50 protein-coding genes and 2 riboswitches (2 of these 52 running past the window's edge) are annotated in these 57,671 nt (G+C 49.6%); of the genes, 24 read left to right on the plus strand and 26 right to left on the minus strand.

What is annotated here, in order from left to right; genetic code table 11:
- Both OIR97_RS04065 and OIR97_RS04070 read right to left on the minus strand, forming a co-directional pair.
- Positions 1-405 carry the 5' end (the start) of a M24 family metallopeptidase gene (locus OIR97_RS04065; protein WP_169546431.1) on the minus strand. 750 nt of this gene lie to the left of the window's left edge, so only the first 405 of its 1,155 coding nucleotides appear in the window; its start codon is at positions 403-405; its stop codon lies off the left edge, out of view.
- Complete coding sequence (locus tag OIR97_RS04070; protein ID WP_169546430.1) at positions 395-1,486, minus strand: pyridoxal-phosphate dependent enzyme; 1,092 nt, start codon at positions 1,484-1,486, stop codon at positions 395-397. Before OIR97_RS04070 ends, OIR97_RS04065 begins: the two co-directional genes overlap by 11 nt.
- A 449-nt stretch (positions 1,487-1,935) precedes the next feature.
- Between OIR97_RS04070 and OIR97_RS04075 the strand changes: the two genes are divergently transcribed.
- The 4 genes from OIR97_RS04075 (at position 1,936) to OIR97_RS04090 (ending at position 7,090) form a co-directional block, all read left to right on the plus strand.
- A complete protein-coding gene (locus OIR97_RS04075) occupies positions 1,936-3,036 on the plus strand; it encodes an ABC transporter ATP-binding protein (protein WP_169546429.1) in 1,101 nt (366 codons plus the stop codon).
- 116 nt (positions 3,037-3,152) lie between these two features.
- Entirely contained in the window at positions 3,153-4,259 is a 1,107-nt protein-coding gene (locus tag OIR97_RS04080) for an extracellular solute-binding protein (protein ID WP_169546428.1), read from the plus strand.
- Positions 4,260-4,353: 94 nt separating this feature from the next.
- Complete coding sequence (locus OIR97_RS04085) at positions 4,354-5,904, plus strand: ABC transporter permease (protein WP_169546427.1); 1,551 nt, start codon at positions 4,354-4,356, stop codon at positions 5,902-5,904.
- 4 nt (positions 5,905-5,908) lie between these two features.
- Positions 5,909-7,090 (plus strand): ABC transporter permease, encoded by a 1,182-nt coding sequence (locus tag OIR97_RS04090; protein WP_169546426.1) that lies wholly within the window; start codon positions 5,909-5,911, stop codon positions 7,088-7,090.
- 607 nt (positions 7,091-7,697) lie between these two features.
- Here the strand turns inward: OIR97_RS04090 and OIR97_RS04095 are convergent.
- From OIR97_RS04095 to OIR97_RS04170, 16 genes are all read right to left on the minus strand, one after another.
- Entirely contained in the window at positions 7,698-9,074 is a 1,377-nt protein-coding gene (locus OIR97_RS04095; protein ID WP_169546425.1) for an aspartate aminotransferase family protein, read from the minus strand.
- 29 nt (positions 9,075-9,103) lie between these two features.
- Complete coding sequence (locus OIR97_RS04100) at positions 9,104-10,594, minus strand: NAD-dependent succinate-semialdehyde dehydrogenase (RefSeq protein WP_169546424.1); 1,491 nt, start codon at positions 10,592-10,594, stop codon at positions 9,104-9,106.
- Between the two features lie 158 nt (positions 10,595-10,752).
- The gene (locus OIR97_RS04105) at positions 10,753-11,232 is read right to left on the minus strand and encodes an Lrp/AsnC family transcriptional regulator (RefSeq protein WP_169546423.1); all 480 of its coding nucleotides are present in this window, start codon (positions 11,230-11,232) and stop codon (positions 10,753-10,755) included.
- A 20-nt stretch (positions 11,233-11,252) separates the two neighbouring features.
- Positions 11,253-12,242, minus strand: a complete 990-nt coding sequence (gene doeB / locus OIR97_RS04110; protein ID WP_169546422.1) for a N(2)-acetyl-L-2,4-diaminobutanoate deacetylase DoeB — start codon at positions 12,240-12,242, stop codon at positions 11,253-11,255.
- Between the two features lie 4 nt (positions 12,243-12,246).
- Positions 12,247-13,428 (minus strand): ectoine hydrolase DoeA, encoded by a 1,182-nt coding sequence (doeA, locus tag OIR97_RS04115; protein ID WP_169546421.1) that lies wholly within the window; start codon positions 13,426-13,428, stop codon positions 12,247-12,249.
- An 18-nt stretch (positions 13,429-13,446) separates the two neighbouring features.
- The gene (locus OIR97_RS04120) at positions 13,447-14,439 is read right to left on the minus strand and encodes a cyclodeaminase (RefSeq protein WP_169546420.1); all 993 of its coding nucleotides are present in this window, start codon (positions 14,437-14,439) and stop codon (positions 13,447-13,449) included.
- Between the two features lie 14 nt (positions 14,440-14,453).
- On the minus strand, positions 14,454-15,446 hold the full coding sequence (eutB, locus tag OIR97_RS04125; RefSeq protein ID WP_219821784.1) for a hydroxyectoine utilization dehydratase EutB: 993 nt from the start codon (positions 15,444-15,446) through the stop codon (positions 14,454-14,456).
- Between the two features lie 160 nt (positions 15,447-15,606).
- A complete protein-coding gene (locus tag OIR97_RS04130) occupies positions 15,607-16,731 on the minus strand; it encodes a sensor histidine kinase (RefSeq protein WP_169546419.1) in 1,125 nt (374 codons plus the stop codon).
- 105 nt (positions 16,732-16,836) lie between these two features.
- A complete protein-coding gene (locus OIR97_RS04135; RefSeq protein ID WP_169546418.1) occupies positions 16,837-17,313 on the minus strand; it encodes a response regulator in 477 nt (158 codons plus the stop codon).
- A gap of 20 nt (positions 17,314-17,333) precedes the next feature.
- Positions 17,334-18,851, minus strand: coding sequence for a PAS domain-containing sensor histidine kinase (locus OIR97_RS04140; RefSeq protein ID WP_169546417.1), 1,518 nt, complete (start codon positions 18,849-18,851; stop codon positions 17,334-17,336).
- Between the two features lie 369 nt (positions 18,852-19,220).
- Positions 19,221-20,990, minus strand: a complete 1,770-nt coding sequence (locus OIR97_RS04145; RefSeq protein ID WP_169546416.1) for a methyl-accepting chemotaxis protein — start codon at positions 20,988-20,990, stop codon at positions 19,221-19,223.
- A 3-nt stretch (positions 20,991-20,993) separates the two neighbouring features.
- Positions 20,994-21,614, minus strand: coding sequence for a hypothetical protein (locus OIR97_RS04150; protein ID WP_219821783.1), 621 nt, complete (start codon positions 21,612-21,614; stop codon positions 20,994-20,996).
- A 193-nt stretch (positions 21,615-21,807) separates the two neighbouring features.
- Complete coding sequence (locus OIR97_RS04155) at positions 21,808-22,383, minus strand: sarcosine oxidase subunit gamma (RefSeq protein WP_169546415.1); 576 nt, start codon at positions 22,381-22,383, stop codon at positions 21,808-21,810.
- A gap of 9 nt (positions 22,384-22,392) precedes the next feature.
- Entirely contained in the window at positions 22,393-25,401 is a 3,009-nt protein-coding gene (locus tag OIR97_RS04160; RefSeq protein WP_169546414.1) for a sarcosine oxidase subunit alpha, read from the minus strand.
- Positions 25,394-25,699: a sarcosine oxidase subunit delta gene (locus OIR97_RS04165; RefSeq protein WP_169546413.1), complete on the minus strand. Its 306-nt coding sequence runs from the start codon at positions 25,697-25,699 to the stop codon at positions 25,394-25,396. The genes OIR97_RS04160 and OIR97_RS04165 overlap by 8 nt, the downstream gene beginning before the upstream one ends.
- 26 nt (positions 25,700-25,725) lie before the next feature.
- Positions 25,726-26,979 carry a sarcosine oxidase subunit beta family protein gene (locus tag OIR97_RS04170; RefSeq protein WP_169546412.1) on the minus strand — a complete coding sequence of 418 codons (1,254 nt, stop codon included), beginning with the start codon at positions 26,977-26,979 and terminating at the stop codon, positions 25,726-25,728.
- Positions 26,980-27,081: 102 nt separating this feature from the next.
- Here OIR97_RS04170 and OIR97_RS04175 point away from each other — a divergent pair, with 102 nt between their 5' ends.
- From OIR97_RS04175 to cobJ, 8 genes are all read left to right on the plus strand, one after another.
- The gene (locus OIR97_RS04175; protein ID WP_169546411.1) at positions 27,082-28,083 is read left to right on the plus strand and encodes a GlxA family transcriptional regulator; all 1,002 of its coding nucleotides are present in this window, start codon (positions 27,082-27,084) and stop codon (positions 28,081-28,083) included.
- Between the two features lie 86 nt (positions 28,084-28,169).
- Positions 28,170-28,401: riboswitch (cobalamin riboswitch) on the plus strand.
- Between the two features lie 103 nt (positions 28,402-28,504).
- Complete coding sequence (locus OIR97_RS04180) at positions 28,505-28,906, plus strand: DUF1636 domain-containing protein (RefSeq protein ID WP_267177821.1); 402 nt, start codon at positions 28,505-28,507, stop codon at positions 28,904-28,906.
- A gap of 9 nt (positions 28,907-28,915) precedes the next feature.
- Complete coding sequence (gene cobW / locus OIR97_RS04185; RefSeq protein ID WP_169546409.1) at positions 28,916-29,956, plus strand: cobalamin biosynthesis protein CobW; 1,041 nt, start codon at positions 28,916-28,918, stop codon at positions 29,954-29,956.
- A 9-nt stretch (positions 29,957-29,965) separates the two neighbouring features.
- Positions 29,966-33,274 carry a cobaltochelatase subunit CobN gene (gene cobN, locus OIR97_RS04190; RefSeq protein WP_169546408.1) on the plus strand — a complete coding sequence of 1,103 codons (3,309 nt, stop codon included), beginning with the start codon at positions 29,966-29,968 and terminating at the stop codon, positions 33,272-33,274.
- A complete protein-coding gene (locus OIR97_RS04195; protein ID WP_169546407.1) occupies positions 33,267-34,472 on the plus strand; it encodes a precorrin-3B synthase in 1,206 nt (401 codons plus the stop codon). Before cobN ends, OIR97_RS04195 begins: the two co-directional genes overlap by 8 nt.
- Positions 34,469-35,098, plus strand: coding sequence for a precorrin-8X methylmutase (locus tag OIR97_RS04200; protein WP_169546406.1), 630 nt, complete (start codon positions 34,469-34,471; stop codon positions 35,096-35,098). The genes OIR97_RS04195 and OIR97_RS04200 overlap by 4 nt, the downstream gene beginning before the upstream one ends.
- Before the next feature lie 2 nt (positions 35,099-35,100).
- On the plus strand, positions 35,101-35,826 hold the full coding sequence (locus OIR97_RS04205; RefSeq protein WP_169546405.1) for a precorrin-2 C(20)-methyltransferase: 726 nt from the start codon (positions 35,101-35,103) through the stop codon (positions 35,824-35,826).
- Positions 35,823-36,599: a precorrin-3B C(17)-methyltransferase gene (cobJ, locus tag OIR97_RS04210; RefSeq protein WP_169546404.1), complete on the plus strand. Its 777-nt coding sequence runs from the start codon at positions 35,823-35,825 to the stop codon at positions 36,597-36,599. Before OIR97_RS04205 ends, cobJ begins: the two co-directional genes overlap by 4 nt.
- Here cobJ and OIR97_RS04215 read toward each other — a convergent pair.
- Entirely contained in the window at positions 36,578-37,321 is a 744-nt protein-coding gene (locus OIR97_RS04215) for a cobalt-precorrin-6A reductase (protein ID WP_169546403.1), read from the minus strand. The two genes, cobJ and OIR97_RS04215, sit on opposite strands and share 22 nt — an antisense overlap.
- Position 37,322: 1 nt before the next feature.
- On the opposite strand from OIR97_RS04215, the gene cbiE reads away from it, so the two are divergent.
- The 5 genes from cbiE to cobO are packed head-to-tail and all read left to right on the plus strand — an operon-like array spanning position 37,323 to position 41,645.
- Positions 37,323-38,510 (plus strand): precorrin-6y C5,15-methyltransferase (decarboxylating) subunit CbiE, encoded by a 1,188-nt coding sequence (gene cbiE / locus OIR97_RS04220; RefSeq protein ID WP_169546402.1) that lies wholly within the window; start codon positions 37,323-37,325, stop codon positions 38,508-38,510.
- Positions 38,507-38,890 (plus strand): cobalamin biosynthesis protein, encoded by a 384-nt coding sequence (locus OIR97_RS04225; protein ID WP_169546401.1) that lies wholly within the window; start codon positions 38,507-38,509, stop codon positions 38,888-38,890. Before cbiE ends, OIR97_RS04225 begins: the two co-directional genes overlap by 4 nt.
- Positions 38,890-39,681 carry a precorrin-4 C(11)-methyltransferase gene (gene cobM, locus OIR97_RS04230; protein ID WP_169546400.1) on the plus strand — a complete coding sequence of 264 codons (792 nt, stop codon included), beginning with the start codon at positions 38,890-38,892 and terminating at the stop codon, positions 39,679-39,681. Before OIR97_RS04225 ends, cobM begins: the two co-directional genes overlap by 1 nt.
- Before the next feature lie 8 nt (positions 39,682-39,689).
- Entirely contained in the window at positions 39,690-41,015 is a 1,326-nt protein-coding gene (locus tag OIR97_RS04235) for a cobyrinate a,c-diamide synthase (RefSeq protein WP_169546399.1), read from the plus strand.
- A 3-nt stretch (positions 41,016-41,018) separates the two neighbouring features.
- Entirely contained in the window at positions 41,019-41,645 is a 627-nt protein-coding gene (gene cobO, locus OIR97_RS04240) for a cob(I)yrinic acid a,c-diamide adenosyltransferase (protein WP_169546398.1), read from the plus strand.
- On the opposite strand, the gene OIR97_RS04245 is transcribed toward cobO, so the two are convergent.
- From OIR97_RS04245 to cobT, 6 genes are read right to left on the minus strand one after another with little or no spacing between them, the layout of a single operon-like run.
- Positions 41,642-42,601, minus strand: a complete 960-nt coding sequence (locus OIR97_RS04245) for a threonine-phosphate decarboxylase (RefSeq protein WP_169546487.1) — start codon at positions 42,599-42,601, stop codon at positions 41,642-41,644. The genes cobO and OIR97_RS04245 overlap by 4 nt on opposite strands.
- Positions 42,602-42,639: 38 nt before the next feature.
- Positions 42,640-43,635, minus strand: coding sequence for an adenosylcobinamide-phosphate synthase CbiB (gene cbiB / locus OIR97_RS04250; protein ID WP_169546397.1), 996 nt, complete (start codon positions 43,633-43,635; stop codon positions 42,640-42,642).
- A complete protein-coding gene (locus tag OIR97_RS04255; protein WP_169546396.1) occupies positions 43,632-45,104 on the minus strand; it encodes a cobyric acid synthase in 1,473 nt (490 codons plus the stop codon). Before OIR97_RS04255 ends, cbiB begins: the two co-directional genes overlap by 4 nt.
- A complete protein-coding gene (locus OIR97_RS04260) occupies positions 45,101-45,736 on the minus strand; it encodes a histidine phosphatase family protein (RefSeq protein WP_169546395.1) in 636 nt (211 codons plus the stop codon). Before OIR97_RS04260 ends, OIR97_RS04255 begins: the two co-directional genes overlap by 4 nt.
- Entirely contained in the window at positions 45,733-46,497 is a 765-nt protein-coding gene (locus OIR97_RS04265; RefSeq protein ID WP_169546394.1) for an adenosylcobinamide-GDP ribazoletransferase, read from the minus strand. The genes OIR97_RS04260 and OIR97_RS04265 overlap by 4 nt, the downstream gene beginning before the upstream one ends.
- A 29-nt stretch (positions 46,498-46,526) precedes the next feature.
- Positions 46,527-47,567, minus strand: coding sequence for a nicotinate-nucleotide--dimethylbenzimidazole phosphoribosyltransferase (gene cobT, locus OIR97_RS04270; RefSeq protein WP_169546393.1), 1,041 nt, complete (start codon positions 47,565-47,567; stop codon positions 46,527-46,529).
- Positions 47,568-47,680: 113 nt separating this feature from the next.
- On the opposite strand from cobT, the gene cobU reads away from it, so the two are divergent.
- The 3 genes from cobU (at position 47,681) to cobF (ending at position 50,048) form a co-directional block, all read left to right on the plus strand.
- Positions 47,681-48,232: a bifunctional adenosylcobinamide kinase/adenosylcobinamide-phosphate guanylyltransferase gene (gene cobU, locus OIR97_RS04275; RefSeq protein ID WP_169546392.1), complete on the plus strand. Its 552-nt coding sequence runs from the start codon at positions 47,681-47,683 to the stop codon at positions 48,230-48,232.
- Positions 48,233-48,294: 62 nt separating this feature from the next.
- Positions 48,295-48,516, plus strand: a riboswitch (cobalamin riboswitch).
- Between the two features lie 33 nt (positions 48,517-48,549).
- Positions 48,550-49,227, plus strand: coding sequence for an energy-coupling factor ABC transporter permease (locus OIR97_RS04280; protein WP_169546391.1), 678 nt, complete (start codon positions 48,550-48,552; stop codon positions 49,225-49,227).
- Positions 49,228-49,295: 68 nt separating this feature from the next.
- Positions 49,296-50,048 carry a precorrin-6A synthase (deacetylating) gene (cobF, locus tag OIR97_RS04285; protein WP_169546390.1) on the plus strand — a complete coding sequence of 251 codons (753 nt, stop codon included), beginning with the start codon at positions 49,296-49,298 and terminating at the stop codon, positions 50,046-50,048.
- A gap of 38 nt (positions 50,049-50,086) precedes the next feature.
- Here cobF and OIR97_RS04290 read toward each other — a convergent pair whose 3' ends face one another.
- Positions 50,087-51,082, minus strand: coding sequence for a hypothetical protein (locus OIR97_RS04290; RefSeq protein WP_169546389.1), 996 nt, complete (start codon positions 51,080-51,082; stop codon positions 50,087-50,089).
- A gap of 267 nt (positions 51,083-51,349) precedes the next feature.
- Here OIR97_RS04290 and OIR97_RS04295 point away from each other — a divergent pair, with 267 nt between their 5' ends.
- The 4 genes from OIR97_RS04295 to OIR97_RS04310 all read left to right on the plus strand — a co-directional run.
- Complete coding sequence (locus OIR97_RS04295; protein ID WP_169546388.1) at positions 51,350-51,973, plus strand: TetR/AcrR family transcriptional regulator; 624 nt, start codon at positions 51,350-51,352, stop codon at positions 51,971-51,973.
- Between the two features lie 147 nt (positions 51,974-52,120).
- A complete protein-coding gene (locus tag OIR97_RS04300) occupies positions 52,121-53,287 on the plus strand; it encodes an efflux RND transporter periplasmic adaptor subunit (RefSeq protein ID WP_219821780.1) in 1,167 nt (388 codons plus the stop codon).
- A 67-nt stretch (positions 53,288-53,354) separates the two neighbouring features.
- Positions 53,355-56,495 carry an efflux RND transporter permease subunit gene (locus OIR97_RS04305; protein ID WP_169546387.1) on the plus strand — a complete coding sequence of 1,047 codons (3,141 nt, stop codon included), beginning with the start codon at positions 53,355-53,357 and terminating at the stop codon, positions 56,493-56,495.
- A gap of 211 nt (positions 56,496-56,706) precedes the next feature.
- Positions 56,707-57,671 carry the 5' portion of an ArsJ-associated glyceraldehyde-3-phosphate dehydrogenase gene (locus tag OIR97_RS04310; RefSeq protein ID WP_169546386.1) on the plus strand. It continues 40 nt past the right edge of the window, so 965 of the gene's 1,005 nt are visible here — the first part of the coding sequence; it begins with the start codon at positions 56,707-56,709; its stop codon lies off the right edge, out of view.

Below are 57,671 nucleotides of genomic sequence, written 5' to 3' on the forward strand. Positions count from 1 at the left end.
CATGCCGAAGTCGTTTATGGGCATTCGAAGAGCGCTTTCCCGCCCCATAAGCATTCCAATGGTACCAAATGATTTAAGCCCGTCACAAATAAGGGAAAGCCCATCATCCTGAGCATGCGGGCTTGACCAGGTACGGATATCCTCAACCCAAGTATTTTCCATTAAAGCCGCCCCGATTTCTGGAATGACTGCAATTGGTTTCCCGTTCAGCGGAATGATCAGGTACCAGGGCCGCGTAGGGCTTTGCCAAAACAAGGTTCGAAAGCCTGTAAAGTAACGCATTTCGGCCTCGCTCGTGAAAAACAGAGCGTCTATTTTAGCCGCGCGCATCGCCGCCTGTACTTTTAGAAGCCTGTTCTCGAATTCAGCTGTTTCGAAGTCGATAATGCCCGGCTCAAGTTGCATCGGGTGTGGCCTCTTCAGAAAGGATTGCAAGGGCAATCGCTGTTTGATCAAGTCCGTCAATAGTGTGAGAAGACTCGCAAAGCGTTTTTAAGCCGGCGATGCCCGCAACGCCTGAAGGGGTAGAGGCGAGGTCCTGCTCGGCGAGCCACCGACAAGTAGCTTTGGCTTCTTTATCACTGATTGTCATAAAGTAATCGGCTTCCCGGGCCAAATACCGCAATGCAAGATGGGATGGCTCTTTACAATCCAACCGCCCCATATTGGAGACAGCCCCTTGTGCCCGAATTGGCTTGCCCGCCTCAATGCTGTCGATCAGGCAGGGCGCGTCTTCAGGCTCAACAATAATAATTTTTGGACCTTCCTGCCAGAGATGACGGCACATTGCGGTGACGCCAGCCGCCAAGCCACCAACGCCAGCCTGCAGAAAAACATGGGTCGGGGGGGCAGGAATCTGGCGTTCCATTTCTGATCCAATGATCAGGTACCCTTCCATGACGTCGCGGGCTGGCTCAGAATATCCCGGCCAACTGCTGTCTGAAAGAAGTTGCCATCCTTCAAGGTCTGCTGCCCGCCGGGCAGCAACCATGCTGGCCTCGTAGTCAGGACCCTCCCGTACAACGGTTGCCCCTTTTCCTCTTAACTTTTCGGCAAAGCTTTCCGGCACCGTTTGCGAAAGATAGACAACCGCCGTTGCTCCGAAAATACGGGCACCTGCGGCCATGGAAAGGCCATGGTTTCCTGCGCTGGCACAGACAAATGTTTTGTCTCTCAGTGCGTTCTCTGGCGCGCTGCCTGGATTGGATTCCAGATAGGGGGCTGCCTGCTTGGCAATGGCAAAGGCCGCGCCTAATGCTTTGAAGCTGCCCAGTCCCATGCGGCCTCTTTCATCTTTGACATATAAGCCGGCGATTCCAATTTGTTCCGCGATTTTTAACGAAGATACCGTAGGGGTCGTATGAGCAGCGGGACACAAACTCATGAGACTGACCGCCGCTTCAGGATTGACCACAATGTCGCCTGGTTCAAAATTGGGCTGATCGGGCAACCCTTTCTGACGGTATGGATTGGTATTGATCCGCATAGTTTCCCCTACTTTTCCACAAGACCATGGTCAGCCTAACGATAAACAATGGGAAAAGCCAGTATCGCCCAACCTACCCATATTAAGCTTATTAATAAGATGAGCGAGAGATGAATACTTGACAATTTCGGTAATAATTTCGTTTCAGTTAGGGGGTTTTGTTAAAAAACGGTAGATCTCAAAGTAAAAAAATAAATATTTCAAAGATTAATTATGTATAATACGTTAATTTACAGTACCTGGTAATAAGGTTGTCCGGTTTTTGAAGTAAAAATCTATAACATCATGAGTCTCTGTAGAATTTGCAGGTCGGTATATTGGCTGTGGATAATAAATTTTTTACAGCAGCTGTTGTTTTGTTGGTTGAATTTTGTTTTAATCAAACTAATTGGGAGACGGGTTTGCAAAAAGCCCGAACGAATATTTGTTACAGAACAGAGGGGGCCAGTTTGGCTAATACAGCGGAGGAGCAGGCGTTCGTTGAATTCGAACGCGTGCAGAAAAGTTATGACGGCGAGACCCTGGTCGTCAAAGATCTGAATCTTTCCATGCCAAAAGGCGAATTCTTAACAATGTTAGGACCATCAGGGTCAGGAAAGACAACCTGTCTTATGATGTTAGCAGGATTTGAGACCGCCACGCATGGAGATATCCGTCTTGATGGGCAGGGCATTAACAATATCCCGCCCCACAAAAGAGGGATTGGCATGGTTTTTCAGAACTATGCTCTTTTCCCTCATATGACGGTGAATGAAAACCTCGCCTTTCCACTTGAAATTCGAAAGCTGGGCAGGTCTGAGCGTGAAGCAAAGGTTAAGCGCGCCCTGGAGATGGTTCAAATGGGTGAGTTCGGCTCGCGTCGCATCGCTCAATTATCAGGCGGTCAGCAACAACGTATTGCACTTGCCCGTGCCTTGGTGTTCGATCCAACTCTGGTTCTGATGGACGAGCCGTTGGGCGCGTTGGACAAGCAGTTGCGAGAGCATATGCAGTTTGAAATTAAACGAATTGCCGATGATCTTGATATTACAGTTGTCTATGTGACACATGACCAGACCGAAGCGTTGACCATGTCTGATCGGGTTGCTGTGTTCGATGATGGCCGCATTCAGCAGCTGGCGCCGCCAGATCGGCTTTATGAGCAGCCTGAAAACAGTTTCGTTGCACAGTTTATTGGCGAGAATAATACCCTGGAAGGCGTTGTTGAGAAAATCAGCGGCGGGCAGGCACTTGTTCGGCTCGACAATGGCGAGTTGATCGATACGACCCCGGTTAATATCAGTAAGGTTGGAGAACGAACCAAGGTCTCCATCCGTCCCGAGCGGGTTGAGTTTGACCGCGAGCGGCTTGGCGATGAAGTGCATACACTGAAAGCAGAAGTGCTCGAATTTATCTATATGGGCGACATATTCCGGACCCGTTTACGGGTCGCTGGAAATGAAGACTTTATTGTGAAAACCAGAAATGCAGTAAATCAAACCCGGTTTCAGCCGGGACAACAGATTGAGATAGGGTGGTTGGCAGAAGACTGTCGGGCGCTTGACGCCTAAGTTTACTGAAACGACCTGCTGCAACAGATTAGCAATGACTATCTGAAGGATAGGGTGGTCCCATACCCTGCAGCAAATCTCATTTATATGAACGGGACATGACAGAGGAGATTAGTATGAAATTGTTTACAAAGCTGTCCACTGCAATAGTATTTGCGGCTGTGGGAGCAACTGGAGCTACGGCTGCGGATATGTCTAATGAGATGACAATTGTGTCTTGGGGCGGCGCATATTCCACATCTCAGTTGAAGGCCTATCACGAGCCTTATATGGAAAAAACCGGCATTAAGATCATCAATGATGAAAGTTCTGCCGAAGCGGTTGCAAAACTCCGTGCTATGGATGAAGCCGGTAATGTAACCTGGGATCTGGTCGACGTTGTTGCGTCTGACGCCATTCGCTTGTGCGATGAGGGTCTTGCCGAAGAAATCGATCACGATAAGGTTCTTGCAAAAGCCCCTGATGGATCCCCTGCCAGTAAAGATTTTGGCGATTTGATCGTATCACAGTGCTTTATTCCGCAGATCGTTTACTCCACAGCTTTCGGGTATCGTACAGATCTTGTCGGCGACAAGAAGCCAACAAGTGTTTGCGCGATCTTTGATACTAAAACCTGGCCTGGTAAACGGTCCCTTGAAAAGCGTCCAATCAACAACATGGAATGGGCTCTTTTGTGTGACGGTGTCGCTAAAGACAAGGTTTATGAAGTTCTGGCAACGCCAGCCGGACAAGAGCAGGCTCTTGCCAAGTTGGGTACCATCAAAGACGACGTGATCTGGTGGTCAGCTGGCGCTGACACGCCTCAGCTTCTGGCTGACGGTGAAATTGTAATGGGCTCTACTTATAATGGTCGTCTATTCTCTGTTATTGAAGAACAGAAACAGCCGGTTGCCATGCTTTGGGACGCCCAGGTGTTTGATCTTGACGGTTGGATTGTTCCAGCTGGTCTGAGCGACGAGCGTAAAGCCCGCGTGATGGACTATTTGAAATTTGCAACGGATACGCAGCGTCTTGCGGACCAGGCAAAATATATTTCTTATGGTCCAGCCCGTAAATCATCAGCCCCGCTGGTTGGCAAGCATGCCAGCCTAGGAATTGATATGGGTCCACATATGCCAACTGATCCAGCCAATGCCAAGAATACATTCTTGTATAACTATGAATTCTGGGCAGATTATCGCGACGACATCGACGCGAAATTCCAGGCTTGGTTAGCCAAGTAGGGCTTTGAAGAAGCGGGTTAAATACCCGCTTCTTTTCATTTACCAGACGAAAGTTCTGGCCAAATTCAATGAACACTGAACTGGCGACTAAAGAATGAGTGATACGATCGAAACTGGTCCTGTGTTGGCGGCAGACGGGACACCTTTGAAGCGGAGTTTGCAGCGCTCTTTGCGGCTACAAAAATTCAGAGCTTTAATGCTGATTTCGCCCCTGCTTGCTTTCATCCTGATCACGTTTATCGCGCCGATCGCAGATATGTTATTTCGCTCCGTCGAAAATGAAATCGTGAGTGAAACGCTTCCGCAAACGGTCAATCTGTTGAACGCGGATGCTGCGTCTGCGCCGATTGTGCCGGGCGAAAAAACATTCTCCGCCCTCTATGTGGATCTCTTCGTTGCGGTCAAAAACAAAGAACATACGCGGCTTGGGAGCCGCCTGAATTACGAACAAACAGGGGTTTCCTCGCTGTTTCGTAAATCCGGCAGACGGGTTCGCCGCCTCAATGTTGAAATCTATCCAGATCAATTTGCCGCTGTTGATCCCAGTTGGACAGATGTAAAAACATGGCAGATGCTGGCAGATTCTAAAGATGCAAAAGAAGAATTACCGCAATCCATGTGGGCCTATTCTTCCTGGCGCAAATACGTGATTGAAGATGGGGATGATCCTCAAAAAGAGGCCCTCGCAGATTTTGTTTTTGTCGCTCTTTATAACGACCTCGTGCGTTTAGAGGGAGTATCTTCAAATGCGCTCATTCAGAAAAGCGCCGCGGCGGCTGCAGATTTCAAAACCGTTGATTTTAAAGAAGCGTTCCTCAAGTTCGATAAAGAATGGGCGAGTGAAGACGTCTGGAAAACACTCCGCGTTTATTCTCCGCCTTATACTGAAGGTTACTTCTTGACAGCCGTTGATCTTAAAAAGGATTTTGACGGATATTCAGTCCGTCCGGAAAATGAGCGCCTTTATGGAACTCTTTTCCTAAGGACGCTGTTTATGTCGCTTGTGATTACCGGCTGCGCCATTTTGCTGGGTTATCCGATCGCTTGGCTTATGTCCAATCGGCCCATGCGAGAAGCCAACCTTCTGATGATTATGGTCCTGCTGCCATTCTGGACCTCCCTGCTTGTGAGGACGTCCGCCTGGAAGGTAATGCTGCAACAGCAAGGGGTGATTAACGATACGCTTGTTTGGCTTAATATTATTGACGAGGCGGGACGCCTTGTGTTGATTAATAACCAGTTCGGTACGATCGTCGCAATGACCCACATCCTGCTACCCTTTATGGTTTTGCCACTTTATTCAGTGATGCGTACAATCCCGGAAACCTATACGCGTGCCGCCAAGTCAATGGGTGCGACGAACTGGACGGCTTTCTGGCGAATATATTTTCCTTTATCTGTTCCTGGAATTGGGGCTGGATCCATTCTCGTCTTTATTCTGTCCATTGGTTACTACATTACCCCTGAAATCGTCGGCGGCACGTCCGGTACGTTCATTTCGAACCGGATTGCCTATCATATCTCTAGTTCGCTCAACTGGGGCCTGGCCGCTGCATTGGGAACAATATTGCTGCTGGTCGTTCTGTTGCTCTACTGGGTGTATGACCGAATTGTTGGCATTGATAACGTGAAGTTGGGGGGCTGAAAATATGTCAAAAAAGAAAGTAAAACCGATTATTGCCTCTATCCAGCAGATTGCCGGCGCAGGTGCCTTTTTTGCAGGTCTGTTTGGTTTGCTGTTTGGTATGACCCAGGAAATCCCGTTGATCGGGATTGCGGGGGGCGTCATTCTTGGCGCTATCGTGTCTGTCCTGATCATCAAAGTGCTCAAAACACGGCGCATTGCTCAACTGGTCACCGTGGTTGTTGGCCTTGTTGCTGGTTATCTGCAGGCCGAGATATCGGGCGCCTTATTGGGAGGAATTTTCGGTTGGGTGTTCACCTGGTTTGTATTTTGGGTTGGAACTGGCGACTATCGCCGCAGGTTGCCTTCTTATGCTACACCGGGGCAGGTTATCTGGCATCATTCTTTTGTGGTTATCTGCTGGGCGATCTTTCTGTTCCTGATCACACCGATTATTGTTGTGATGCCCTTGAGTTTTAATGCAGAGAACTTTTTTACATTCACGCCTGAAATGTTGAATTTTGATCCTGCGGGCTACTCATTGAAGCATTATGAAGACTTTTTCACGAATTCAGACTGGCAGGGAGCGATTAAAAACAGTTTCGCTATTGCGCCGGTTGCGACCTTGTTGTCGGTGTCCCTTGGGACATTGGCCGCAATTGGATTAAGTCAGCCGTTCGTACCGTTCCGACGCGCGATTATGGCGATCATGATTTCGCCGATGATTATGCCACTGATTATTTCTGCAGCCGGCATGTACTTCTTCTATAGCCGTGTTGGTTTGCAGGGTACCTATTTTGGCGTTGTTCTGGCTCATGCGGCACTCGGTATTCCATTTGTGATAATTACCGTGACTGCCACCCTTGTGGGCTTTGATCGCAGTTTGACACGCGCCGCGGCCAATCTTGGCGCCAATCCTGTCACAACGTTTTTTCGGGTACAAATGCCTTTGATTTTACCCGGTGTCGTGTCTGGAGGATTGTTCGCTTTCATTACGTCCTTTGACGAAGTTGTGGTCGTGCTGTTTGTGGGTTCTGCGGGCCAGAAAACGTTGCCTTGGCAAATGTTTACAGGCCTGCGCGAGCAAATCAGCCCCACTATTCTTGCCGTGGCAACAATTTTGGTTGTGCTTTCGGTGATGATGCTGACAACACTTGAATTACTCCGCAGACGTTCAGAACGGTTGCGTGGTTTATCACCGGGGTGATGTGAGCCATAGATTGAAATGACAAAAAGGCCCGGTTTTACGACCGGGCCTTTTTATTGCTTTGAACGCACATCAACAGCATCCTCGACGACTCCAAAACCCATTTTGTTGCTGGCTTTGGGGCGCTTTTACTTCAACCCTGAAAGTAAGTCTGCCGGGTCTTTTGTGTCCAGAAGTTCCGGCCGGTGGCCCTTCGCTTTTTCGCATTTACAATGGGCCGGGTATCGGGTCTTTTTCCGGGTGATTTTGCAAAAGCGAACCCGGAACCCGCCTTATACTCATTGAGCATGGCGCGTCAGCATTCAGAGGGCTTACTGGTGTCCTGGTCCGACTACAGGTTTTGCCTGACATGGCATTTGAGACGCCACTGTTGCGGTAGCTCGCCTTTTCCCATGTTGAGCGCCTATAGAAGAAAAAGGGTATTCAGTACGCTCCGGCTGGCGTAACACAGCACTCGGGCAGGCCCGTTGTTGCAGTCCGCCTCTTTAGGATTGATCTGTTTTGCTACAGACGTGATGAAGGCGTTTCGTTGTGCTCGGAGTAAGAGGCAGGGCAAAAAAAAGCCCGCGAAAGAAAAATCGCGGGCTTCGTATCCGGATCGTGTTAATCAGGCGCCGCTGAATACTTCTGTGATGGCTTCGTTCATGGCGCCTACGATGGTATCCGCTTCTTCTTTTGTGAGACATAGCGGAGGGGCAAATCCAAGAATATCACCCTGCGGCATCGCCCGTGCAATGACGCCGCGTTTTAGAAGCGCAGCAGCAATTTTGGGTCCGGTCATAAGTGAAGGGTCAAGGAATGTTCTTTTTTCCTTATCTGCAATTAACTCAACAGCGAGCATAAGACCTTCTCCGCGAACATCACCGACATTGGCATGTTCACCGATGGCTTTTTCCATTTGCTGTTTAAAATAGGGTCCAACATCGCCCGCGTTATCCACAAGGCCCATGCTGTCGATGAGTTTCAGGTTGGCTACACCTGCAGCTGCACAAACCGGATGGGCGGAATAAGTCCATCCATGCCCAATTGCGCCAAATTCATCCGTTCCCTGCTCCAGAACTTTCCAGACTTTTTCAGAAACAATAGACGCTGACAATGGGGCATAAGCGGACGTAAGGCCTTTGGCAGAGGTGATGATATCTGCTTCGATACCGTAATGATCAGATCCAAACATGGATCCCAAGCGACCAAAGCCTGTAACAACTTCATCGGCAATCAGGAGAATATCGTACTTTTTAAGAACAGGCTGAATAGCGTCCCAATATCCAGCTGGCGGCGGAACAAGGCCACCTGTTCCCAGAACGGGTTCGCCGATAAAGGCAGCAACAGTGTCCGGCCCTTCTTTCAGGATCAGCGCCTCCAGACTATCAGCACACTGCTTTGAAAATTCTTCTTCGCTTAAGCTCAAATCGTCGCGGCGATAGTAATAAGGGGCATCTGTGTGAACAACCTGAGAAAGCGGTAAGTCAAATTTCTTGTGGAACAGTTCCAAGCCTGTCAGGGATCCGGTCATCAGGCCTGATCCGTGATATCCTCTCCAACGCGAGATGATTTTCTTCTTTTCGGGTCGCCCCAGAACATTATTGTAATACCAGACAAGTTTGATGTTTGTTTCGTTTGCATCGGACCCTGACAAGCCATAATAGACTTTGCTCATGTTGTCAGGAGCCCGGTCGATGATCATTTTGGAGAGCGTAATAGAGGCTTCAGTTCCATGCCCTACATAAGAATGATAGTAGGCCAATTCTTTTGCTTGCGCGGCGATTGCATCAGAAATTTCGGTGCGCCCATATCCCACATTAACGCAATAAAGACCGGCAAAAGCGTCAAGCAACCTATTTCCGTCTCTATCTTCGATATGAACACCAGATCCGCCGGTCACAATCCGGTTGGCAAGGTCGCCGCGGGCAAATTGTGCCAGATGCGTAGACGGGTGAAAAAAGTTTTCCCGATCCCATTTACTGAGTTGATCATTTGTAAGCATTGATTTCTCCTGATTTTAGGGCAACGGGCTTAGGCCCAGTCGCGACAGACATATTTAATATTTGAAAAAGCCTCTATCCCGTGGCGAGACCCTTCTCGGCCAAGTCCGGATTGTTTCATACCGCCAAAGGGAATAGGGGCGCCGGTCACTTTTGTTCGATTAACGCCGACCATGCCAAATTCCAGTTGTCGGCTCAGTCGGTAAATCCGTGACGGATCTTTTGTATGCAGGTACGCCATCAGACCATATTCCGTGTCGTTGGCCAGATTGATAACTTCTTCTTCTGTGGAAAAGGAGGCAATCGGGGCAACCGGACCGAAAGTTTCTTCAAGCATTATTTTTGCGCCGTTGGGCACATCGGCTAAAACGGTGGGTTCAAAAAATAATGGGCCAAGTGCCATTTGATGCCCCCCGCACAGTAGAGTGGCACCGGCTTTTACGGCGTCGTGCACATGATCCAGTTGTTTATCAACTGCCTGGCTGTTCATCAAAGGGCCAATCTCAGGATCGTCAACACCTTGCCCGACTGAAAGCGTCTTGACCTTCTGGGTAAATTTCTCGCAAAATTCATCATAAACGGCAGCTTGAACATAAAATCGATTAGCCCCCAGGCAATCTTGGCCGGAAGTGGCAAATTTGGCCTTTATGCCTTCCTCGACAGCCTTATCCAGATCACAATCTTCAAAGACAATAAACGGCGCATGTCCGCCAAGTTCCAAACTCAGACGTTTGATGGTTGGCGCGCATTGTTGGTAGAGAAGGCGCCCGATTTCAGTTGAGCCGGTAAAAGAAAGGGCCCGGACTCTTGTGTCCTTGGTCCATTCCCCCACAATTTCTGCAGGCTCGCCCGTAATGACATTGAACACGCCTTCAGGGAACCCGGCGCGTTCTGCCAATTCCGCCAGCGCCAATGCTGAAAATGGTGTTTCTTTTGACGGATGTATGATCACAGGGCAACCAACGGCAAGAGCCGCAGCAGCTTTTCGGGTAATCATAGCATTTGGAAAATTCCAGGGCGTGATCAATGCGGCAACACCGACGGGCTCCAGCCAAACTTCTACTTCAGCATTATGAAGATGAGAGGTGATCCCCAGTATATCTGTTCGCTTTGCCTCTTCGGCGAAAAACTCGATGAACGAAAGGCCATAGTCGATTTCACCACGAGACTCTGATATCGGTTTGCCCTGCTCTAGCGTCATGATGAGGGCAAGGTCCTCTTTATGCTCCTTGATAAGCTGGTACCACCGGCGTAAAATCTCTGCGCGTTCCTGAGGAAGGCGGGCTGCCCAATCCTTGAATGCCTTTTGTGCGCCGTCGATTGCCTCAACGCTCTCTGCGGCACTCAGGCCAGGGACTGATCCGATCCAATCGCCATTTGCCGGGTCGGTAACGTCGATGACATTGCCTGAGCGAGCAGAATGCCATTTTCCAGCACTGTAAGAAAACTCCCTCAAGAGTTTAGGGTCTTTTAATTGATCCAGTTTTTTGGATCGCGACAAATTCTGACTTAATTCGTTCATGGTCCACTCCGCTCATTCTCGACTGCGCGAATAATAGAAGAATTTGCATAGTGTATGTATTTATAGTCCGCCTCATATTCAGTGAAGAATTCTCTAAAGGCGCAAAAAAAGAGAGAAACTATCGGAAGTCAAAAAGAGGGACGAAAATCGAACGAAGTTTACAGCGCGCCAAAGATTGAAAAGGGGTTGGTCGATCCGTTTTTGACCGGTTTTGTGACGACGTATGTGTAGTAGCGCCGCAAGCCGATATCTGCTTCCAGCATTTCATCCACTTTGCGTTGATAGTCATCGACACTGGCGCAAACCAGCTTCAGGAAATAATCTACTCCACCGCCAACGGCCCAGCAATCAGTCACTTCATCAATTTCCTGAATAGCCTTTTCGAACCGATCAAAGTCTTCTGCCCGGTGGCTCGAAAGTTCCACCTGCATGAAAATTGTTGCTGTGGGGCCAAGCTTTGTAAGGCAAAGCCGGGCCCCATAGCCTTCAATAATCCCAATTTCTTCCAGCCGTTTTAACCGTTCCCAACAGGCCGTTGGTGACAGGTTGACCTGAGCGGCCAGCTGGTTTTTTGGAATACGACCATCTTTTTGCAAAACGCGCAGAATTTTCAGGTCGCGATCATCTAGCTTATTCATTTCAACTCGATATCTTGGCACTACACTTTTAGAGCAACAACGCCGACAATATCTCCCATAGCGATTAAGCCCGGAAAGTGCCGAGCGGCAAAGACCCCATCGATCTCACTGTGATACTCTGTCACGGTGCCATTTGTCCGATCTATATCATGAACACGGGCAATCAGCTGACCAAAAGTCACCTCCTCGCCAAGCTCAACGCAATATTCAATTAAACCAACGCTTTCGCTATAAACGAAGCATCGATGATCCGGCATATCCAGGTTCACTGTTTCGGAAATGTCTGGCTCGCCCTTTAGAACACCGGCATGGCGAAGTAGATTGGAGACGCCTTTTTTGGCTATAGAAATCGTTTCGGCAGAAGCCGTGCCCCCGCCGCCAACTTCTGTGGAAATAAAGACCTTTCCCATTTCCTCAGCCGCGGTGTCATACATCCCAACGGAATCGACCTCTAGCAACATAATGGAATAGGGTGCATTAAAAGCCTGCATGGCTGCAACGCATTGTGCCTGCAGCTCTTTACTTTCGAGCACATGAGCCGCACAGAAAGGCACAAAATCCAATGTTTTTCCGCCTGAATGAATATCCAGAACATAATCCGCCAAAGGCAGCAATGTCCGTTGAAAATAGTCTGCAATTTTTTCGGTTACTGACCCCGCAGGGTTTCCGGGAAAAACCCGGTTCATATTCCGATTATCAATGGGTGACGTGCGGCGGGCCCCTTTGAAAGCAGGGTAATTCATGGCAGGAATAATAATGACACGGCCATTTACATCTTTTGCGTCCAGCTTTCCAGCAAGATCGAAAAGGGCAATGGGACCTTCATATTCGTCGCCGTGATTGCCACCGGTCAAAAGAACCGTTGGTCCTTCACCCTTTTTTACAACGGTTATGGGGATCATGATTGATCCCCAGGCAGAGGCATCATGAGAATAGGGTAACTTGAGGAAGCCGTGTTGAGTGCCTTCCTGATCAAAATCAACGGTTGCCGTTATTGGATTTGCACGCATGGGCCTAACCTTTAATCATGAGTTGGCGGGGAACCGACGCGAGAAGTTCAACGTCCCCTTCAGTGATAACAATACTTTCTGTTGTCTCCAGGCCCCAATTGTCCATCCATAGGCCGGTCATGAAGTGAAATGTCATGCCAGGAACAAGTTCTGTTTTGTCCCCGGACCGCAAGCTCATTGTTCGTTCGCCCCAATCCGGGGGGTAACTCAGACCAATCGGATAACCTGTTCTGCTGTCTTTGAAAATACCGTGCTTTTTGAGAACTCCAAAAAACGCATGGGCAATATCTTCACATAAATTACCGGCTTTGGCTTTTTCAAGCCCCGCTTCCATTCCTTCCTGGATCGCCTTGTCAGCATCCATAAAGGTCTGAGACGGCTTTCCTAAAAAGATGGTGCGGGATAAGGGGGCGTGGTAGCGCCGATAACAACCTGCAATTTCGAAGAACGTTCCCTCTCCTGTTCTAAGGGGTTTATCGTCCCAGGTTAGATGCGGGGCCGCCGCGTCTTCTCCAGAGGGAAGAAGGGGAACAATAGCCGGGTAATCGCCGCCAAATCCGTCTACCCCGCGGATGCCCGTCTCGTAAATTTCAGCGACCAGATCGTTCTTTCGCATCCCTGGCTCAATAACATCAAAAATCCGTTCATGCATTTTCTCGACAATTTTGCCGGCCCGGCGCATGTATATCAGTTCCTGCTGCGATTTTACGGCGCGGCACCAGTTAACCAGTGAGTTGGCGTCGATGAACGTGGCGTTTGGCAGGTGTTTTACCAGCGATAAATAGGCGGCGGCTGAAAAATAATAGTTGTCCAGCTCAACACCAATTTTCTTATTGCCATATCCTCGGTCATTCAAAAGACCACTTAAATAGTCCATCGGATGACGTTCTGTGGTTTGAATGTAATTCTCGGGATAGAATTCGACATATTCATCTGACATGAAAACGGTCCGTCGGGCGCCATTGGCGTCCTGTTTACGGCCATACCAAAATGGTTCTGCATCGATGGGCAGAACAACGCATTGGTGAACGTAAAAAGACCACCCATCATAGCCGGTTAGCCAAGCCATATTGGAAGGGTCTGTGACAATTAAAACGTCAATCCCTTTTTCCGCCATTTGCGCACGCGCTTTTGTGAGGCGGGATCGGTATTCGTCAACTGAAAAAGGTAGATCAATGCCCGTCATGACATTCTCCATGAAAAACTAGCTGGTAAAAAGAGTGCCGACCCCCGCACTTTCCGTGCGGTTTCGGGCAAATGTTGCAATGGCTGTATCCTGCACACCGGTGCCGGTAAGGTCGCATATTGTAACTTGTTCGTCAGACAGGCGACCGGGTTTCTGTCCGGTAATGATTTCCCCCAATTCGGGAAATTTTGTATCTGGAGAAATGGTTCCGGCTTTGATCGCCGGACGCAACTCCCCCTGTATGATACACTGCGCCAGGCGGTCACAGACGTAAAGGTCCACGGCTGGAATAACAGTGGCATCCAGTTCTGTTTTATAGTCAGCATCAGATCCCATTGCCGTAATATGCTGTCCCGGCTTTAACATGCTTGCCTGAATGAGCGGCTCTTGCGATGGGGTCGTGGAAACCACAATATCGCTTTGGTTCATCAGCTCCTGAATAGTGTCGGCTGCCTGAATTTCAATGCCCAGTTTCTTGCCACAGTCTTTAGCAAACTCCGCAGCTTTTTCATGATGCCGTCCCCAGATGACACACCTTTTGATGTCCCGAACCAGTGTAAGGGCTTTCAGTTGAAGGCGTGCTTGGGTGCCTGTTCCGATAATGCCCGCCGTTGCTGCATTTTTACGAGAGAGCCATTTAGCAGCAACAGCCCCAGCCGCCGCAGTGCGGATATCCGTCAAGTAGCCGTTGTCCAACAGAATGTTTTCAACAATTCCGGTTTTTGCTGAAAATAGAACCATCAAACCATTTAGGCTTGGAAGCCCGAATTTGGGATTGTCGAAAAAGCCGGGGCTCATTTTCACGGCAAATGAATTGATGCCGGGCACATAGGCTGTTTTGACGTCCAGCTCGCCATTAAACTCTGGAATATGCAGGCTCAGGATTGGAGGCATTGACACGTTTTTTGTTGCCAATAGTTCAAACGCTTTTTCAATACAGGTTACTGCCTCGATATCGAGTTGCACGGCTTGCCTTAACTGATTTTCGTTGAGGATTTTAACATCGGGCATCGTCTGCTCCTCACTTATCCCTGGTCCAAAGCCACATTGACATTTTCACCGTCTATGATCCTTTTATGGAGCTTCATGTCAATGTTACTGCCACTGATGACAAGGACGCAATGTCCGGGAGAGGACACTTTGCCGGAAAGCAAGGCTGCGATCCCTACACTCCCAGCCCCTTCAATGACCAGTTTTTCTTCCCAATAAGCATGATGGATAGCCTGCGCAATTTCGGCTTCATTGACAACGATAAGTTCATCAACAAGATCTTTCACCATCTGAAAGGTATATTCGTTTGCTAATCCTATACCACCTCCAAGAGAATCCGCGAGGGTCGGTGTTTCGGGAACTTGAACCGGTTTTCCGGCTTTTTGGCTTTCAAACATGGCCGCCCCTTTTTCCATGGAAACGCCAATTATTCGAATGTCCGGGTTTATTGTCTTTAAGGCAAGGGCTGTTCCCGATATCAGGCCACCCCCCGATACAGGGACCAACACGGTTTGCACTTCCGGCAGCTGTTCAACGATTTCGAGCCCCAGCGTTCCCTGACCTGCGATAATATCGGGATGATCAAAGGGTGGAAGCGTAGTCATCTTTTTTTCATTGACCAAGCGGTCGACTTCGATCTGAGCCTCATCCTGTGACCGCCCGACAATCCGAACGTCTGCGCCTTGCGCCTTAATAGCTTGCACTTTATTTTCGGGTACAAGTTCTGACATGCAGATAACGCATTTTACGTTAGCATTTTTGGCTGCATAAGCCAGACCCCGGCCATGGTTTCCTGTCGATACGCCCACAATCCCGGCAGAACGCTGTTCAGCAGAGAGAGAAAGCACAGCGTTTGTTGCGCCGCGTAGTTTAAAGCTACCCGTAGTTTGTAGGTTCTCCAGTTTTAATGAAACATTCCCCTCAGTAATATGGGATAGGATCGCAGAAGGCATAATTGGCGTCTTCTGGATTGCAGAGTGAATTGTTTGTTGAGCTTTTTCAATATCGTCTAGTGTTAGCAAGCCCATCAGGAGGGTTTCCTATTCAATAAAATTACGGATCTGCAAGTGGGCTGCAACCATGAGGCTTTCGAGCGGGTTTTATACAATTTTTTGTCGCTGCAGGACTGCTCCATAAAAAGGGAAGGAAACCAGAAAGGGTGTTTTCTCAATGTCGAAAATCGATCCCTTAACCAATTTTTTTTTCATTCCAATTCTGTCTCGTGGTTATTGGTAGTGCTACGAAAAAAACTGTACCTTCTTTTTCTCCCGGTTCACACCATATTCGACCGTTGTGAGCTTTGACAATTTTTTTGCATGTCGCGAGACCGAGCCCCAAGCCGTTCTCATCTCGTGAAGTCCCTTTGTTCAATGGTTTGAAAATTTCAACAGCTTGCTCTTCAGAGATTCCTATCCCATTATCCTCAATTTTGAAAAGGATATGTTCTTCTGTTTCTTCGGTAGAAACATGAACAATTGGTTCTGTTTTGTCATTATGGCGAATGGCATTTGCCAGAAGATTTTGAAACAACTGAATGAATTCAATCTTTCGAACTTCGACAGACGGTAAGGCTGTGACATGTATTCTGGCTTTTTTCTCCTGGATCTCAGATTGTAAAAGCTGAAGGACCGTCTGCATTATCTCCGCACTATCAGTGTTTGCGGTTTGTTCGTCTGTTGTTCCGGCTTTTGCATAGGATAGCAGGCTGCGAACCACGTTTTCCATGTATTTGCCGCTGCTTCGCGAGTTGCAGATATATTCACGGGCGGTCGAAGATAATTGATCTGCTTCGTTCTTTAAAATTAGATCAAGATATCCGATGACGCTGTTAAGCGGAGAGATTAAATCATGCGCAACCAAGCCTGCAAAATTTTCAAGGGCCAGTTTCTGATAGTAGGCCTGCCCTGCATATTTCGCGGATTCTGTAGCATTTCTTACCGCGCGATAGAGTTCAGATTTGGATAATTTGTCTTTAACGACATAATCATGGGCTCCAGCCTTCAACGCTTGAACCGCCAACTGTTCATTCCCCGCACCTGTTATCATGACGAACCCTATATAGGGCGGCTCCGTAGCATTTTTGTATTCGGCAAGCAGTTCCAGACCGGTATGAGGTGGCACGAGATAGTCAATGAGTACGCAATCAAACCTTTCCTCGCTGAGACGTACGCGCGCCTCTTCCAAAGAGACTGCTGTTTGTAATTCGAAGTTATCCTCTAATTGCCCCAGAAGGCGGCAAATGGTCCTGAGATCGACTTCATCATCGTCGATAACAAGGATTTTTAGAGACTTATCAGGCGCCCGATTGATCAAGTTTTCCCCTGCCGTTGATGTTGCGCTGCAAGCAGACTAGGAGTGAGTTGGATTTCTCAGCTCCATATTACCAGAATTATTCAATTGTTCTAAATCAGTTCTATTTTACGTTGTGTTGTCGTCGCTCGTCAATCTGGATACTGGGTTTTCCGGAAACCTGACCGTCAAAACAAATTTTTCAAGCATGCTTACTAAATTCATAAAATCGACGCCGGCGCGGCTTTTCACAATATAGCCGGCGATTTGTTTGTTATACGCGAGTGCCATGTCGCGATCATCCTCTGACGTTGTCAGCACAAAAACAACGCTGTCTTTTAATGATTGGTCCTGTCTAAGCTCCTCCAGAAACTCCAGTCCGTTCATGCGTGGCATATTAAGGTCAAGCAGAATAAGGTAAGGGCGGGGCAGGGGCGCTTTTTCTGGGGTGCCGCGTAGTATTTTGAGGCCTTCTTCACCGTTTTCCGCTGTAATGATCGGATTGTCAAAACGATGGTGCCGCAAGGCCCGTGTTACTCCCCTGATGTCGACTGTATCATCATCGATGATCAGAAGAGTGACTGTATCTTTCAGAGGCTCGGACATACTAATTTTCGTCTCCTGGTTCAGCTTTTTGGCCAGATCAAATGGAAAGTGGCGCCTTTGCCTTCGCTGGGATGTTCTAAAAGAACACGACCATTGTAAAGTTCCACGATCTTTTTTACCAGCGCCAAACCAATGCCGGTCGCTTCCAGTTCGTCGCGGGATTTCAATGTCTGAAAGACTTCAAAAATTTTGGTTTCATACATCTTATCGATGCCAGGACCGTCATCGCGCACGAAGTAATGAACTTCAGTATTGTCACTATGACCGGTGATCCATATAGATCCGGTCTGTTCATCATGATGTTTCACGCAGTTCATAAGAAGGTTACGAAAAACCTGTTCGATGGCTACTTTGGGAGCGAAAAGTGTCGGTAGATCTTCCTGGATATGTACAGTAAAGCTTTCTGTCGGTACAAAAAGTTCGATCGTATCGTGAATAACTTCTGACATATTCAGTGGCTCCGGAAGACCCTCTTTTCGACCAACCCGGGAAAACTGTAACAGGCCGTCAAGTAACTGGCTCATTCGGATGACACGGGTTTGCAACATATCAAGGTCTTTTCTGGAGTCCGGGGGCAGCTGGTCTCCGGCATCTTCTTTTATGAACTGAGCCAGTTGGCTGACGCCCCTCAATGGCGCTTTCAGATCATGGGACGCGACATAGGCGAAGGCATCGAGTTCTTTGTTACTTCTCGCCAAAGCCTCCGCTCTTTCGTGAAGTGTTTTTTGGGCGATCTTGCGTTCTGTAAGGTCTACAATTGCGGCTAAAACATACGTCGCTTTTTCGGTTCTGACCGGGCTGAGCCCAATTTCGACAGGGACACGTGATCCGTCTTTCCGTTGTCCCTCCAAATCTCGACCTTTCCCCATAGCGCGGGTTTGGGGGTCAGAAAAATAACTGGAAAACAGACTTGGATGTCGCTGTTTGACATCGTCCGGTATAAAGATATTCACCGATTTGCCGATTAATTCTCCGCGGGTGTATTGGAAAAGAGTGGTTGTTGCAGAATTGACCAATTGAATGACGCCCATCGAGTCGACCATCACAATGGGGCTGGGCGACGCCATGAGTACAGCTTCCAGCCTTTTCTCCGTTTGCGCCTTTTCCTGAAGCTCTGCTCTTAGATTTTTTTCGCGGTCATGTCGGTGGGCAGCAAAGCTGACGGCTTTAATAAAAGCTGCCGGCTCCAAAAAAGACAGCGCAAGACAGTCATGGGCCCCTTGTTGGAGAGCAGTCATCGCAAAATCAAGCGATGCGTCTTCGCTCAAGACAAGGACAGGAGCCGCCGCACTTTCACAGAGTGTTTTCAAATCTGTCATGGATGTCGTATTCTTGTGGGCCATAACAAACAGAATTAAATCTACATCAAATCGCCTGTTATTCAACAATTCACAGGCCTCGGAAACTGTTTGCAGGATCGTCAGAGTGCCGGCGTAAGAGAGGCTTTCCGCCTTCAGCGTATTTGTCACAAAGGGTTGGGCGGCCCCTCCTGCGTCAATCAGCAAAACCTGCCCAAAATGCGCTTCTGCCTGACTCATCTTTAATTCTGTCCCTGTTTTTGAGGCCGTCGTGCCAGCATTTTATTGAAGTGAACGTAAAACGGACGAGTTACTAAGGCGCAGGAACGTGACCAGTATTCCTGAACAATCTTATTAATACTAGTATGGTTTTATGAAATAACAACCTTCAGGGCCGCATTTCGTGGAGGATTGTGGGAGCCGGGGTCTGTGCTTACAGTCAAACTGAATTCGTGAAACTCGTATTGGTGACAATAAGATCTGCAATCGCCGAATTATACGCCAAAGGGATGTTGGCCGGTTTGAGAAGTATTAATGACCTGAAAAGATCCGTAACAGAACAGTCCTTTTTGGGTCATTAAAACAATGTTGGTCATGAATGGCAAAAGATCACATGTTGCGAACGCCCTCCAGGAACGTTCGGATATCATCCCGAAGGCTACCGTTTTTATCATTTAGGTCGGTCACGATGCCATTTTGATCACGGGCTCTTTTCTGCGTGTCAGATGCCGCCGCTGCGACTTTTGAAACAGCGTCCAAAACTTCTCCCGTGCCTTGCGATGCAAGAGCGATACTTTGGCTGATCTCGTTTGTTGCGGCCCCTTGCTCTTCAACCGCGCTGGACACCATGGCTGTTAATTCATCAATTTTGTGGACGGTTTCACCGATATGCGTCACCGCACTTGCGGCCGCTTTTGTTTCATTTTGCACTTCGGCAATCTTTTGACTGATTTCCTCGGTGGCCTTACTTGTTTGGGTGGCTAGACTTTTGACCTCATTGGCAACAACAGCGAAGCCTTTGCCAGCTTCGCCGGCGCGTGCCGATTCAATCGTCGCATTCAGTGCAAGCAGATTGGTCTGGCTCGCGATATCGCTAATGATCTGTACGACCTGACCAATGCTGGTCGCGACTTCGTTCAGGGCCGTCACCCGATCATTCGTCTGGTTCACTTCTTCCACCGCTGATCGCGTGATTTGAGAGGTTTGCGATATCTGGCGTGAAATTTCCTGAATGGAGGCTGTCAATTGTGTGGTCGCTGAGGACACTGTGGAAATATTTTCAGAAGCGCTGGAAATACTTTGGGAGGCTTGTTGCGATAAAGTCTCTGTTTGGCTGGCATTTGCGGACATGCTGTTGGTCGATTCTGTCACTTCGCCAACGGCCTTGCTTACAATATCCAGACTGCTGCTCATATTGTCATCAAAATTGGATGTCAGGAGCGAAAGCTGTTCAAGCCGTACACGCTCCTTCTCCTGTTCAGCCAGTTCTTTTTCCCGCATTTCCTGTTGTTCTGCTTCTTTCAGTTTAAGGCTCTCAACAAGTGTCGCGAGCTCTTCCTGCTTTTCAATATCCCGTTTTTTCAAACCTTCCTGATCAATCGCGTTCTCTTTGAAAATCTGAACAGCTTTTGCCATGGCACCGATCTCGTCTTTTCTGTCAATGCCTTCAATGTCGATGTTGAGGTTCCCATCGGCAAGATCGCTCATTCTGTTTGTCATTTTTGAAATCGGGTTTGCAATCGCAGTCGTCAAAGACAGTCCAAAACCAACGGCGAGAATAATAAGCAATGCAATAGACGAAATAATCGTGATTGAGAAACGGTTGATGGCATTTGATTTCTGATCATAAACGGCGGCCAGAATTGCAGAAAGGTCTGTTTCTAAAAGGTCTGCTGTTTCGTTTATCTTTAAAATAATAGCCTGCGGTCCGCCAGAGACTTCAATCGCACGGGCCTGATTAACGGAAAGGTGGTTGCGCATCAGAGAAATTTGCTCAGCCGCATATTGTACCTGCCACTCTTTATGCAGTGCCCCTAATTGGGCAATCTTTTCGGCCACGGAGGGATAATTAGTCGACAGCGTTTTTAGTGTATCAAAGTACCCTTCCGAGACTTTCTGGTATGTATTGTAAGTCGCCAGGCCATTGCGGTCGCCTGTGAGTAAAAAATACAGAAGCCCTTCTCTTTGTTCAAAGAAGGATGTCTGAAACTTTAGGTAGGTTTCGTCCATATCGATGGCGATACGGCTTTCTGTATCTGCCTTCTGTATGTCCGTGATCGACCAAAAAGAGATGGCAGCCATGATGATGGCAACGACAATGAGTGTCGAAAAGCTGATTGCGAGTTTTGTCCGAATTTTGAGATTGTGCAGATATTTCATGATTTAGCTCCCTTTCGACATCTTGTGGCGTCTTTGGAGCTCAGTGAGGTTATACTCAATCGTAACGGCACCAATCGGTTTGTCGTCATTGTTGGAAATCGTCATATTGACCTGTGCCCGCCAGGTTTTTGACCCTTCATGATATTCGGGCTCATCAATAAAGATCTGACCACTTCCTTTTGGAAATGTTTTCTGAAATTTGGCCTCATCTCCTTGCCAGAAATCAGACGTGATCGAGCTTTGCCCGACATTCAGCCCTTTCGCGTCCATTACAAACATTTCCGTATATAAACCGACTGAGGCGGCTTGTATTTGAAGGAGGTAATTTGAGAGGGGACTGCTCAGGGTTGCTGCGATAAGGGGTTGGTCTTTTTCTTTGCGTTCTTTTCGCCATTGCTTATCCAGGTCATCGATCGTCGATTGATCAATTGCGCTGTATTTTTTGTTTTGTGAGTCGATGGAGACACGAACAACCGGGTTAGCAAGCCAGGTGCGCGCATTTGAAATGGCTGCTTCTGTAATAAGGGACGTTGACGGTGCCGCTTCATCGGCAAAGGCAAGCTGGGCGGGAAGGCCGAACAAAGCTGCTGACAGGATGCCAACGCGGAGAGGAATTCTGTACATTAAGCCAGCTCCATTTTTATATTAATGCTAGTGGTTAATTAATATGGCCTGGCAGTAAAGATAGAATTAACAAAAGCAAAGAAATCGGGATCCATTTATTGCTGCGGGTTTAAATAAAAAGATCGAATATTTAGTGATTACTCCTTCTAAGAGAATATAAATATAAATAAATGTTATTATGGTTTCGTTTTTGTTAAAGGCCAGTTGCTATTTCTTTTGTGCCGGTATTTAGCAAAGCCCAAACATGCGGAAAAAATGAACGCCAGACTTCGAGGTGAAAAGTGGTGGCGGCTTGCCGAAAAATTGTGACCTCGACAGTATCAAAAAGGGTTCTTGTCCCTTTTCCTACAGAAAGGGTCGAGAGATCTCTGGGGCAGCCGATGGAGAGTAACTCAATGGCTTTTGGTCCGCCAATTTCGATGGATATCTGACGGTCCGAAATATCACTCAGGCTATGAGGAACTGTTTTCCCAAGTGCTGCAAAGCGATTGATGATCTCTTCTTTCTCGTCCGGGTCAATTTGTAATTGCCATTCATCCGGCCCGAGACATAGCGCGCTTTTCGTACCTAACCTGTTCCACGTATGAATAGTGTCTGGAATTGTTATGCCAAATTCTTCTGAAAATCTTGTCAGCTGGGCACAGACTGTACGCAAGTTGAACCGCACAATGTGAGGATTAAGCCGCAGGTATACCGGAGCGTTTGGGTCTGCTTCGATGTGGAGGGTATCGGCTGATATGTTAAGCGTATCGGGTATCTGTATATTCATAATTGTTCCTTACCCGTTTAAACGAAGACCATCGGGGTCATAGAAAACGGTTTTCACTATTTCAGCCGCCAATATCTCATTTGGCATAGGAATGTAGACGGTTTCCCCCAGACGGTTTAGTCCATTTTCGATAACGGCCAAAGCTATGGAGTGCCCCAGAGTTTCGCTCCAGTAAGAGGATGTGACATGCCCTACCATTTTCGCGGGAATGACTTCGTCCGGGGTGTTGACAATCTGTGCTCCTTCTTCGAGGACCTGTTCCGGTATTTTTGTTTTAAGGCCGACTAACTGTTTTCTGTCGGTTTTGTGCATATCGGGGCGATCAAGTGACCGCTTGCCTACAAAATCGGGTTTCTTTTTACCAATTGCCCAACCAAGACCAGCGTCAAAAGGAGTAAGGGTTCCATCGGTATCCTGCCCGACAATGATATATCCTTTTTCGGCTCTCAAGACATGCATGGTTTCCGTGCCATATGGGCATATGTCATAGGGTTTACCAGCTGCCATCAGTGCATCCCACAGAAGAAGCCCTTGCGACGCGGGGACGTTGATTTCGAAGCCTAGCTCACCGGTGAACGACATTCTGAATAGTCGGGCCTTCATGCCGGCAACCGTGCAATCAGCAACCGACATATGAGGAAAAGCGGTATCGGAAATATCCAACCCTTCGACCAACGGCGCCAGCATGTTGCGTGCGTTTGGCCCGTTAATGGCAATGGTCGCCCATTGTTCTGTCGTCGATGTTAGCCATACCTGTAAATCAGGCCATTCTGTTTGCAGATAATCCTCCATCATATTGAGGACACTTGCGGCACCACCCGTTGTTGTGGTGACATGGAAATTATCCTCCGCCATTCGGCCAATAACGCCGTCATCCCGAATAAATCCGTCTTCTCCCAGAAGAACACCATAGCGACACCGACCGACCGCGAGCTTTGTCCAGGGGTTGGTATAAAGACGGTTCAGGAATTCAGCGGCATCAGGGCCAATAATATTGATCTTTCCCAAAGTAGAAGCATCGAAAATGCCGAGCGATTTGCGGGTCGACGCGCATTCACGCGCCACAGCATCGTGCAGAGACTCTCCTGATCTTGGGAAATACCAGGCGCGGCGCCACAAAGACACCGGCTCGAAAACGGCTCCGTTCTTTTCAGCCCAACGATCGATCGGTGATTTGCGCGTGACTTCAAAGCATTGCTCTTTATGGTATCCGGCAAAGGTTCCAAAGGTAGTGGGTGTGTAAGGAGGGCGAAAGGTTGTTAGTCCAACTTTCGGAATGTCTTTGCCCAAAGCATCAGCGGCAATGGTCAAGCCGTTCATATTGGACATTTTACCCTGATCCGTTGCCATACCATTTGTGGTGTATCGTTTGACATGTTCAATGGATCGCATGCCTTCGCGGACGGCAAGTCGAATGTCTTTCGCCAAAACGTCATTTTGAAAATCGATGAATGCTTTTTGGGAATTTATAGGTTTGTCGGAGGGCAATTCCTTATGAGTGACACCTTCCCCCATATGGTCATTTGCAACCGAATGGGAGATTTGATCTGTGGTCAATTGGAGCGCCTCCAAAGCTGCAAGCCCAGCTTTTATGCCATCCTCCAGGCATGTTTCTATCCCCCACAAACCTCGGCAGGCGCCAGCAATTTGACATTCCTCGGTTAGGGTGCCAGGAAGAAAAACCTGTTGCTTCTCATCCCAGTTCAGAGTGCCTTTTGTATGCGAAAAGAGATGCAGCGAGGGGGTCCAGCCACCGCACATGAGCAGCGCGTCACAGGGAATGACATTCCCGGGCTTCACAATGTCGCCGTTCAACGCGTTCATTGTCAGTGCGCTGATGCGTAGTCGGCCTTGTGTTTTACTGACCGTATGGTTCAGAAAATAGGGGATCCCTCTTTTGTCTGCTTCGGCGCAAAGCGCCTGATTTACATCAGAGCGGGTATCAATAACGGCGGCAATATCCGCACCAGCATCCGCAAGTTCAAAAGCTGAATACCAAGCGCTGTCATGGGAGGTCACAAATGCCGGTTTTCGACCGACTAAAACACCATACCGGTTCAAATAGATGCTTGCCGCACCGCTGAGCATGACGCCCGGTCTGTCATTTCCGTCAAAAACAAGCGGCCGCTCCATTGCGCCCTGAGCCAGAACGACCTGTTTCGCCCGCACCCGCCAAAGCCGTTCCCGGGGCGCATCCTGTGGAGGTGAAGATAGATGATCCGTCAGTTTCTGGGCTAACCCCACCATATTCTGGTGGTAATATCCGATGGCTGTTGTTCGTGTCAGTATTCGAACATTCTGTTTGTTTTGTAGTTTGGTTAGGGCATTGGCCAGCCAATCGCTGGCGGCTTCCTGATCAATGGTTACCTGTGTTTCAGAGAGAAGGGTGCCCCCTATTTCAGAATTTTCGTCCACAAGGACGATTGACGCCGTATCGTTTTCTGATGCCTGTAAGGCGGCGGCGATACCGGAAGGGCCTGCGCCAATGATCAGAATGTCGCAATGCAGGTAGCGGGAGGCATAGTGATCCGGATCTGCTTTATCCGGAGAAACACCAAGACCCGCAGCGGAACGGATTGCGGGCTCGTAGACTTTGTCCCAAAAACTTTTGGGCCACATAAAGGTTTTGTAGTAGAAGCCCGCGGAAAATAATTTCGAAAATCGATCATTGATCGCGCCAACATCGAACGTCAGAGAAGGCCAATTATTTTGGCTCGTGGTTATCAGGCCCTCATATATTTCCTGGTAAGTTGCCCGCGTATTGGGTTCATACCGGTCAGAGGCGCGGTCCGGTCGCTGGGTTCCGATCAAGGCGTTTGGCTCTTCAGATCCTGCTGTAACAGGCCCCCTTGGGCGGTGATATTTGAAAGACCGGCCCATTAGATGAACGCCATTTGCCAGCAATGCAGAGGCAACCGTGTCGCCTTCAAATCCCTGATAATTTTTGCCATCAAATGAAAAATTAATGCGTTTTTTGTAATTGATGCGCCCTTTGTTTTGTATCCGGTAGTTAGTCATTGGCCAACTCTTTCAGGGTATCGTCGGACGGACGGGGCAGGCCACTTTTATAGGTGAGCAGGAATTTGTCAGTGACTGTATTCCTTGCCGCATTGAAGAAACGGGCACATCCGTGAATGTGACGCCAGCGTTCCAGATGAATGCCGCGAACGTTACTCCGAATAAACAGAAAGTCCCGCCAGGCTTCATCGTCAAGGTCCGCGGGGTTTTCGGGACGGGCAATATGGGCTTCTCCTGCATAGGAAAATTCCAGCTCAGGGAGGTCTTCTTTACAATAGGGGCAATGGATTAAGAGCATGTGCGTATCCTTGACACCGACCCTGATCAATGAGCAACCGCAGCCGCGGCGGCTTCGTCAATCAGGCGGCCTGTTTGAAATCTTTCCAGTGTAAATGGTGCATTGATCGGGTGGGGCTCATCCCGAGCTACTGTGTGGGCCAACACATGGGCTGCGCCGGGGGTGGCTTTAAAACCACCGGTTCCCCAACCACAATTTACATAAAGTCCTTTGACCGGTGTTTTCCCCAGAATAGCAGAGCGATCCGGTGTTACATCGACAATACCGCCCCATTTGCGCAGCATTCTCATGCGCCTGAAAATGGGGAATATTTCACAGATTGCCGCCACTGTATGTTCGATCAATGGCAGGCCCCCCCTTTGGGAATAGGACGTATATTGATCTGTCCCGGAACCGATCACCAGTTCACCTTTGTCGGATTGGCTAATGTAGGCATGAACACTGTTTGACATAACAACACAGGGAAATATCGGTTTGACCGGTTCAGACACGAGTGCCTGTAGTGGATAGCTTTCCAACGGCAGCTTGACCCCTGCGGTTTGCATGATCACCGAGGTGTTGCCCGCGGCTGAAACGGCAATCTTCTTCGCTTTTATAAAGCCTTTATCAGTCTCCACTCCCTCTACCGCCCCATCAGGGCTGCGGCGGATGGAAAGTACGGGACAATTTTGAATGATATCGATGCCGCGGGCGGCGGCGGCCCTCGCATATCCCCACGCCACAGCGTCGTGCCTGGCGGTTCCGGCTCTTTGTTGGAAAGTTGCCCCCATAACCGGATAGCGCCGGTGGCTTGAAATATCCAGGGGCGGGCAGATGGCTTTTGCTTCCTCTGGGGTCAGCCACTTATTGTCGACGCCGTTTAATCGATTTGCATGTACATGGCGTTTGAAGCTTTGGACATCATGGACACTATGAGCGAGCATCATGACGCCGCGCTGGGAAAACATCACATTATAGTTGAGTTCCTGACTCAAGCCATCCCATAGGTCAACGGCATGATCGTAAAGACCGGCGCTTTCATCATACAGATAATTAGACCGGATGATGGTTGTGTTCCGGCCCGTATTACCACCCCCCAGCCAGCCTTTTTCCAGAACAGCGACATTCGTTATGCCATGTTCTTTTGCTAAATAGTAGGCGGCGCCCAAGCCATGACCGCCCGCGCCAATGATGATGACATCATATTCCGATTTAGGCGTGGCGTCCGGCCATTGCTCAGTCCAGTTTTTATGACCCGAAAAGGCGTTGGCAAGGAGAGATAATCCAGAAAAGTGTGTCATGACAATTCCTTAAGTGAACATTTGAATAGTGATCGAAACAACTGGATTGCTATGGTATAATTGCGAAGGTTTTCTGGTATATTTGCGCAAGAGAGAGTAAAGATGCAAAAAAAGCAGCTCGCACAACAGGAAGTCAGGCTTTCTGTCGGCTTCATTCTGGCGAAAAATTTCACCTTGAGCGCGTTTGCAAATTTTGTTGACGTACTCCGGCTTGCGGCCGATGACGGGGATGGCAGTCGTCCTATTTTATGCCGTTGGTCCATTTTGTCACCAACCATGGATACAATCAGGTGCAGCAGCGGTGTTCCCGTGACACCAACAGAACGATTGGGGGATCCATCAAAGTTTGATTATATCGCGGTAGTTGGGGGCCTCATTGATGAAGTTGGTAATCTTGATGCGGAATATTGCCGATATCTGAAAACGGCTGCTGAAAAAGGAGTGCCGATTATTGGGATTTGCACGGGCAGCTTTATCCTGCACAAGATTGGACTTATGGATGGCAGACGCAGTTGTGTGAGTTGGTTTCATCGCGCTGATTTTGTTGATCAGTTTGACGGAGTGGAACCGGTGTCGGATCAGATTTTTGTTGTTGATGGAGACCGGATAACCTGTTCGGGCGGCACAAGTGCGGCCCAACTTGCGGCCTTTCTGGTTGAGAGGCATGTAGGGATCAATCAGGCCAGAAAAAGCCTGCATATCATGATTATTGATACAGCGCTGGGCGGAGAGAAAACACAACCGGGTATCCCGCTCAGTATTCAGACGCCGGATGAGCTTGTACGGCGTGCGTTGCATATTATGCAACAGGAAATGGAAGTGCCTCAAACCATCTCACGGATTGCCCGGCGATTGAATGTCGGACGCCGAAAATTGGAAACCCATTTTATAAAAGCGCTGGATATGAGCCCGGCGCAGGCCGATAAGCTGATCAGGCTGGAGAATGCCCGGTTTCTTTTGTCATCGACAGCACAGCCGATAACAGACATTGCGTTGTCCACCGGATTTTGTGATGCGTCGCATTTCACGCGGGTCTTCAAAAGCCATTTTGGGATTACACCAAACGGGTTTCGAAAAAGTTTGCCCGTGGATGCAGTTGCCTAACGCGATTTCAGAGTGGGTCCGCAAGGGAAATCGGCGATCATAATGGTTTGTTTGGTTCCATAACCTTGACAGTTTGAAGCCTTGTGCTGTATCGACAATGAGTTGGTGTCTGGATCTATTGTTTGGATCCGGGTGAAAAGGGAATGTAACAGGCCAAGTCCGAACCGTTGGATTTTGCCCAAATCAGCCGCCCCCGCGACCGTAAGCTGGAAACGCATCTATTAGCCACTGGGTAATACCGGGAAGGACAGATGCCTGCCTGAGAGCAAGAATCGGGTATTCAGAAGCCGGGAGACCTGCCAACCCAAGAAGGATCGAATGTGGACGGGGTGTTCTACAGCGGGCTTTCCGAATGATTGAGGTTCGGTTTGCGTGATGGCTCCCCCTGTTCCTGTATGGAATGGAGCAAAAATTGAGCGTCGTGCTAAATGTCTGTATCACTTGCAAAAAAAGTGACCGCATATCTAATGCGGAGGAAAACCCGATAGCAGAGACAGCAACCGCCAAGCCCGGTGAAAGTCTTTATCAAGCCCTGCTTGAAAAGAATGAGTCTGAAAATATAAAAATTCTGCCTGTTAAATGCCTTTCTGCCTGCTCAAATGGGTGTACCGTTGCGCTTGCAGGGGAAGGGCGCTGGTCCTATGTGTATGGGCATATGGACGCAGAAACCGATGTAGAAGATATCCTGAAAGGTGTTGCCGCCTATCATAAGACGGACGATGGCCTGGTTCCTTGGCGAGAGCGTCCGGTTATCTTTCGCAAACAAGTGATTTCCCGTATGCCGCCGATGACAGGCGCGCATTCCTCTATTTCTGAAAAGTGAGTTTCTTAGATGTCTGATTTGACAAAAATTCCTGTCACTGTAATCACCGGTTTTCTGGGAAGCGGAAAAACAACGCTGATCAGTAAAATGATGCAAAATCCGCAAGGTAAGCGCTTGGCCGTTTTGGTGAACGAATTTGGCGATGTGGGTGTGGATGGGGATATCCTTAAATCCTGCGCGGATGAAAACTGCCCTCTTGAAAATATTGTTGAGTTGGCAAATGGCTGCATCTGCTGCACGGTTGCGGATGACTTTATTCCCACGATCGAAGCACTGATGGCCCTGCCTGAACAGCCTGAGCATATTGTCATCGAAACGTCAGGACTTGCATTGCCCAAGCCATTGTTGAAAGCCTTTAACTGGCCAGCGATCAAAAGCCGGATTACCGTTGACGGCGTGATCGCAGTTGCGGATGCTGAAGCGGTCGGAGCGGGCCGTTTTGCGCCGGATGTTGCTGCCGTCGATGCCCAGCGACTGGCCGATGATAGCCTGGATCACGAAACACCGCTTGCTGAGGTTTTCAATGATCAGATCACATGTGCAGATCTGGTGTTATTGTCAAAGGCAGACCTTGCAGATGAAAGCCTGAAGGCTCGGGCTCGCACCGCGATCACAGAGGTTGCAACAAAAACCCTGCCGATACTGGATATGACTAATGGGGATGTTGATCCACGGGTCATTCTTGGTTTGAATGCGGCCGCTGAAGATGATCTGGACGCACGCCCTTCCTGTCATGACGGATCTGATGATCATGAGCATGATGACTTCAATTCCATCATTGTTGATCTGCCCGAAATTTCTGACCCTGCCCGTCTGGAAGCAGCGATTATTGATCTTGCCAACAAGCATCATATTCTGAGAGTAAAAGGGTATGTTGCCGTAGCGGGAAAACCGATGCGTCTTTTGCTGCAAGCGGTCAATTCTCGAGTGCAGATGCAGTATGATAAAGCATGGGGACAGAGCCCGCGGGAAAGTCGTTTGGTCGTCATCGCGGAGCATCATGATTTGGATGCGCCCGCTGTAAATTTGATCCTTGCCGAGGCCTGTTAAGGATTTTTCATGCATGTAGTCTTTCGCGAAAGTCATGGTCTGGAAGAAAACGAGGTTGCACAGGATCTGGGGCAGGATCCTGCTGATCTTGTTGTCTTGTCGTTTTCCGACAGTGATCTTGGGGCTTTCGCGGCAGGCTGGGAGCAGGCCCGTGAGGACTTGCCCAGTGTACGGCTTGCCAATCTTGCGGCGCTGAAGCATCCGCTTTCGGTCGATGTCTATATCGAAAATACGTTGCAGGACGCCAAGGCTATCCTGATCCGGCTTATCGGCGGCGAGCAATATTGGCAGTATGGGTTGTCAGCGGTAAATGAATTGGCCCGGAGGGAAAAGATTGCATTGGCGGTTTTGCCTGCGGACGGCCGGAATGATCCGCGCCTTGATGCAATGTCGACAGTCAGTGTCCCGACGTTACGGCGCTTGAAGTCATTATGTGATCAGGGCGGGGCACCGGCGGCCGAAACTGCGCTAAAAATCATGGCGGGCGCCCTGCCAGAAGATGCTGATTTTGAAGAGAGCGTTCAGCCTCTTCCGCTGCATGGATTTTATGATCCTGACCATGGATATGCTGAAACACTTGAAGCTTTTTCCGCCGTTCCGCAAAGTCCGATTATCATCAGTTTTTACCGGTCCTATTTGACCTCGGCCGATCTGGAGCCTGTCGACGCGCTGATCCGGGCATTTCGTAAGAAGGGGTTCGCCTGTTTTGGTGTTTTCGCAGCCTCTCTGAAAGCGAATGAAACGGTTGTCTGGCTTGAGGCGTTGTTGCCCGGATTGCAGCCTGAGGCGATTGTTAATCTAACGGCTTTTTCGGCCAAAGGGGCAAACGGAAAATCTCCGTTAGAAGTCGCGGGATGCCCTGTTTTTCAAACGGCCTTGTCCACAGCACCCAGCCAGAAATGGGCGGAGAGCGAACGGGGTTTGTCACCGGCAGACCTTGCTATGTTTGTTGCCATGCCAGAGGTGGATGGACGAATTTTTACAGCCGTCACAAGCTTTAAAGAGCCGTCTAACCGACATGAAGACTTGCAGTTTTCAAGATTTTATCACCGTGCAGACCTTAATCGGGTTGCGGCGATTGTTCAGCAGGTCAGCCGCTGGATTACGCTCGCCCGAAAAACAGCGGCAGAAAAACATCTGGCCTTTATATTGTCCACCTATCCGGGCAAAGATCATCAGATCGCGCATGCGGTTGGTCTGGATGCGCTCGCCTCGATGGACGCAATACTGTCGTTCCTAAACAAAGAAGGATATCAGACGGGTCCGACGGAAGCACTGGCAAACCAGCTTTTGCAATCCACCGTGACGTGGCCACTGGAGCTTTATCTTCAAGCACTGAAAGCCTTGCCTGGTGAGTTGCGTCAGGACTTAAGCGATGCGTGGGGCGACCCTGAAGACGATCCTACTTGCCGAAATGGGTTCTTTGAATTTCGGGCCCTTCGCCAAGGACAAGTGAGCATTGCCTTGCAGCCGGAAAGAGGCCATCGGGCAGAACGGGACGATGATTACCATGATCTCGCCCGAATTCCCTGTCACGGATATGTGGCCTTCTATTTGTGGCTACAACATCACGGCACGATTTCTGGCAATGAATTGGATGCCCTGGTTCATATCGGGGCACATGGCACTCTGGAATGGTTGCCCGGTAAATCGGTTGCCCTGTCTGACGAGTGCTGGCCAGATGTTTTAACGGGATCATTGCCCGTTATTTATCCATTTATTGTGAATGATCCGGGCGAGGCGGTGCAGGCCAAGCGACGGATCGGCGCTGTGACACTGGGGCATATGCCGCCGCCGATGAAGGAAAGCGCGGTTCCATCTTCTATGGTTCGGTTGGAACGGCTTTTGGATGAATATTCAACTGCCGACGGTCTTGACCCAAATCGTCGGGACCGTTTGGTAACGGCCATTCGCGAGGAAGCGCAGGCAGCTGGAGTTGAAGAGGATATCGGCATTGAGCCCGATCACTCGGCCGCAGAGGCCCTTGTTCGGATTGACCGCTTTGTTTGCGATATCAAGGAAAGCCAGTTTGGAGATGGCTTGCATATATATGGGGAAGGCGTCTCGGGATCTACAGAATTGGAAGGTCTGTTAAAAGCTCTTTCTGGCCAGGCAGTTGCCCCAGGGCCGTCAGGCTCTCCGTTCAAGGGACGGGATGATGTTTTGCCGACAGGGCGCAATCTGTATTCGACAGATCCTCGTGCGGTACCGACCCGGGCGGCTTACGCACAGGGTGTAAAGCTTGCGGAAGAACTGGTTCGGCGCCACTTGCAGGATCACGGAGACTATCCACGCGCACTGATTGTTGATCTTTGGGGGTCCGCGACCATGAGGACAGCGGGTGAAGAATTTGCCATGGCACTTCATTTAGCAGGGGTTGAACCCAAATGGGGCGAGAATAGCGATCGCGTCACGGGCTTTGAAATTTTGCCACTAATGATGCTGGACCGTCCCCGTATTGACGTAACTTTGCGTGTGTCAGGACTGTTTCGGGATATTTTCCCCAATCTGTCGGATTTGTTTAATGCGGCGACGGCGACCCTTGCCACACGGGACGAAGGCACTGCGGATAATCCCTATCAGGATAAAAATCCACGTGTTTTTGGGCCTAAGCCCGGCTTGTATGGAGTGCAGATGGACCCTGGAAACACAGACTATACGGCTGATGCCAGGATGTCGGCGGGGGAAAGTTGGCTCGCTGGCTCAGAGTGGGTTATGGCTGGCAGTTTCGGCGATCAGGCTGATCATTCTGACCGGGAAACCCTTGAAAAAAGAGTTCTGCAAGCTGATGCTTTTGTTCACAGTCAGGACTTGCCTGAAACGGACTTGCTGCTGGCAATGGATTATGCCACCCATGAAGCCGGGTTTGCCGCAGCCCATGCAGGACTAACGGCGGCGCGTCCAGGAGAGGTAGAAAAAAACCCGGTCCTTTACCATTTGGATAACACACGAAGTAATGACCCGAAAGCCCGAACACTTTCTGAAGAAATCGCGAGAGTTGTTCGTGCAAGGGCGACGAACCCGGACTGGCTGGCAGGGATGTTACGTCACGGTTTTCGGGGTGGGGCTGAAATTGCAGCCACGTTGGAACATATGGCGGCCTTCGCGCATATGGCGCACGCCGTTCCGGCACATTTATTTGATGCCTACTACGAGCATACGCTGGGTGATGACAAAATCAGAGAGTTTCTTGAAGAGCATAACCCGCAGGCCTTAGAGGCAATGGAGGCCTGTTTCGAGCGGTTGCATGAAGCCGGTCTTTGGGTGACACGCCGAAATTGGATTGCCGCACAGATCGGGGTGAGCGGCGATGGGTGATCCAGTTGTAAAAGGGTGGTGTCCGGGGGCTTTGAAGCCCATGCAGTCAGGCGATGGTCTTCTTGTTAGAATACGGCCGTTTAAAAGTCGTTTGAACGCAGATCAGTTGGCTGGAATTGGGAAACTTGCCCGGGAATATGGAAATGGTCTTGTTGATTTTTCCCGCCGATCCAATTTGCAGCTGCGCGGCGTTCTTCCAGAAAATCATGCTCCATTAATGGCCCGGTTGCAGTCCCTTCATCTTATTGATGACAATGTTCTTGTTGAAAGTCGCCGGAATATGGTCGTCACACCGTTCTGGACGGACGGGGATGACTCCGATGTAATCGCCGCGAGGCTTGAAAAAGCGTTGCTGGATGAAAATCTGCATTTGACCGGTTTACCGGGAAAATTCGGTTTCGCCGTTGATTGCGGGCCTTTACCAGTTCTGTCCGGAATGCCTGCAGATATCCGAATTGAACGATCAGCACAGGGCGGGCTGGTTGTGCGTCCTGACGGGTCTGATTTTGGCATTTCTGTTCAGTTGGAAACAGCCGTCGACATGGCAGTTTCACTCGCCCGATGGTTCTCGGACTTGAAGGAAATTAAGGCGGGCCGTGGTCGCATGCGCCAATATGTACATTTGCTGCCGGAAAACGCTGAATTTATGCTTACCGAAGCCAGTGCAGAACCTGCTGTGATGCCAGCTGTTGGATGGGTGCAGACGGGGTTTCTTGCGGGTCTGGAGTTAGGACAATTGACAGCAGCCGGGTTGATCGCGTTGTCTGAAAAAGTTGACGCGGTGCGCCTGACACCCTGGCGGATGCTGTGCCTTGAACACTATTCAGCGGATGCAGGATTGCTGGATGCGATTGACGGCATGATAACCAACCCGGACTGCCCGCTGATGAGAATTGCCGCCTGCACAGGATCGCCGGCCTGCCCGCAAGGCTGGTTGGATACCCGAAAGTTGGCTCGCGACTTATCAACAAGTTTGCCTTTGGGCGATAGTCTGTATATCAGTGGCTGCACGAAAAAATGTGCGGGACAATCAGAGGCATTCACGCATGCCATGATTGCGGCGCAGTCGGGTGTGACGGTGTATAATAAACAACGAAATGCACCTTTCTCCAGTGAGCATTTCTCGCATGAAGAGTTTAAGGAAAAGACGACGATGCATATCAAGGGCGATACTTTCTTTTTCAAGGAAAGCCAATGACCCATTATTACGAAACAGATGGTCAGGCCATATACAATCAGTCCTTTTCAATCATCCGGCGCGAAGCAGATCTTGAGCGTTTTTCGCCAGAAGAGGAAATCGTCGCGGTTCGAATGATCCATGCAAGTGGCATGGTCGGGTTGGAAAAATCGATCGAATTTTCGCCGGGTATGGCGGTAAAAGCACGTTCCGCGCTGGAACAGGGGGCCCCGATTTTCTGTGATGCCCGGATGGTCAGTGAAGGGATTACCCGGACGCGCCTACCGTCGGAAAATGAGATTATCTGTACATTGCATGACGACGGTGTTTTCGAATTGGCCCGACAGATCGCCAACACGCGGTCAGCCGCAGCCCTTGAGCTCTGGCGTCCGAAGCTGGAAGGGGCGGTTGTTGCCATCGGAAACGCGCCGACCGCTTTGTTTCATTTGTTAAATATGCTGGAAGATCCGGAATGTCCGCGGCCGGCCGCAATCATTGGTTGTCCTGTGGGTTTTGTTGGGGCAATGGAATCAAAAGAGGCGTTGATGCAGGATTTGCCTGTGCCTTCAATGACGGTGCGGGGACGACTTGGCGGTTCTGCGATTACGGTGGCGGCGATTAATGCGCTGGCCAGCCGGAAGGAATAAAGATGGCGAAGGTTATTTGTGTTGGTCTGGGTCCCGGCGATCCAGAATTAATGAGCGTTAAATCAGATCGCCTCATTCGCAATGCTGATAAAGTGGCGTATTTCAGGAAAGCGGGACGAAAAGGGCAGGCCCGCCAGATTGTGTCCGGGATGCTTGCGGATAACGTTCTTGAATTACCGATGGAGTATCCGGTAACCACAGAAATTCCGGTAGCGGATCCTCGATATAATGAAATGCTGTCCGCTTTCTATGAAGAACAGGCCTGTCGCCTGATTGATCTGGCGGAAACCAGCGCAACGGACATCATTGTGTTGTGCGAAGGGGATCCGTTCTTTTACGGCTCTTTCATGCATTTATATATTCGCTTGCAGGGGCGCGTCGACATGGAAATCATCCCCGGTATTACCGGAATGTCTGGTTGCTGGACCGCGACCGGTGTTCCGATGACCTGGGGCGATGATATTCTGACAGTTCTCATGGGAACGTTGCCAGAAGAAACACTGACCGAAAAAATGCAGGATACAGACGCCTTTGTTGTTATGAAAACAGGGCGTAACCTTCCAAAAATAAAAATGGCGCTGGATAAAGCCGGACGGATGCCGGATGCGTGGATCGTAAGTCACGGCACCATGGCCCAGCAGAAGGTCCAGCGGCTTGTCGATTTTACAGAAGGTTCAATTCCCTATTTCACAATCATTCTGGTCCATGGTCAGGGGCGGCGCCCATGATACACGAAAATCAAAAAGGCAGCGTTGTGGTGGCAGGCCTGGGACCGGGGCGGGACGATTGGATCTGCCCCTCTGTTCAAAAAGCCATTGATCAGGCGACAGATGTTGTCGGCTATGGTCCATATGTCAGCCGCGTACCAGACCGCGAAGGGCTGACCTTACATGCGACAGACAACAGGGTTGAATTGGAACGCGCGCGCCATGCTTTGGAAATGGCCGCTAGCGGGCATCGGGTTGTTGTTGTTTCTTCTGGTGATCCCGGTGTGTTTGCGATGGCATCCGCATTGTTTGAAGCGCTGGAAGAAGGAGAGCCTCTGTGGCGTTCGCTTGACGTGGAAATCTTGCCGGGGGTAACGGCAATGCTGGCCGCGGCTGCCCGGTTGGGCGCACCTTTAGGACATGATTTTTGTGCGATCAATCTGTCTGACAACCTGAAGCCTTTTTCTTTAATTGAAAAGCGGGTTTCCTTGTCGGTAGAGGCGGATTTTGCAATGGCGTTTTATAACCCTAGATCGAAGGCCCGCCCGCATCAGTTTGAAAAAATTCTGGATTTGCTGAAAACTCAGACGAAGGGGGATCGCCTGATAAGCTTTGCCCGCGCAGTGTCAACAGACGAGGAGCATATCAAAACAGTATCTTTGAGTGAAGCAACGCCGGATATGGCAGATATGCGTACTGTTGTGATCGTGGGGTCTTCCTTAACACGGCAAATCGCGGGAACCGATTTTGTGTATACGCCGCGGTCGACCCCTCATATGGCGGAGGTTGAATGAGCCAGCCAGTTCAGGACATCTTTTGGATCAGCAACAACGTTTCGCTTCGGCAAAGCGGGGCGACCAATCATGATGACTTGAAGCTTCAGATCGCGCGCTGCCTGGATTTTGGCAAAGGCACCTTCGCCGCCGGCATTTTTAGCAACCACATATTGAATTCGTTTTTCGGCAAGCCAATTCCGGTCTTTTTCAAATTCAAAAGGTCCCCGGTCCACCACAATTTCATAGTTCGGAAAATCAAGCGGGCCGCCAGGTTGGTCGACAATGCGCAACAGATAGTGATGCTGTGGCTTTCGGTAAAAAGAATTCAGGTGCTGACGTCCGATCCCAAGAAAAATACGCGCGGGCGTTTCGGGCAACGCGTCGACAGCTTTGGTAATATCTGCGACGTTGATCCAATTGTCGTCGGGCTGTTCACGCCAGGGTGGTCGCTCGAGGGCCAAAAGCGGCGTGTTTGTTTGAGCACAGGCTGCAATCGCATTCCGGCTCATCTGGGCCGCAAAGGGATGGGTCGCATCGATAACGGCACGGACCTGTTCGCGAAGAATAAAATCGACCAGACCAGCAACACCGCCGAACCCGCCAATGCGGGTTGGGATCGGTTGTTCTCGTGGCACGTCAACCCGACCCGCATAGGAAAACAACGCATCAAGTTGCGTTTCCGAAACGGCTTTAGCAAGGCGGCTGGCGTCCAGTGTCCCGCCCAGAATGAGGGTTTTCATAATGCCTGATCCGTGGCTGTCCATAATAGGTATCGGCGAAGATAGCCTTGAAGCTTTGACAGATGCAAGCCGGAAAGCGTTGGCGCAGGCAGAGCTGGTTTTTGGTTCTGCCCGGCATCTTGCTTTGGCAGGAGTGACAGATAAAGGGCGAGAATGGCCGCTGCCATTTTCGGTAAAAGAAGTCCTTGATTGCAAAGGAAAGTCGGTGGCCGTATTGGCATCCGGGGACCCATTTTGGCACGGTGTTGGGGGCACTTTAGCGACCTCACTGGACCCGTCAGATTGGCGTTGCTATCCAGCGCCTTCAAGCTTTTCAACTGTGTCTTCGCGAATGGGATGGCGTTTGGAAACAGTTCATTGCCTTGGATTGCACGCGGCCCCTTTGGAGAAGCTGTATCCTTTGCTTAATGCGGGTGAAAAATTTATCTGTCTGATGCGCGATGGTGCACAGGTGCAAAAATTGGCTCAGTGGCTTTGCGAGACAGGATTTACAGACACGGAGCTGTTTGTCTTCGAAGCGTTGCTCAGCCCATCGGAACGCCGCCGTTCGTCACTGGTTTCAGGTTTTTCCATGACGAATATCAATCATCCGGTTACAGTCGCGTTCATTGCCAATGGCCAGAAAGGGTTGCCGCAAAGTTCAGGTCTGCCCGATGCTGTTTTCGCAAGTGACGGCCAAATGACCAAGCGGGCAGTAAGGGCCGTAACCTTATCCAGTTTATCCCCGCGCGCGGGCGAATGCCTTTGGGATATTGGCGCCGGGTCAGGCACAATTGCAATCGAGTGGTTGATCGCAACGAAAACCGGGCAGGCGGTTGCCGTGGAATGCCGCGAGGACCGACTGAGCAATATCCAGAAAAACGCAGATCAGTTTGGTGTCGCCTCTCAAATGAAAATCATTAAGGAAAAAGCGCCCGCAGGACTGGACGGATTGCCGGTGCCCGATGCGGTCTTCATTGGCGGGGGGCTGAGCGCGGATATGCTGCATCAGGTATGGTCCTGTATTCCCGAAGGATGCCGTGTTGTCGTAAATGCGGTAACGCTTGAAAGTGAAGCGCTGCTTATCAGTTGGTCGGCAGAAAAAGGCGGCGAATTGATGCGACTTGCGGTTTCTTCGACAAAACCCCTGGGGAGCAAAAGAGGGTGGGTCGCGGCCAATCCGATATTGCAATGGGTGGTCACCAGATGAAGGCGTTTCTTGGCATTGGCTTTCGTTCTGACGCGACCCTCGCGTCTTTTGAGGACGTGTATGAAAAAGTAAATTCCGGATTTCACATTTGCGGTGTTGCGACTTTGTCAGGCAAAGAAAAAACGCCAGCGTTCATTCAGTTTATCAGTGAAATGGATGTGCCGGTAAGTGTGCATTCACGGGAAAGTTTAGGGCGCTTTAAAACACCTTCCGTTACGGTGAAATCCGTTGAAATCTATGGCGTGAGCAGCGTTGCCGAAGCGTCTGCTCTCGCGGCGGCAGGCCCTTCGAGTCGACTATGCGGAAAACGGCAGGTTTCAGATGATGGTATGGCGACTGCGGCAATCGCAATGCAAAGAAAAACAGTAGGAGAAGTTTGATGACAGTTCACTTTATCGGCGCAGGGCCGGGGGCTGCCGATTTGATCACAGTTCGGGGCCAAAATCTAATATCGTCCTGTCCCGTCTGTCTGTATGCAGGATCGCTGGTTCCCGAGGAGATTCTGGAGCATTGTCCAGACGGTGCGAAAGTCATCAATACAGCGTCAATGTCGCTTGATACAATCGTCGCGGAAATTCAGACAGCCCACGCCGAAGGCCATGATATAGCCCGGCTTCATTCTGGTGATTTGTCTGTCTGGTCCGCAATGGGAGAGCAATTGCGCAGGCTCGATGCGTTAAAAATTCCCTATGAAATAACTCCGGGCGTTCCCTCATTTTCCGCTGCTGCCGCGGCGCTTGGAAAAGAGCTAACCCTTCCCGGCGTCGTGCAGTCAGTTATCCTGACGCGGACATCCGGGCGGGCAACACAAATGCCCGATGGTGAAACGCTTGCCAATTTTGCCGCAACTGGAGCGACGCTTGCGATTCACCTCTCCGTTCATGTCTTACCAAAGGTCGTCGCAGAACTTCAGCCTTTTTATGGGGAGGATTGTCCGGTTGCGATCGTCTGGCGGGCGAGTTGGCCGGATCAGAGAATTATTCGGGGCTGTTTGTCAGATATTGATCAACAGGTTGGCGAAGAGCGAGGCCGGACGGCACTGATTTTAGTCGGCCGCGCGCTCAACGAACAGGAATTTGATGAAAGCCGCTTATATGCGGATGATTATGACCGCCGTTTCCGGCCGCGGGGCACAGACCCACGGTTCCCGGACACAGCCCCTTCTGAATAGGTACAGGTATGATCCCCAATGGTCTTTTGATTTCAGCCCCGGCATCGGGAACGGGAAAAACAACTTTGATGCTTGGCCTGGCACGGGCGTTATCTCGCAAAGGTTTACAGGTCCAGCCTTTTAAGTCGGGCCCTGACTATATTGACCCCGCTTTCCATACGGCCGCAACTGGGCGGTCTGGCATCAATATGGATAGTTGGGCGATGCCGCAGTCATTGCTGGACAATCTTTTGCATCGCGCAGAGGGGGCCGATCTTATTCTGGCTGAAGGCTCAATGGGGTTGTTCGATGGCGTGGCAAGTGCTGGTGAAGTCGGTAACGGTGCAAGTGCGGATATTGCGACAAGTATGGGATGGCCGGTTGTTTTGGTTATTGATGTGTCGGGGCAGGCGCAATCAGCAGCAGCAACAGCAAAGGGCTTTTCCGAACTGAGGCCTGAAATGCCATTTGCCGGCGTTGTGCTTAACCGGGTGGCGAGCCCGCGCCACGAGATGTTAAGCCGGGTTGGTATGGAGCAGACGGGCATCAAGGTCTTGGGCGCGTTGCCACGAAATCCGGATATTACGCTCCCAGAACGCCATCTCGGTCTTGTGCAGGCACAGGAAAAAGGGGACTTGCATGATGTGCTTGAGGCTATGGCCGATTTTGTCGAAAAGCATGTTGATGTCGAAATGATGTTGAAAATGGCGGGGGCTCAAGATCACTATCGCGCGCCAAATAAAGAGGCGACAGTGCAGCCCCCCGGACAACGAATTGCATTGGCGCAGGATGCTGCCTTCTCGTTTGTTTATCCGCATGTGGCGGATCAATGGCGGGTTGCGGGTTCAGAAATCCTGCCCTTTTCTCCACTGGCTGATGAAGCCCCGGACCCAACGGCAGATATTTGCTGGCTTCCGGGCGGTTATCCAGAACTGCATGCGGGCGCATTGGCTGCTGCCAACCATTTTAAAACATCGCTGGTCTCGTTTGCGGCGGACCGGCCTGTTCACGGCGAGTGTGGTGGCTATATGGCGATGGGCGACGTGCTGATCGATAAAGACGGTGTCGGCCATCAGATGGCGGGTTTGCTGGGTCTGGAAACGTCTTACGCAAAGCGCAAGATGCATTTAGGATATCGGCACGCATCTCTGACAAAACCAATGCCGGGATATAAACCGGGCGCGCGTTTGCGTGGCCACGAGTTTCATTATTCCACAATCCTGAAGCAACCGGATCAGCCTCTCGCAGACGTCAAGGATGCCAACGATCAGGCTATTCCCGAGACGGGATCGGTTCGGGGAAATGCGACCGGTACATTCTTCCATTTAATTTCTGAAGGGCGCAAAGGGAACTAGTAGATGCAAAAAGAAAAATCTGAAATGAACGAGAACGAACGCCATACCGCCAAGATGCAAAAGAAAAAAGCAGCGCGGGATCGGATTATGGAAAGCAAAGATGGCGAAAAAGGGCTGATCATTGTTCATACAGGCAATGGAAAAGGTAAATCTTCCTCTGCTTTTGGAATGATTTTCAGGGCTATTGCTCATGACATGCCATGTGGTGTCATCCAGTTTATCAAAGGCGCGTGGTCTACAGGTGAACGCACCATGATTGAAGAGCGTTTTTCTGATCTGTGCTCGTTTTATGCCATGGGTGAAGGCTTTACCTGGGAAACGCAGGATAAAGAGCGGGATATTGCTGCTGCGACAAAAGCTTGGGAAAAAGCCAAAGAGATGATCCGGGACGAAAAGAACAAGATGGTCTTGCTCGATGAAGTCAATATCGCCCTGAAATATGGCTATATTGACCTTGCGGATGTCGTTGAATTTCTGTCGAGGGAAAAACCGGAAATGACCCATGTTGTTTTGACGGGCCGTCATGCACCGCAGGAACTGATTGATATTGCAGATCTGGTTACAGATATGACCATGGTAAAACACCCTTTCCGCTCTGGCATCAAGGCGCAAAAAGGCGTTGAGTTTTAACCCTTTTCGATAGACTTAATGGCGATTTCCAGCTTTTCCCAATCTTTTTGTAAGCCGGGAAGCCCCAAGCGAATGAAGCTTCGAGAATAAGGAAAAATGCGGGACCAGATATGGTGGGCGGCAAGCCGGTCTTGAAAAACTGCTGCATTTGGACAATCGTACAGACGAAATAGTGGGGTTCCACCAACCAGCGTGGCGCCGGTAGGCTGGATCAGGGTATCCAGCCGGGCCGCGTCTTTTCGTAGTCTGAGGATCGTTTCATTCTGCCATTCGTGATCTGACAGGGCCGTGATCCCGATTTCGATGGCAGCACCGGAAACAGGCCATGGGCCGGCGAGTTGATTAAAAATCCGGATGTCTTTTGGCGACGCGACAACAAATCCCAATCTTATGCCAGCCAATCCATAGAATTTCCCAAAAGACCGAAATACTATCAGTCCGGTTTTATCCGTGTCCGGTGTTAGTGAATATCCGGTTTCACAGTCCATGAAGCTTTCATCAACGACCAACCTGCCAACATGGGGTAGGAGCGCCACCAATTGTTCAGGTCGGTAGAGGCGTCCGTTAGGATTATTCGGATTGACCACAATTGCCAGATCGCAATCCGCCAGTTGCTCTAAATGGCTGACTTCCTCAACAATCCAGCCTGCCAGCCGCAGAACATTTGCATGTTCGTTATAGGTTGGCGTTAGAATTTTAGCGTGGCGGCCGGGCAAACCGGCAGCAGGCGCAAAATGCGGCATCATCTGGATAGCAGTCTGCGCCCCTGAAACTGCAAGAATGTCGCCGCGGCAGGACCAGGCGGACTTGGCCGTTTCGTTTAAGCGTTCTTTGCTGCTTATGGTGGGCAGGTCGGTCCAGGTCGGCGGAGGGAGGTCTGGTATCGGATAGGCGCATGGATTTATGCCCGTAGATAGATCGAGCCAATCTGAAACGGCCCCGCCATGTTGCGCCATTGCCTGGTCAATATTTCCGCCATGATCTTTTAGTGTCACTAAAACAGACTTTCGTAGTTTAAAGAGGCCGCTGCCAAAAAAAGGATGATTGTTATCCCGATAATTGTTCGGCGATAGAGGGCGAGAGCCCGGCCTAGTGAAAGATGGTCAGGATCCGGTTTCCCATCATTGACCCACAGATCTTCTGTCATCACCCCATCGTAGAGCCGAGGACCGGAAAGCCTGATATCCAAGGCGCCTGCCATTGCAGATTCAGGCCATCCGGCATTTGGAGAACGATGCTTGCCAGCATCGTTTTTAATACATTTTAATCCCTTTAGAGGGGCCCCGGATGCGAGCAGAAACAATAAAGCCGTCAGGCGGGCGGGTATCAGATTGACCAAATCATCGAACCGGGCGGAAGCCCATCCAAAATGTAAATATTTTTCATTTTTGTATCCGATCATGGAATCCAGTGTGTTGACCGCTTTATAAAAACCGACCCCCGGTAATCCGAATAAACAGGCCCAGAAAAGGGGCGCAATTACTCCATCGGATGTGTTTTCGGCGAGACTTTCTATGGCAGCACGACAAATGGCTGACTGGTCCAGCGTCTTAGGGTCACGACTGACGATCATTGCGATGGCCATGCGGGCTTTTTCCAGCTTATTCTTGGCTAATGGGGCGCGAATATTATCAACATGCTGGTGTAACGAATGAATGGCGAGTAATGGCCAAATCAAAAGGGCATTTATCAAGATGCCAAACGGGCCCGTCGGGAGTATCAACCAGATGAAGAGCGTAATCGCCAAAGTGACAGTTGTTGTGATCAGCAAAGTTAGTATGCCCATAAAACGCAGGACGAAAGGGCTTTTTGCAGGAATATTGAGCCGGGTGTCCAGCGTCTTTATCAGTCTTCCGATCCAGACCACCGGATGTGAGAGTATTTTAAATAGAAAATCTGGCCAGCCAAAAAGGCTGTCGATTATGATGGCCAACAGGACAGAGACAAGCACATTACCAAAGGAGTGCCCGACAAGGATCTCAAGGATCATTGATCCGCTTCCTTTGCAATCCTGATTATTGCATCAATATCGACGCAGTTCTCGAGCTCCTGTGCAAGGGTATCAAGAGCCTTTTCGATCTTGGAAGAATAGTCGCTGTATGACCCATCTTTCTGCCTGAAGCGGTTCAGAAACTTCTGGCGGAATGCATTATCTGTAAAGAGTCCATGGAGGTATGTTCCCGCTATCTGTCTGTTTTCTGACATGTAGCCGATCGGTCTGTCGTCATCCAAAAGCCACGGAACCAACGCAGGGTCCACTACGCGTGTGTCCCCCAGATGGATTTCATAACCTGAGGTTTGACAGCCTAAAACTACATCCGAAACATCGGTCAGTTTAACTGTTTTGCTGGCACAGAGTGTTGTCTCCAACCCAAGTAACCCAAGTCCGGAAATAGTTTCTTTAGCCCCTTCGATGCCGTCAGGATCAGATAAAAGTGTTCCAAGCATCTGGTAGCCGCCGCACAGGCCCAAGACTTTACCGCCCCGCCGAATATGCGCAGTAAGATCAATATCCCAGCCTTGCTGCCGGAAATCATGCAGGTCGGCAAGGGTTGTTTTGCTTCCCGGTAAAATTACAAGATCGGCATCGCCTGGAAGGGGCGTGCCCGGCTGAACAAAGACAACGTCGACATCTTCTTCAGACTGCAAGGGATCAAGGTCATCAAAATTGGCGATATGGGCGAGCCGAGGAACAACTATAAGAAGGTTACTCGATCGTGTGTGGCCCTGTTTGCCATCCAATGCCATACCATCCTCAGCCGGCAAATCCCCGACCTCGCGAATAAAGGGCACGATCCCCATGTTATGCCAGCCGGTCAGATCTGTCATAAGGGTAAGGGCATCGTCAAATAGCCTGGTATCGCCACGAAACTTGTTGATCAGGTACCCCTTGATCAAGGATTGCTCGTTCTCAGGCAATAAGTTGTGCGTGCCGACGACCGAGGCAATGACCCCACCACGGTTGATGTCGCCAACAAGGATAACAGGGACATTGGCAGTGGTCGCAAAACCCATATTGGCGATATCGCCTGACCGCAAGTTAACTTCTGCCGGACTGCCAGCACCTTCGACGACAATGAAATCCGCCTGTTGTTTCAGGGTCTCAAAACTTTCCAGAATTTTGCCCAGTAAGTCGGTTTTTTTCTCTTTAAAATATGACATTCCCCCCGTTCCGGAAACCTGCCCCTGAACAATGACCTGAGATTTTCCGTCTTGTGGCTTCAATAGAACAGGGTTCATGTGAACACTGCTTGGGGCGCCGCATGCCAGTGCCTGCAATTGTTGGGCACGACCGATTTCTCCGCCCTCCGGGGTAACAGCTGCATTGTTCGACATATTCTGAGGCTTAAAAGGCCGAACAGAATATCCCCGGTTTTTCAGGGCCCGGCAGAGCCCTGCAACCAATATGGATTTTCCCACGTCCGAGCCGGTTCCTTGCAGCATGATCACCGCTGTCATGACATTTCCTCATCGGGGGCAGGTTTATTGATGAATTTTACAATCGGGAAAGCATCGCCATCATAATGCGATATTTCAATGCGGGTCTGACTAGCATAATCGATCGACAACTGGCTGAATATCTTGGGGTTACGGTAATCAATATCAAGAATGGCACTCAGGATCAGTCGGATGACACCGCCATGAACCACCAGCCCGATATGGGCGGACATCGGATCGGCGATCAGCCGGTCCCAACCCCGTAGGACGCGATACCGAAACTCTACCAGTTTTTCTCCATTAGGGGGTGTTACGCGTGAGGGGTCACTCCAAAAATTCATCAACTCGTCTTTTTGATCAAGAAGCGTATCGAACGGAACACCATCCCAGTCACCAAAATTCATTTCCATGAAGTCCAGATCGGTGTCTAACGCTACTTCCCCTGTTTCTGCATATTCGGTCGCAGAGTTTTTACACCGCCGAAGCGGCGAAGTAACAATAGATTGCAAAGACGTGTTGTGGTTCAAATGTCGGACAAGTGCCCGGCCACCCTGCGCCGATGGCAGAATATCGGTATGTCCATATAATGCGGGCGGCCCGTCAACTGCACCATGTCGATACAGATCAATTATGACATGATCATATCTGTTCATGATGCAGACATTCCCAGAAGCAGAGCATAAATTGTAAGCTCTGAGAGTTGTTGGCAGGCACCCAGTGTATCCCCCGTATAGCCGTCCAGATGCCGTTTCATGAACCATTGAAGGGCAAAGCGCACTAAAACCAGAACAGCAAAAAGTTTCACGATTAGAAGCACCGGCACAAACAGGAACAGAGGAAGCAGGCAGGTGAGCGATACAAGCAATTCCCGTCCGGTTTGCCGAGAGGCGAGGGGGGCAGATTTGCTGGTCTCGTCCAGCCGCGCATAGTCCATGTCAAATATAAAGCTGGAGGCAATTGCCCGGGATGCGGGGTAGGCAATTAAAAAAGCCATTGGAACATTTGTTAATTCGGTCAATAAAACCCATTTGCCAAGCAGACACATAAAAAGGGCAGCCGCACCGTAGGTGCCAAGCCGACTGTCTTTCATTATCCGTAATTTATCGGCCTTGGTGTGCCCCCCATAGAAACCGTCGAATGTGTCTGCCAATCCGTCTTCGTGAAAGGCCCCTGTGAGTAGCAAGCCAACGCTTATACACAGGAATATGCTCACCGACTGAGGAAAAAAAATGTCGAGCAACAAGTACAGGCCGGTTACAAGTAGTCCCAGACACCAGCCCACCAACGTGAAATAACGACTGGCCTGATTGAGATATTCAGCTTTAAAGGTTACCGATTTTGGAATCGGAATGCGGCTGAAAAACCCAAGGGCAATGAAGAACAAATTGATCTGTTGGTAAAATATGTGCTTCATCAATAGGGTACCTGTATGCTTCGGTGTCTTTAAACGGTTACCTGCGCACTCTCAAAGGTTGCCATGTCATTATAGAAGGCACCAGCCGCCCTTAAAAGTGGCAAAGCAAGGGCCGCGCCGCTACCTTCTCCCAACCTCATTTCAAGATCAAGGAGAGGGTCGGCTTTCAGCGCGTCCAGAACCATTTTATGCCCCTGTTCCTGCGATGCATGCGAGAAGATCATATAGTCCCGTGCGGCGGGGGCCATCATACAGGCAAGAAGGGCGGAGGCTGTAACGATGAAACCATCTACTAGAATGACCGTTTTGTTCTTTGCACATTCCAGCATGGCACCGCATATCTGCGCAATTTCAAAACCGCCCAGTTCCTGCAGGATCACCACAGGGTCTTCGCTTGTGACACGGGATACTGCCTCTGATACCAATGCCGTTTTTCGGCGTAATTGCTCGTCAGTGATGCCTGTTCCGCGGCCCACCATTTTTTCCGCGGTTTCATTCAGCGCCGCAGCACAGACCGCCGCTGCGGTCGAGGTGTTACCAATACCCATTTCACCAAAGCCGATGACATTGCTTCCGGCTTTTATCTGAAGACTGGCAATATGAGAGCCCTTGGTCAGACAGAATTCGAGTTGGTCCTCGCTCATGGCGCTTGTAGAACTGATATCATTGGTGCCGAGCCCGGCCGATTGATCGATCAGGTCGGCCATTCCTTTCAACGGAAATTTGATACCTGCATCAATAACCTTGAAGGCCATATCGTTGGCTTTGCAAAAGACGTTGATCGCTGCGCCGCCATTAAGAAAGTTCGCCACCATCTGTTGCGTGACTTCACTGCCGGCAATGCTGACACCCTGTGCCGCAAGGCCATGATCTGCGGCAAAAACCAGCATCATGGGATGATTGATGGTTACTTTTTTGCTACCCTGAATTTTCGCCAATGTCGCCGCAAGCGTTTCCAGTTTTCCAAGTGACCCGGGAGGTTTTGTCTTCTGATCAATATTTGCCTGGATCTGCGGCAAATTTTTCAGTGAGACGGGAGTAATGCCGTCGATCAGGTGGGCGATATCCATAAATTCAATTCCGTAACAAGAAGAAGCGTAACATATTTGTTATAAGGCCTGTTGCGCGGGCTGCATATCCTTTACATTCTTCAGCATTCATTTTGTGTTTTGAGGCATCGGGTATGAAACTTCATTTTATTCTGGGAGGCGCACGGTCAGGCAAAAGTGGCTTGGCCGAAAGGCTTGCTGATTTTCTGGGTAAAAATGTCTGCTATATCGCAACAGCAACTGCGTTTGATGAAGAAATGACAACCCGAATAGAGCGCCATAAAGAGCAGAGGCCCTCCCATTGGGTGTGCCTAGAGGAGCCGACCAAACTGGCGCAGGCCATTGGCAAGGGGTTTGAAATATCGGATATTGTGTTGGTGGACTGCCTGACCCTATGGCTTAGTAATCTGTTGTTCACTGAAGACAGCGAACAACTGGAGACAGAAAAACGATCATTTTTGTCTCTGATTTCTGACTTAAAAGGATCGCATTCCGATAAACATCTTATCCTGGTGAGTAACGAAACGAATATGGGCGTGATTCCAATGGAAAAACTGACCCGTCAATATTGTGATTTGGCCGGTTGGCTTCATCAGGATATCGCCAAATTGAGTGACACAGCCATACTGGCGGTTGCCGGATTGCCGCATGTCCTTAAAGGAAACTGGCCGGAAGAGATCGTCTGACGTCGGCTGGCGACCCCCAGATGCGTGCGAATATTCTTGCGTCTCATATTTTTAGTTGATACGAAGAGTAGTTATCACGTGGTTTCCAAAGTGTGTGCAAAGCATTCGGGAATGAAACGGGAATGAGGATCGGATGGACCTATTTCAGGCATTCAAAGCCTCAACCGCCCCCGCGACTGTAGGTGATGGTTGGTTTTCAGATACCACTGGCCTTTTTAAGGCTGGGAAGGGGATGACCAGCAAAGATCATGAGTCAGGATACCGGCCACTAACTGAAACTGTACCCATACCGTCGGGTGGACGGAGAGGAGAAAAAAATGCATATCGAACCTGGAATAGTAGACAGTACAAAAATTGCCCTGAGTTACGCGACTGCCGTTGGCGCCATTGGTGTTGGCTTGAAATTCGCATGGGACACAATAAAAAAACAAGGGCCCGTCTCTTTGATCGGTCGAAGTGCCGCCGCCACTGCGCTGGTTTTCTCATTCTTCGAAGTTTTGCCACATTACCCGGTTGGCGTTTCGGAAGTTCATTTTATTCTTGGATCAACATTGTTTCTGATCTTGGGAGCGGCTCCTGCTGCGTTTGGACTGGCCTTCGGTCTGTTGATACAGGGTCTCTTCTTTGCACCGTTTGATTTGCCACAATACGGCATGAACCTGACGACATTGCTGGTTCCGCTATTTGGTCTTCAGTATCTTGCGAAACGCATCATTGCGCCAGATACCGCTTATGTCGACCTCACTTACAAACAGACATTCGCATTGTCGACTGCCTACCAAGGCGGCATTGTTGCCTGGGTGACTTTCTGGGCCCTTTACGGATCTGGATTTACGGCAGAAACCTTAACCGGTGTTACAACCTTTGGCGCAGCCTATATGACTGTGATCCTGATTGAACCTCTTGCTGATTTGGCTGTTTTGGCAATCGCAAAAGCAAGCCGTAATTTTGCAAATGGTGGAATGGTTACAGATCGTCTTCACAACGGCGCCTGATTTATAAGACATCATTGAATGTTGAGGCGGCCTTATCGTGTTAAGGCCGCCTTTTTTATGGGGACAGTATGCTAGAATTATCGCTTGTTGGCATTGGGACCGGAAATCCAGAACATCTAACTCTTCAGGCTGTGCGTGTCCTAAATCAAATGGATGCAATCCTGATACCCCGTAAGGGAAAGAAAAAAGATGAGCTGGCGGAAGTCCGCAGAGGTATTCTTGCCGATATTCTCGATAATCCTGCAACAAGAATTATTGAGTTTGATCTGCCTGTTCGTAATCCGGAAATTGTGGATTATCAGGAAAGAGTAAACGCCTGGCATGATGAAATTGCTAAAATCTGGCTGCATGTGCTTCAAGCTGAAGTCGGGACAGCCGGCAAGGCGGCCTTTTTGATCTGGGGCGATCCCGGATTGTATGACAGCAGCCTTCGAATAGCGTCTCGCCTTCAGTCGCAGACACTGATCAAGATTGAGGTGGTTCCGGGCATTACGGCAATACAAGGCCTGACGGCATCCCACAATATTCCGCTTAATGAACTGGCCGAACCTTTTCTGGTGACCACTGGACGGCAGTTAAGGGAGCGGGGCTGGCCAAAGGATGTTGAAACCGTTGTTGTTATGCTGGACGGTGAAAATTCATTTCAGTTTTTGACGGAAGAGGCGCTGTCCATATGGTGGGGTGCCTATGTGGGAATGGATAAAGAAATAACCCTGTCCGGGCCGCTGGAAGAGATGGGGGACCAAATTATCGAACAGCGAAATAAAGCGCGTGAAGTGAATGGTTGGGTGATGGATATTTACATTCTTCGCCGGACTTGACCCTCAATCTTCTGTTTTTTAGGGCGTATCAGCGATCCTTAAATCTTGGTTGGTGTTGACGGAGAGGGTGGGCTTTCTTTGTATTTTGTTAGCCATCCATACAAAGGAGTTGATGCAAGCGGGGTTAAGTATATTGGAAACTGAGCCAGCGCAATAAACAGGAGAAGAGATGTCACGGTTTCGGGGGGAAACGTCGCGAGAAAGAGGGCGGCGTTGCGGTTGCCAGCCATTAGAGCGACGGCGCCTTGGGTTGGTGAAATGAGGCTATTCCTCGGTTTTGAAATTTTCCTTGAGGCCACGAAGACAATGAGAAACAGCAAATGTATACCCCAGTTGGCAAATAGGGCCGCGCTCAAGTTCTCAACAAATGCGTCCATATCATCAAAGGCATGAAGACCGATGCCGTTCATGATAACGATTGCAAAAATCAACATAATCAACGCTGACACGCCATCCATCAGCTTGTGATAGCGAATAAGCCTTGTTTCTCCTATGGTTTTTCGAAGAAAAATGGCGAGAATAATGGCCAACGAAATGGTCAGAAGAAGCCGGGAGAGAAGGGAGAGCGGGTCAAGGTTAAGAGGCAATTCCAGAAGGTAGAGGGTAATTAAAGGCACTGTAAACGGGACGATTAAAGTGCCAACAACCAATATATTCAGAACCAGTGCATCATCCAGTTTGAGAAGTGCCGCCATGCTCGGTGCAGAGGCAAGCGGCGGGGCGCAGGCTACAAGAACAAGGGCAATATGAAGAACTGGGGAAAGGCCAATGAACTGACACGCAAGATGAATAATCACCGGTAGCGCAATCATCAGTAAAAAAAGCAGTCCTCCCAATTTGATCGGGTTTTTCAAATGAGATAATACTTGCAGAAGGTCAACACGGATCATTGCGGTTGCAAGCAAAAGAACCACAAGAACCTGCAATGCAGGCGCAACGATCTCGCCAAAATTTGGCAGAAACAATCCAATAAGAACACCAAGGGCAAGGATAAGCCTTGCCTGTTGTCCGAAGAAGGTGAAAAAAGTGATCATTGAAATCTATTGCCTGATGCGCGAGGGCCTTTATTTGGCCGGCTGTGTTTAATGCAGAGTTGGTTGGGCTCACTCAGTTAGGGCGGTTCTAAAGTTTGCGAAACCTGTGTCGCATGGTTGCAACGAGCATAGAAAGATACTTGTATTCACGCAAATATTCTTATCTGCAACAGACGGACAAAAGAAAGTAAGGCTTCTGGTGCCCGTCCCTTGAAAATGTACCGTACGGTATGTAAATGGTTCAAAAGGACAGCGCGATGGAAAACAATGAGAAACCCGGAACGGACTAAAGAAAAATTGCTGAATACGGCCATTCATCTGGTCAGCAGGAGTAGCTATCACGAAGTGGGCGTCAATGAAATTTGCCGATCTGCGGGGGTTACCAAAGGCGCTTTCTATCATCATTTTGACTCTAAAGCGGACCTGTATTATCAGGCCGGAAAACACCATTGGGACGTTTCGAAACCAGACTTTGACAGGATTACATCCGCGAAATTTACACCGCAGGAGCATCTGCAGAATCTCGTTGATATGATTATGGATCGCCATCTGGTAGAGGAAGGACCCTTCACGCCGGATGCGCATAGCTGCACAATATTCAAGACGAGTAGCCATGTGAACGCTGCAGAACCCAAAGTCATACAATGTGCCGAAGAGCTTTCCGCAGAAATCATGAAGCATCATACACTGATGATCCGGGGCCTTCAGCGGGCAGGCATGCTGGCGGAAGACGCCGATCCTGAACGTGTAGCCCGCCTGCTTTATCACTTTATCCAAGGCGTGATTACCTTTGCACCGATGTTTCACAATGACGTTGATCTGAGAAGAGACTTGATTGAAGGCATCTACCGCGTTGTTGGCTTGAGAAAAGAGTATCAAACGATTTTGTGATGCTCATCCCGGTTTTGTGATCGAAAATGTAAGACCGGTCACAGAAGAAAGAATTGGTTTCATTCTAATCTTGAAATCAGACCTCCTGTTATGTACTTCCCCTAATAACATACCGATCGGTATCTTCAATTAAGGGTGTTTTTTCTGATGAAACGGCTATCATTTACAAAACTGATATTTGGTGTTGCTTTGCTCGTTACTGGCGCGGTTGCAATGCAATTTATTATGTTCAGCCCCTCCTCAGCTGAAGCCGAGGGCGGTACGCCGCCAAAGGCGCCGCAAGCTATGCCTGTAACTGTTAAAAATGTTGAGATAGAGCAGGTCCGCTTGTGGAGTAGTTACTCCGGGCGTTTGAAGGCAGTAGAAGAAGTGGCATTGCGCCCGCAAGTGAGCGGTGCAATCGTGGACGTCCGTTTTGAAGATGGCCAGAAAGTTCACGCCGGAGATATTCTGTTCGTGATTGACCCGCGTACCTTTGAAACCGCAGTGAAGCAGGCAAAAGCGGAACTGGATGCTGCCCGGCAAAATCTGACGCTGGCAAAAAAGGAAAAAATGCGGGCTCAGGAGCTTGTGGACAAAGGAAATGTTTCCAAGCGTGTTTTTGATGAGCGGATAAATGCTTATACGGTTGCTGCTAGCCGGGTCCGGCAGTCTGTTGCCGCGTTGGAACAGGCACAGATTGCCTTGGATCATGCCTATGTTAAATCTCCAATTAACGGGCGGGTTAGTCGGGTGGAAATCACCCGCGGCAATTATGTTAATTCAGGGCCAAACGCACCTGTATTAACGACCATCGTTTCAACTGATGACATCTATGCCGATTTTGAAATCGACGAACAGCGGTATGTGGCGTTGCTTGGCAGCACGGACAAAAAGAATTTAAGCAAGGTCGTTATTCCGGTAGAACTTCAGGTCGGCAATGGCACCATGATTCAAGGCGTTGTGCACAGTTTTGATAATCGAATTGATCCGAATACGGGAACGATACGAACGCGCGCTATTTTTGAGAATAAGCAGGAAAATCTGGTGCCGGGCATGTTTGCCAAAGTCAATATCGGAAATCCCGATCCCGTGCCGCTCATAATGATTTCGCCCGACGTCATCAATACCGATCAGGATCGTAAATTTGTGTATGCGATCTCCAAAGACAACACGGTCGAATATCGGCAGGTTGTGTTGGGCGCGTCTCAGGATGGCAAGCGGGTTGTTACATCTGGCCTGTCGGTGAATGATCAAGTCATTGTCGAAGGTCTGATGAAGCTTCGGCCCGGAATGCCGGTGGCGCCAAAACCGGTTCAAAAAAGTCAGTCCTAGTTCCTGGCGCGTCTCAACCTTATTTTCAGTTACCGACCTCACGGCCGTTTATCTTAAAGGTATCGGAATGCATAACCTATCCCGTTTTTTCATTGATCGGCCCATTTTTGCGGGTGTTCTCTCAGTCCTGATTTTTGTAGCCGGTGCCATCGCAATGATGAAGTTGCCGATCTCTGAATATCCAGAGGTTGTCCCCCCGTCAATCGTTGTTCAGGCTCAGTTTCCGGGTGCTAATCCGGCTGAAATTGCCGAAACCGTTGCGGCGCCACTTGAAGAACAGATTAATGGTGTTGAGGGAATGCTCTACATCAATTCTCTGGCGGCGACAGATGGCGGCCTGTCTTTGACGGTGACGTTTGAAATCGGAACGGATCCGGATCTTGCCCAGCAAAAAGTTCAGAACCGGGTATCGCAAGCTTTACCGCGATTGCCGGAAGTCGTACGGCAGTTGGGCGTAACAGTTGTAAAAAGTTCGCCAAATTTGACAATGGTGGTCCATCTGCGCTCGCCAAACGAACGATATGATATGCTGTATCTTCGCAATTATGCGACGTTGAACGTGAAAGACAGGTTGGCCAGAATTAACGGAATCGGTCAGGTCAGTCTTTTTGGTTCTGGTGATTATGCGATGCGCATATGGCTCAACCCTGACAAAGTGGCCGAGCGCGGCCTGTCCGCGATTGACGTCGTGAACGCTGTCCGTTCCCAGAATATTCAGGTTGCCGCAGGAACAATCGGGGGACCGCCCTATGATGATAGTGTGCAGGTTCAGATGCCCATTAACGTTCAGGGGCGTCTGAAATCCCCGGAAGAGTTTGCCAATGTTATCATTAAGCGGGAGGAGAGCGGTATTATTACGCGACTTGGGGATGTGTCTCGTATCGAGCTTGATGCCCAACAGTATGCGTTGCGGTCCATCTTGGATAATAAGCCCGCTGTTGCTATTCCAGTTTTTGCCAGCCCTGGATCAAATGCATTGGATATATCCCGGGATGTCCGCGCTGCAATGGCCGACCTTAAACAAGGTTTTCCAGAAGGCGTTGATTACAGTATCGTTTACGACCCGACCGTATTTGTACAGGATTCTATTAAAGCCGTCATCATGACGTTGCTAGAGGCGGTGGCTCTGGTTGTCATTGTTGTCATCGTCTTTTTACAAACATGGCGGGCGTCGGTTATTCCGTTGCTGGCAGTGCCGGTGTCCATCGTTGGTACATTTGCACTGATGTTTGTCTTGGGTTTTTCAATTAACGTTCTGTCCCTCTTTGGCCTGATTTTGGCAATTGGCATTGTTGTGGATGATGCGATCGTTGTTGTCGAGAATGTGGAACGAAATATTGAAAGGGGCTTATCTTCCCGGGACGCGACATTGGCCGCAATGAAAGAAGTGACAGGCCCAATTGTGGCGACGTCACTGGTGATAACGGGCGTTTTTGTTCCCATTGCCTTCATCAGTGGATTAACCGGTCAGTTTTATAAACAATTTGCGCTTACAATTGCCATCGCAACCGTTATTTCAACGATTAACTCGTTGACCCTGAGCCCGGCATTATCGGCGTTGCTGCTTAAAAAGAAAGACGCGCCAAAAGATGTCCTGACCCGCGGTATCGACTGGCTTTTAGGCTGGCTTTTCCAAGGATTTAATAAATTTTTCAATCGCACGACGGGGGTGTACGCGAAAGGAGTGAAGGCTGTTGTTGGGCGCAAGGCCATTATGATGGGCTTGTTTGCTCTTTTGCTTGGCGTAACCTATCAAGGCTTTCAAACGATCCCATCGGGTTTCATTCCTATTCAGGACAAACAGTATCTGGTGAGTTTTGCGCAATTGCCTCAAGGCGCAACGTTAGAAAGAACAGAAGATGTCCTTCGGGAAATGTCAGAAGTTGCCCTCAATGAACCTGGCGTAAAGAGTGCGGTTGGCTTCCCCGGATTGTCGATCAATGGATTTGTCAATAGCTCCAGCGCAGGTGTTTTGTTCATCACATTGGACGACTTTGCAGAACGGACAGACCCGGGCCTGGGCGGTTTGGCGCTTGTTGGCAAATTACAGCAGAAATTCGCCGCGATTGAAGAAGCGTTTGTCGCCGTTTTTCCGGCGCCACCGGTACAGGGAATGGGGAATGTTGGTGGTTTTAAATTGCAGGTTCAGGATCGCGCTAATTTAGGATATGTGGCGCTGGACAATGTCATGAAAGAAGTTCAGCAAAAAGCATGGGCGGCCCCTGAGCTTGCGGGTGTTTTCAGCAGTTACAACATCAACGTGCCTCAGCTTCAGGCCAATCTTGACAGGACCAAGGCCATGCAACTGGGTATTCCTGTACAGGAAGTGTTCCAGACAATGCAGATTTATCTGGGTTCTTTGTACGTGAATGACTTCAATCAATTTGGCCGAACCTACCAGGTTATTGCTCAAGCGGATAAAAAACACAGATCATCCCCGGATGATATCCTGAATTTGCAGACCCGAAACGAAGAAGGCAATCTTGTGCCGCTGGGAAGTGTTCTGACCGTTACCGAGACATTTGGGCCAGATACGGCAATGCGATATAACGCTTTTCGTTCCGCAGATCTGAACGGAAATGCGGCTCCCGGTTATTCCAGCGGGCAAGCGCAGGATGCGATAACCAAAATTCTGGACGAGACCTTACCGCGTGGGATCGATTACGAGTGGACCGAGCTTACCTATCAGCAAATCCTGGCGGGGAACACGGCAGTTTATATTTTCCCGCTGTGTATTCTTTTGGTTTTTCTGGTTCTTGCAGCCCAGTATGAAAGTTTGGCGATCCCCTTTGCGGTTATCCTAATCGTACCGATGAGTATTCTTTCGGCCTTGATCGGGGTCTATATTTTTGGCGGCGACAATAACATCTTTACGCAGGTCAGTTTGTTTGTCTTGGCAGGGCTTGCGTCAAAGAACGCCATTTTGATCGTTGAGTTTGCCCGTGAACTGGAAAGAGAAGGACGCTCTATCGTAGACGCCGCTGTTGAGGCAAGCCGTCTGAGGCTTCGGCCTATTCTGATGACATCCTTTGCATTTATCATGGGCGTGCTGCCCCTTGTTGTGTCATCTGGCGCAGGGGCGGAAATGCGTCAGGCAATCGGTGTCGCTGTTTTCTCCGGTATGTTGGGTGTGACATTTTTTGGCTTGTTCCTGACCCCGGTTTTTTACGTGCTTGTGCGAAAAATCAGCAAACAGAAAATCGCGTAATCTGATTTCCAAAATCTGGAAAAGAGTGATCAGGCCGCTTCTCTATTAACGGAGTGGCGGCCTTTTTTGTTCAGCAAGACCAATGAAACCGGTCACAAAACTGTCTTTAAAAATACATTGTATGTAAGCAGAGTCCTCTGTAAGAGTTGAAAATGTTGGGCTGCCGGGGATGTGTTGATTGGCGCGCGTATAAAAAACCGTGAGAGAGAAAATGACTATCAAGGTTGGGATTAATGGGTTCGGCCGGATGGGCCGATTGGCTCTTCGGGCCGCTTGGGATTGGAAAGAAGTTTCTTTTACACAGATCAATGATCCTGCCGGGGACGCAAAAACCTTCGCGCATCTGCTTACGTTTGATTCTGTTCATGGCATTTGGCACCATACTGCCGATTCCCGGAATGATCGCATTGTGGTTGACGATCAGCCAATCCTGTTCACCCAAAATTCAAACATTGGAGACACCGATTTTTCTGAATGTGACGTTGTCATTGAAGCGTCGGGACAGAATAATAAGAAAGAAAAGCTGCAGGCCTATCTTGATCAGGGTGTCAAACATGTTGTCGTGACGGCACCGGTCAAGGAAGAGGGTATTCTCAATATCGTAATGGGGGTAAATGACGGGCTGTATGAAGACGGTCAGTATCCGATTGTAACCGCGGCGTCCTGCACTACAAATTGTCTGGCGCCAGTTGTCAAAGTTATCCATGAAAATTTTACCATCAAGCATGGTTCGATGACGACAATTCATGACATCACCAACACTCAGACCATCCTGGATGCTCCGCATAAGGATTTGCGAAGAGCCCGCGCCTGTGGATCCAGCCTTATCCCCACAACGACAGGCTCAGCCACGGCGATTACACATATATTCCCGGAACTGAAAGGCCGGCTCAACGGTCATGCCATTCGGGTGCCGCTGGCAAATGCGTCTTTGACAGATTGTGTTTTTGAAGTAGAGCGTAAAACAACGGTAGAGGAAGTGAACGCTGTTCTGAAGCAGGCTTCCGAGACAGATCTGAAAAATATTCTGGGTTATGAAGAGCGTCCCCTTGTGTCTGTCGATTACCGCACGGACCCGCGTTCCAGTATCATTGATGCGCTGTCCACCATGGTTGTCAACGGCACACATATAAAAATTTATGCGTGGTATGATAATGAATGGGGATATGCCAATCG

The organism is Sneathiella aquimaris, from assembly GCF_026409565.1.
GTDB lineage: Bacteria > Pseudomonadota > Alphaproteobacteria > Sneathiellales > Sneathiellaceae > Sneathiella > Sneathiella aquimaris.

Bases quoted from the DNA above. Each gene is read 5' to 3' on its own strand.
- OIR97_RS04300 (WP_219821780.1), top strand. From the start codon at position 52,121: ATGAAACGGCTATCATTTACAAAACTGATATTTGGTGTTGCTTTGCTC.
- cobU (WP_169546392.1), top strand. From the start codon at position 47,681: ATGAAACTTCATTTTATTCTGGGAGGCGCACGGTCAGGCAAAAGTGGC.
- OIR97_RS04070 (WP_169546430.1), bottom strand. From the start codon at position 1,486: ATGCGGATCAATACCAATCCATACCGTCAGAAAGGGTTGCCCGATCAG.
- OIR97_RS04100 (WP_169546424.1), bottom strand. From the start codon at position 10,594: ATGAACGAATTAAGTCAGAATTTGTCGCGATCCAAAAAACTGGATCAA.
- doeA (WP_169546421.1), bottom strand. From the start codon at position 13,428: ATGACGGGCATTGATCTACCTTTTTCAGTTGACGAATACCGATCCCGC.
- OIR97_RS04135 (WP_169546418.1), bottom strand. From the start codon at position 17,313: ATGTCCGAGCCTCTGAAAGATACAGTCACTCTTCTGATCATCGATGAT.
- OIR97_RS04215 (WP_169546403.1), bottom strand. From the start codon at position 37,321: ATGAAAACCCTCATTCTGGGCGGGACACTGGACGCCAGCCGCCTTGCT.
- doeB (WP_169546422.1), bottom strand. From the start codon at position 12,242: ATGCGTGCAAATCCAATAACGGCAACCGTTGATTTTGATCAGGAAGGC.
- OIR97_RS04155 (WP_169546415.1), bottom strand. From the start codon at position 22,383: ATGAATATACAGATACCCGATACGCTTAACATATCAGCCGATACCCTC.
- eutB (WP_219821784.1), bottom strand. From the start codon at position 15,446: ATGGGCTTGCTAACACTAGACGATATTGAAAAAGCTCAACAAACAATT.
- OIR97_RS04175 (WP_169546411.1), top strand. From the start codon at position 27,082: ATGCAAAAAAAGCAGCTCGCACAACAGGAAGTCAGGCTTTCTGTCGGC.
- OIR97_RS04225 (WP_169546401.1), top strand. From the start codon at position 38,507: ATGAAGGCGTTTCTTGGCATTGGCTTTCGTTCTGACGCGACCCTCGCG.
- OIR97_RS04160 (WP_169546414.1), bottom strand. From the start codon at position 25,401: ATGACTAACTACCGGATACAAAACAAAGGGCGCATCAATTACAAAAAA.
- OIR97_RS04170 (WP_169546412.1), bottom strand. From the start codon at position 26,979: ATGACACACTTTTCTGGATTATCTCTCCTTGCCAACGCCTTTTCGGGT.
- OIR97_RS04120 (WP_169546420.1), bottom strand. From the start codon at position 14,439: ATGCCCGATGTTAAAATCCTCAACGAAAATCAGTTAAGGCAAGCCGTG.
- cbiB (WP_169546397.1), bottom strand. From the start codon at position 43,635: ATGATCCTTGAGATCCTTGTCGGGCACTCCTTTGGTAATGTGCTTGTC.
- cobT (WP_169546393.1), bottom strand. From the start codon at position 47,567: ATGGATATCGCCCACCTGATCGACGGCATTACTCCCGTCTCACTGAAA.
- OIR97_RS04195 (WP_169546407.1), top strand. From the start codon at position 33,267: ATGGGTGATCCAGTTGTAAAAGGGTGGTGTCCGGGGGCTTTGAAGCCC.
- cbiE (WP_169546402.1), top strand. From the start codon at position 37,323: ATGCCTGATCCGTGGCTGTCCATAATAGGTATCGGCGAAGATAGCCTT.
- OIR97_RS04145 (WP_169546416.1), bottom strand. From the start codon at position 20,990: ATGAAATATCTGCACAATCTCAAAATTCGGACAAAACTCGCAATCAGC.
- OIR97_RS04295 (WP_169546388.1), top strand. From the start codon at position 51,350: ATGAGAAACCCGGAACGGACTAAAGAAAAATTGCTGAATACGGCCATT.
- OIR97_RS04245 (WP_169546487.1), bottom strand. From the start codon at position 42,601: ATGGCGCAACATGGCGGGGCCGTTTCAGATTGGCTCGATCTATCTACG.
- cobJ (WP_169546404.1), top strand. From the start codon at position 35,823: ATGATACACGAAAATCAAAAAGGCAGCGTTGTGGTGGCAGGCCTGGGA.
- OIR97_RS04265 (WP_169546394.1), bottom strand. From the start codon at position 46,497: ATGAAGCACATATTTTACCAACAGATCAATTTGTTCTTCATTGCCCTT.
- OIR97_RS04305 (WP_169546387.1), top strand. From the start codon at position 53,355: ATGCATAACCTATCCCGTTTTTTCATTGATCGGCCCATTTTTGCGGGT.
- OIR97_RS04255 (WP_169546396.1), bottom strand. From the start codon at position 45,104: ATGACAGCGGTGATCATGCTGCAAGGAACCGGCTCGGACGTGGGAAAA.
- OIR97_RS04260 (WP_169546395.1), bottom strand. From the start codon at position 45,736: ATGAACAGATATGATCATGTCATAATTGATCTGTATCGACATGGTGCA.
- cobN (WP_169546408.1), top strand. From the start codon at position 29,966: ATGCATGTAGTCTTTCGCGAAAGTCATGGTCTGGAAGAAAACGAGGTT.
- OIR97_RS04205 (WP_169546405.1), top strand. From the start codon at position 35,101: ATGGCGAAGGTTATTTGTGTTGGTCTGGGTCCCGGCGATCCAGAATTA.
- OIR97_RS04085 (WP_169546427.1), top strand. From the start codon at position 4,354: ATGAGTGATACGATCGAAACTGGTCCTGTGTTGGCGGCAGACGGGACA.
- cobM (WP_169546400.1), top strand. From the start codon at position 38,890: ATGACAGTTCACTTTATCGGCGCAGGGCCGGGGGCTGCCGATTTGATC.
- OIR97_RS04235 (WP_169546399.1), top strand. From the start codon at position 39,690: ATGATCCCCAATGGTCTTTTGATTTCAGCCCCGGCATCGGGAACGGGA.
- OIR97_RS04150 (WP_219821783.1), bottom strand. From the start codon at position 21,614: ATGTACAGAATTCCTCTCCGCGTTGGCATCCTGTCAGCAGCTTTGTTC.
- OIR97_RS04290 (WP_169546389.1), bottom strand. From the start codon at position 51,082: ATGATCACTTTTTTCACCTTCTTCGGACAACAGGCAAGGCTTATCCTT.
- cobO (WP_169546398.1), top strand. From the start codon at position 41,019: ATGCAAAAAGAAAAATCTGAAATGAACGAGAACGAACGCCATACCGCC.
- OIR97_RS04080 (WP_169546428.1), top strand. From the start codon at position 3,153: ATGAAATTGTTTACAAAGCTGTCCACTGCAATAGTATTTGCGGCTGTG.
- OIR97_RS04105 (WP_169546423.1), bottom strand. From the start codon at position 11,232: ATGAATAAGCTAGATGATCGCGACCTGAAAATTCTGCGCGTTTTGCAA.
- OIR97_RS04090 (WP_169546426.1), top strand. From the start codon at position 5,909: ATGTCAAAAAAGAAAGTAAAACCGATTATTGCCTCTATCCAGCAGATT.
- cobF (WP_169546390.1), top strand. From the start codon at position 49,296: ATGCTAGAATTATCGCTTGTTGGCATTGGGACCGGAAATCCAGAACAT.
- OIR97_RS04200 (WP_169546406.1), top strand. From the start codon at position 34,469: ATGACCCATTATTACGAAACAGATGGTCAGGCCATATACAATCAGTCC.
- OIR97_RS04140 (WP_169546417.1), bottom strand. From the start codon at position 18,851: ATGAGTCAGGCAGAAGCGCATTTTGGGCAGGTTTTGCTGATTGACGCA.
- OIR97_RS04165 (WP_169546413.1), bottom strand. From the start codon at position 25,699: ATGCTCTTAATCCATTGCCCCTATTGTAAAGAAGACCTCCCTGAGCTG.
- OIR97_RS04280 (WP_169546391.1), top strand. From the start codon at position 48,550: ATGCATATCGAACCTGGAATAGTAGACAGTACAAAAATTGCCCTGAGT.
- OIR97_RS04095 (WP_169546425.1), bottom strand. From the start codon at position 9,074: ATGCTTACAAATGATCAACTCAGTAAATGGGATCGGGAAAACTTTTTT.
- cobW (WP_169546409.1), top strand. From the start codon at position 28,916: ATGTCTGATTTGACAAAAATTCCTGTCACTGTAATCACCGGTTTTCTG.